Raw genomic sequence first — 57671 nt, forward strand, 5'->3', positions numbered from 1 at the left:
ACACCTCCGATCACGCTGCCGTGCGCGGCGCCACCGCCGAGATCATGCGGTGCATTACCGAGCTGGTGGAGCAGCTGCGTGGTGAGAAGGCGCCCCGTCCCTTCGACATGAAGTACGACGGCGATCCGGGCAAGGGCAATATCGGTGTGCGCCGGCCCGATCCGCCAACGACGTCGGACGATGTGCGCCCGTCCCGGACGGGCACGCCCGCCGGCGGACCGGGTGGCAATGAGAACGGCGACGAGCCCGAAACCGCCTCGGAGCAGCAGCCATGAGCCCGGTATCCGTCGACAAGGCCGCTGTTATCGGCGCCGGCGCCTGGGGTACCACCTTCGCCGGCCTGCTCGCCCAGGCCGGTGCACCTACCGTCATCTGGGCCCGCCGCCCGGAGGTCGCGGAGGAGATCAATGCCGGCACCAACACCCGCTACCTGCCCGGGGTGCGTCTGCCCGATATCGTCACCGCCACCACGGACATTCGGGAGGCCGTCGCCGGGGCTGGGCTCGTCGTGGTGGTGGTGCCCTCCCAGACCGCCCGCGGCGTGCTGACCCCGCTGCGCGGCTGCCTGGACGACGACGCCACCGTTGTCTCCCTGATGAAGGGGGTGGAGGCCGGGACGGGATTGCGCATGAGTCAGGTCATTGCCGAGGCGCTCGCCCTGCCCGCCGGGCGCATCGCCGTGGTCTCCGGCCCGAACCTGGCCGATGAGATCGCCGCCGGCCAGCCCACCGCTACCGTGGTGGCGGCGCAGGATGAGGCGGTGGCCGCGCGCGTGGCCGCGCTGTGCGCGACCGGAACCTTCCGCCCCTACACCAACACCGATGTGCTGGGGGTGGAGCTGTGCGGTGCAGTCAAGAATGTGATCGCCCTGGCCGTCGGTATTACCGCCGGACGTGGCTTCGGCGACAACTCCAAGGCCACGGTAATCACTCGCGGACTGGTGGAGATCACCCGGCTGGGCCTGGCGCTCGGGGCGAGCCCCGAGACCTTCGCGGGGCTGGCCGGCATGGGGGATCTGGTGGCCACCTGCTCCTCGCCGCTTTCGCGCAACCAGACCTTCGGGCGACGCCTGGGTGAGGGCTTGAGCGTGGAGGAGGCCGCCGCCGCCTCGCGCGGTGTTGCCGAGGGCGCCAAGTCTGCGCGCGCTGTGCTCGACCTGGCCACCGCGCACGGGGTGGACATGCCCATCACCGCCGGCGTGGTCGCTGTGGTTGAGGGCGCCGCCACCGTTGAGGAGATCAGTGACGCCCTGCTGTCCCGCCCCCGCAAGGCCGAGGGCGTTAACGCCGCGCCGCTGACCTGAACCGCCCCTCTCGCCGAGACCGGCACTTGTTACGTGCCGAGACCGGCACTTGTTACGTGCCGAGACCGGCACTTGTGACGCACCGATACCGGTAGATATGGCGCAGCCTTGTAAACAACGTGTCTGAGGGAGGTTGTGGCTCCTGAGGCGGTGTGCGATGCCTGACGGTTCGTCACCAACGACGACGGTTCGTCACTTGGCACCAACGCTTCGGCACTTCCGGCGACGGTACGTACCCCCACCGTACGAACCGTCACAAGAAGGTACGAATCGCTGACCAGAACACACGAACCCTGACACGAAGGTACGAACCGTCGTCGCAACGCACGAACCGCCGTTCGCCGCGAACCAGGGGGAGTGGCGCCTGAACACGTTCGTGCTATGCGCCCTCAGTGCCGACCAAAAGCCGACCGATCGGTCCTCCCCGTTGCAGCGCTGCGACGACGCCCCGAGGACGTCGTCAGTCGTCGTCGATGTCGTCGTCGGCGACGTCGATCACCAGGCGGGTCGGGTTCGTCAGCGTGAAGATCCGGTAGGTCTGGGAGTCGGTGCCCAGCACCACCTGGAACTGGTCCTCGAAGGCCAGGTCGATGTAGGCCTCCTCAATGCCCTCGTCGTCGTCACGCCCGAGGGCGTCGAAATCGAAGCGCACCGGATCGGTGTAGGCCACCGCCTGCTGCTCCTCGCTGATCGGCATGGTTACGCCGGTGCCGGTGACTACCAGCGTGAAGTCGCCCTCGACGTTGATCGGGTCCCCCTTGCCCTGGGTGTGGGCCTGATCGGTCCACTGCGCCGACCAGCCCGGGGTGCCCTCACCGGAGAACTCCACCACGAAGCGGGAGTAGTCCTCGTCGTCATGGGAGCCGATGCGCACGTCGGAGATGACCAGTGCCGAGCCGTCGGCCGCCGCCTGGCCGTCGGCGCCGGTGCCCCAGGCTGGAGCGCCGGACGGGTCGGTCTCCTCCCGAGTGAGCGATCTGGTGCTGGTGGGCGTCTGCAAGGCGCTGGGGGACGCGGGTGCCGGGGCATCGTCGCTGGGCGCCGCGGAGGCAGTGCTGTCGGTGGGACCGGCGGTCACAGTCGGCGCGGATGCCTCCGGGGCGCCGTCGCCGGAGCCGCAGGCGCCCAGTGCGAGCGTGCCGGTCAGTAGCAGGGCCAGGGTGGGGGTGAGCATGCGGGGGAGCGGGCTTGGGCGTGTCATGACGTCTCCTGACCTCGAGTGAACCGCGCGTGTGATGTCAATCATACGGCTAGGGGGTGGGGATGCATAGGGGCAGATGCCTCGGTACCGCTCAGGCGGCGCGAACTGCGTCGGGTGGTGACTTGACACCCGATCCGCCCAGGTAGCGGTAGCGTTGCCACCATGTCGGTCCCCAGCGCAGCAGGCGCAGTCAGCAATGGTGTAACCGCGGATTCCAGCCTCGTGAGCTCCGCGTCGGCCACATCGGCGAGCCCGGGCTCCCGGCCTGCCCGTCATGCGCGCAAGCCGCGGGTCGCCGTCGTCTTCGGCGGGCGCAGCGGCGAGCACACCATCTCCTGCGCTACCGCCGCCGGCGTGCTGGACGCCATCGACCGGGACCGCTACGACGTCGTGCCCGTAGGCATCACCCGGCAGGGCCAGTGGGTGCTCGTGGATGACGATCCCGACGCCCTGCGCCTGGACGATGCCCGCCCCCCGGTGGAGATCACCACCGACGGGCTCGGCCGCGGTGAACTCGCCATGCGGCTGGGAGGCGGGAAGCTGACCGCGATCACCCCCGCCGGCCCTGAGGTTCTCGGCGCCGTCGACGTGGTCCTGCCGCTGCTGCACGGCCCCTACGGTGAGGACGGCACCATCCAGGGCATGCTGGAGATGCTGGGCCTGCCCTACGTGGGCTGCGGTGTGCTCGCCTCCGCCGCCGGCATGGACAAGCAGGTCACCAAGGTCCTGCTGCAGGCCGCAGGCATCCCCACCGCGCCGCATGTGCTCGTCGAGCCGCACCGGTGGCGCCGGGACAAGGACGCCATCCTCGCCCAGTGCGCCGACCTGGCCCGCCCCCTGTTCGTCAAGCCCGCCCGCGCCGGATCCTCCCTGGGCATCAGCCGGCTGGAGGACCTTTCCGACCTGGAGGCGGCCATCGAGTCCGCCCGCGCGGTGGACCCCAAGGTGCTGGTCGAGTCCGGCATCGTCGGCCGCGAGATCGAGGTCGCCGTCCTCGCCGGACACGGCGACGACGCCCCCCGCGTGGCAGAGCCCGGCGAGATCGTCATGGACGCCGCCCACGGCGCCGGGGAGTTCTACGACTACGAGACCAAGTACCTGGCCCATGACGCCGTCGCCATGGTCTGCCCCGCCCGCATCGCCCCGGCCGAGCGCGAGCTGCTTATGCGCCGTGCCGCGGAGGCGTTCATCGCCATCGGTGGGGAGGGGCTGACCCGGGTCGACTTCTTCCTCACCCCGGACGGGGAGGCGATCGTCAACGAGGTCAACACGATGCCCGGCTTCACGCCCTTCTCCATGTACCCCTACATGTGGCAGGTATCCGGGCTGCCCTACCGCGACCTGGTCACCGAGTTGATAGAACTGGCGCTGGAGCGCCCCAGAGATGTCAACCGCTGACAGGCCCGCAGCCCGGGCAGGTGCCAGGCCGCTCCAGCACGGATACGGTGCCGGGCCGGCCGCCTCCGACGGTGCCGCCGTTGGCTCCGTTCCCGCAGTGGCCTCCGCCGCGACTGGCTCCGCTCCCACCGTCGCCGACCTGGGGGAGGAGGAGCTGCTGTCCGCCATTTCCCCGTTGCTGCCGCAGGCGGCTCGCGTGCTGGTGCCCAGCGGGGACGACAGCGCCGTGATCCCCGCCCCGGACGGGCGCTACTGCGTGAGCACCGACGTGCTCGTCCAGGGAGAGCACTTCCGCACCGACTGGTCCACTGCTCGCGACATCGGGGCGCGCTCCGCCGCCCAGAACCTCGCCGACATCGCCGCCATGGGGGCGCGGCCGACGGCTCTGGTGGTCAGCCTGGTGCTGCCGCGCACCACCCCGGTGCGCTGGGTGCAGGACCTGGCCCGCGGCTTCGCCGACGCGTGTGTGGGCACGGGCGCGGGCGTCGTCGGCGGTGATCTGAGCACCGGGGACCGGCTGGTCATCGCCGTCACCGTCCACGGCGACCTGGAGGGGCGCCGCCCGGTGCTGCGCTCGGGCGCCCAGCCCGGAGACCTCGTGGTCCACTGTGGCACGCTCGGCCGTTCGGCCGCCGGGCTCGCGCTGCTGCAGGCCGGCCTGGACGACCGCGATGGTGGCTGGGCCGACGTCGTCGCCGCCCGCTCCGATGCGCCGGGCGATACGGGCGCCGGTGCCGATGCGAAAGCCGAATACGGTGCCAGTGTGAAGACCCGCGACGGCGCCGCCGAGGCCGCCGCGTACTGCCTGCGCATCTACCGGGCGCCGTCTGCGCCGCTGGCTGCGGGGCCAGCCCTGGCAGATGCCGGAGCCACTGCCATGCTGGACGTGTCCGACGGGCTGCTGCGCGACGCGGACCGGATCGCCCGGGCCAGCGGCGTTGTCCTTGACATCGCCGATCCGGAAGACGGCCCGGGTACCGGGCCGGCGCATGACCTCGCCGTGCTGGAGCCGGTTGCGCGGCTGCTGCGCGAGGACGCCGCGGATGCGCGCGACCTGGCGCGGGCATGGGTGCTGACCGGGGGAGAGGACCACGGCCTGCTGGCCACGCTGCCGCCGTCGGCGGTCGACCGGATGCCAGGGGGTGGCCGGGTGATCGGAACCGTGCGCGCCCTGAGCGACGGCGAGTCGGCGGGCGCCCGGATCGGCGGGCGCGTGCCCGGCAGGCTCGGTTGGGATCACTTCAGGGCGTAGATGTCAGGCCCCGCCGCCATATCTACCGATTTCGGCACGTAACTTCTACCGATCTCGGCGAGGGGAGGGGCTGAAAGAAGTGAGCAAAGCGAAAGGCCGCCGTCCGCGGATGCGGGACGACGGCCTTCAGTGCCCTGCCGACGGGCGTGGCGCGCTCAGATGTTGCGCGTCACCTTGCCGGCCTTGAGGCAGGACGTGCACACGTTTAGGCGCTTGGGGGTGCCGTTCACGAGAGCACGTACACGCTGAATGTTCGGGTTCCACCGGCGGCTGGTCCGCACATGGGAGTGCGAGACGCTCTTGCCGAAGACGGGGCCCTTGCCGCAGACGTCGCACACAGCAGCCACGGTTCCACTCCTGAATCTTCTTGGTGTAAGCGCGCGGGCCTTTTACCCGGCGCCGGGTCTACCGCCCGGCGACACGGGTCGCGGGCAACCCCAGCACCTTATCGGAAACGGCTCGCCACCCCAAGCGGAGCGGGTATGGGCTCGCGCACACGTCTCCCGCTGAACTGCACGAGCACGGCAAAGGCAGATTACCCGTTAATCTGGCCTCAGGTTCCCAGCGGCAGGTGCGGAGCCCGCAACGCAGGCCCGCACCCGCCTGCCGGCACGACGTGAGTACAGAGAACGAATACGGGAAACGAATACGGGATTAGGAGAAGCGTGGCAGAACGCACCGGTACCCCCGCGACCGCGGGCACTGCGGCAGTGGCCCTGACCGCACCGCTCCTGCGCGCCTGGCTGGATGCCGCTCGTACAGTCGCCGGGGCCACCCGCGATCTGGTTGACTCCCTCAACGTCTTCCCGGTTCCGGATGCCGACACCGGGACGAACGTGCTGCTCACCGTCCGCTCCGCCTGCGACGCCCTGACGCTCCTGCCCTCCGGCAGTGACCTGGCCCAGGCGGCACGGGTTGCCGCAGACGGCGCTGTCCGGGGCGCTCGCGGCAACTCGGGCCTGCTCATCTCCCAGGTGCTCGCAGCCCTGGCTGACGTGTGCGCGCAGGCCCCCGACCCGGCCGCGCTGCGCCCCGTGGAACTAGTGCACGCTTATGAGCGTATTGCCGCCACGACCTGGAGTGCCGTCTCCCGGCCCGTAACCGGCACACTTCTCACCGTGGCCCAGGACGCAGCAGCAAGTGCCCGGAGGGTTCTGTCCGAGTCCACTGCCGCCAGCCCGGCGACGGCGTCGGCGGTGGCGGCCTCGGCCGCATTCGGCGCCCAGGAGAGCGTGGTGGAGACCGCGGGTCTGGGCCATGGCGCCGTCGACGCCGGCGGCGCGGCGCTGATGCTGATGTACACCTGCCTGTCGGACACCATCGACGGTGCCGGCCGGCAAGCCGGCTCCGCATCCCAGCCCTGCACCGACGTGGCCCGCCAGATGCTTGACGACCTGGTTGCCGCCGCCACCCACGGCTCCGGGGCGCGCGAGGACGCCGGCCCCTTCTCCACCGGGGAGTTCGAGGTCATGTACCTGCTGGAGGCCACCGCCGCTCAGGCCTCGGACCTGCGTCGCGACCTGGAGCGCATCGGTGACTCGGTAGGCGTGGTCGGTACCCCCGATGCGCTTGGTGTGGGCATGTTCCAGGTCCACGTGCACACCGACACCCCCCGCGCGGCCCTGCCTCGCCAGGGCCGCGCCCGCCAGGTATGTATCCACCACCTGCACCCGACGGCGCTTGCAGTCGCCCCCACCTGGGACGCCGATGAGCCTCCGCTGCCCTTCTCCGGCGCCGGTGACAGCCGGGTGGTCTCCTTCGAGCGGCTGGCCAATCGCCGCAATCGGGGGCTGCCCGTACACGGCGGTACGGATTCCGCCTCCCGTGCCGCCCAGCGCGTGGGTGTGATTGCTTGTACTCGTGCTCCCGGCCTCATAGAGCAGTTCGCGCGCACGGGCGCCGTGGTGGTCCTGAACCCGGAGCGCGACGGCATTGTCCGCGCCGCCGGCGACCTCGGTGTCGCCCAGGCCATTGTGCTGCCCTGCGATTCTCGGGCCGCTGCCAGTGCTCATGAAGCCGCCCGGTTCCTGGCCGCGCGCTCCGCGGTGTCCTCCGTGCGCGGTGCCGGGAGCGGCGAGGCCGCCCGCACAGTTCCGGATGGCGTGCGCCTGCTGGTGTGCGACACCGATGACGAGGCGCGGGTGCTGGCGGCAGCCGTCGCCGTCGCCGGACAGACCGAGAATGCTGAGCTCGGTGCGCTGGCCACCCGCACGGGAAGCGTGGCTGCCGGCGTGCGCACAACGGCCCTGACCGGATCGGAGGCCGAGGCGGACGCAGTCGCTGCCACCCTTACCGCCGTGCTGCGCCCAGACGATGAACTCGTCACCGTGATTCTCGGCCGTGAGGCCTTGCCCGACGTCGGCGCCATGGCGGCCGCCGCCGTGGTCCGCTACGCCGAGCAGCAGGGCCTGTTACCCGACGCCATAGAGGTCGTTATCCACGCGGGCGCCCAGGCCGCCCCCGACGTCCTCATCGCCATTGGGTGAGCCGGAGCCATGAGCCCCGAAGCCGGCAATCCTCCCGGGCGGCGTACCCCCGCGGCGCCGTACCCCTGCTCGACCGCCCGCTGGACCGGCTCCTGGGAAAGACAACCGCCGCCCAGCTCGCCAAGCAGGGGCTGAATACGCCCCGCGCCCTGCTGCGCCTGTATCCGCGCCGCTATGACATGTGGGGGACCTGACCGACCTGCGCACCCTGAAGGACGGCGAGCAGGCCACCATTCAGGCGCAGGTGGTACGTGCGGCCTCGCGCCGCACCCGGGGCGGGAGGCCTCCTGCCCTGCTGGAGGCCACCGTCACCGACGGTAGCTCCAACATGGACCTGGTTATGTTCGGCAACCCCGGCCAGATGCGGCAACGCGCCGAAAAGCTGGCCCCCGGCACCACCGTGCTGCTGCACGGCAGGGTCGGGCTCCACCACGGACGCAAGCAACTGGCCGGGTCCCGCTTCCAGGTCCTGGATGAGCTCGATGACGCCGAGCGTGAGGCGCTCCTGGCGCGGCCCATGCCGATTTATCCCGCCACCGAGTCCATGCCCTCCTGGATGGTGTCCCGAGCGGTACGCACCATACTGGAGCAGATCGGCCCCGAGGACGTGCCCGAGCCACTGCCCGAGCAGGTACTCGCCGCGGAGGGGCTGATTGACGCCTACACCGCCTACAAGTGGGTGCACGCCCCTGAGGAGGCTGCTCAGTGGCGCGCCGCCCGCCGCCGCCTGCGCCACGAGGAGGCCCTGGTACTGCAGACCGCCCTCGTGCAGCGCCGCCTTCAGCACGCCGCTGAGCACACGTCCGTGGCGTGGCCGGTCCCCGGCAGTGACTCCCTGCTCGCTGACCTGGACGCCGCCCTGCCGTACTCCCTCACAGCTGGGCAGACACGCGTAGGTGCGCAGATCGCCGACGCCCTTGACTCCACCGCGCCAATGCAGCTTCTTCTTCAGGGGGACGTAGGCAGCGGCAAGACCCTGGTCGCACTGCGGGCCATGCTGCAAGTGGTAGGCGCCGGAGGACAGGCCGCCCTCCTGGCGCCCACGGAGATCCTGGCGGCCCAGCACCGGGCCTCCCTGGAGGCCCTGCTGGGCCCGCTTGCGCGCGCAGGCATGCTCGACGGCGGGCAGCGCGCCACCCGCGTCCGGCTGCTGACCGGCTCCACCCCGCCGGCGCAGCGCCGCCAGCTGCTGGCGGACCTGGCCGGCGGGGAGCCGAGCATCGTGGTGGGCACGCACGCCCTGCTGTCGCAGACGGTGCAGATTCCCCGCCTCGGGCTCATCGTCGTTGATGAGCAGCACCGCTTTGGCGTGGCCCAGCGTGACGCCCTGCGCGAGCGCGGCGGCGTTACTGATCCCACCACGCTCGCGCAGCGCACCCCGCATCTGCTGGTGATGACAGCCACACCCATTCCCCGAACCATTGCCATGACCGTGTTCGGGGACCTGGATACGGCGGTACTCGATGAGCTGCCCGCCGGCCGCAGCCCGATCACCACCCGGCTGGTGCCCTGGGAGCGTGAGTCCTGGGTGGAGCGTATCTGGCGGCGCGCAGCCGAGGAGGTGGCTGCAGGCGGACGCGTGTACGTGGTGTGCCCGCGTATCGATGCCAACGACGCCGGGGCGGACCCGGAGGAACCGGACCCGCAGGCCACGGCGCTGCTGGACGAGGCCGGCGGCCTCCCGCCGGAGGAGGCCGCGGCACGGCCGCTCGCCGCCGTAGTCGACTGGGCACAGCGCCTGGCTGACGAGCCCGCGCTCGCGGGAGTGGGTATCGGCGCATTGACCGGCCGAATGACTGCGGCCGAGAAGGACGCCGTCATGGCGGACTTCGCTTCCGGGCGCACCCCGGTGCTGGTCAGCACTACCGTGGTGGAGGTGGGCGTGGACGTGCCGGAGGCCTCGATGATGGTGATCCTGGACGCTGATCGCTTTGGCCTGTCGCAGCTGCATCAGCTGCGCGGGCGCGTGGGGCGTGGCGAGCGGGAGTCCGTATGCGTGGCGGTGACCGGGGTGCAGGTCGGCAGCCCGGCATACCACCGGCTGAAGGCATTCGGAGACATCACTGACGGTTTCCGCCTGGCGGAGGCGGACCTGGAGTTGCGTAGCGAGGGCAATGTGCTAGGTGCTGCCCAGTCGGGGCGGCGTAGCGACCTGGACCTGCTGCGCGTCTCCCGTGATGGCGCGCTCATCGCGCGGGCGCGGGCGCAGGCGGAGGCGGTCATCGCTGCCGACCCGACCCTGGCCGAGCATCGGGACCTGGCCGCCGCCATCGCCGACCGGCTGGACGAGGAGGCTGGCGCCTACCTGGAGCGGTCCTGACACGCTGGCGCGCACCGGTGCGGGGTCGGCGGGCCGAATCGTCCCGGCCCGCGGCGCGGGCGGGCCGATCAGTGCCCGGCCGGCCCCGCGTCGGCCGAGGCGCCGTCGTCGGAAGTGCCGTCGTCTTCGGGCTCGGCGAACCAGAGCGTGGTCTCCCCGTATTTTCGCTCGGAGAAGCAGCGCAGCCCCGCGGGCCAGGACGGCTCGGGGGAGCGCGAGGAACGCTCGACCACGACCACCGCGTCCGGTGCCAGCCAGGGGTCCTGGTGGCGGGGGAGCGGGGCCAGCATGGCGGCCAGGGCGGCCTCGTCGACGTCATAGGGCGGGTCTAGCATCACCAGGTCCACGGGTGCGCCCGCGGGACCGGCCAGGAAGGCCTCCACCTTCGCGGTGGCGCTGCGCACGCCGCGCAGGCCGAGGGCGCGGATGTTGGCGTCGCACACGCGGGTGGCGCGGCGGGAGGCATCCACAAGGGTCACGTCCGTGGCACCGCGGCTGGCCGCCTCCAGGCCGAGTGCGCCCGAGCCGGCGCACAGGTCCAGCACGCGCGCATCGGCGACCACCCCGTAGTGCTCGAGCCGGCCGAACAGGGCCTCGCGCACCCGCTCGGAAGTCGGGCGGGTGCCGGCTGCGGGCACCTCGATCCGGCGCCCACCGGCGCTCCCGGCCACAATCCTGGTCATGGGGCGAGCCTAGAGGACTTAGCCCCGAGACGCGGACCGAGAGGGAACGGTGCCGGGCCGGCTCCGCACCGCCGCAGTCGAGGGCGGAGCAGGGCGCCGCACGCTTAGCCGAATGTCTGAAGGTAGGGATCCGCGTGATTCTGCGGTTTGTCTGCCGGGTCAGGAGTGACGGGAAGTCTCCTGCGTGCGCCGGTCGCCTCGGCGCACGCAGGAGCGTCCACACCCGTTCACCCTCAATTCAGCGATTCCGCGTAGTTCCAATGAAAAGCTTTAAAATGGTGGGCTGCTAGCGGAGGCCTGAGCGTGCGGGGTAATCCTCACCGCCCCGCGGTTCCGGCTGACGCGTAGCTATCGACCTTGACCCGTCACTACTACCGGCCCGGGTGTGGGGCTGAGGGCCTGCGCTGCGTGCCGGCGAATGGCTCCAGTACCACTAGGCTTGGGGCGGATACGCGAACACCGGGGTGACAGCGGAGACACTCCGTTGGGATCGGGAGGAAGACACATGCCGCGCACCGTCATCGGAGCCGCAGACTTCGATCAGGGCATGCAGCCCGAGGCCGGGGCGGGCGGCCGGACCACGCACCCCTGGCTGCTCCCCACCGTGCCCGGGCCCGGCCGCGGCCGCCACTTGCCGCCGCGCGCCTGGGTCGCGCCCGAGAGTACGAGCGCCCCGAGCCTCTCCCTCAACGGCACCTGGGCCTTCCGCCTGTACCCGCAGGCGCACCCCGAGGGCTTGGACGAGCATGGTGAACCCATTGTCCCGGTCTTTGACACCGCCGACGCCTCCCTTGGCCCCTGGGGCGAGATCGACCTGCCCGCCCACTGGGTGCTCACCGGCGACGGCAAGCGCGGCCTGCCCTGGTACACCAACGTCCAGTACCCCATCCCCGTGGACCCGCCGTACGTGCCCGATGAGAATCCCACCGCGGACCACGTGCGCACCTTCACCCTCCCCGCCGACTGGCCCCTGGAACAGGGAGGCGCCCGCCAGGTGCTACGCCTGGACGGGGCGGAGTCCTTCGCCTCCGTGTGGCTCAACGGCACCTGGGTCGGCACCACCCAGGGTTCGCGCCTGCCCTCCGAGCTGGACGTGACCGGCCTGCTGCGAGCGGGGGAGAACACCGTGGCCGTGCGCGTATCCCAGTGGTCCCCCGCCACCTACGTGGAGGACCAGGACCAGTGGTGGCTGCCCGGCGTCTTCCGTGACATCACCCTGCTGCACCGGCCCGCCGGGAGGGTCGAGGACGTATTCACTCGCACTGACTACGACCCCGCCACCGGCACCGGCTTCCTTGAGGTCGACGTGGCCGCCCCGCCCGCCGCCTTCCCGGTGCGGGTTGAGCTTCCCGAGCTAGGCCTGGCCGCCGAGCTGGCCGCTCCCGGCACGGCCCGCCTGACCGCGCCCGCGGCCCAGCCCTGGAGCGCGGAGGTGCCGCGCCTGTACGACCTGGTGCTCACCGCCCGGGAGGAGACCGTGCGCCTGCGCGTCGGCTTCCGCCGCCTGGAGGTCATCGACGGCCAGGTACGCGTCAACGGGGCCCGCCTGATCATCGCCGGCGTCAACCGCCACGAGGTCAACGCCCACCGCGGCCGCGTCTTCGACGAGGCCTGGGCGCGCGCCGACCTGGCGGCCATGAAGGCCCACAATGTCAACGCCATCCGCACCTCCCACTACCCGCCCCACCCGCGCCTGCTCGACCTGGCCGACGAGATCGGCCTGTGGGTCATGGACGAGTGCGACCTGGAGACCCACGGCTTCGAGGCGCACGGCTGGCGGGGCAACCCCACCGATGATCCGGCTTGGCGAGAAGCCCTGATGGACCGTGCTCGCCGCATGGTTGAGCGCGACAAGAACCACCCGGCGATCATCTTCTGGTCTCTGGGCAATGAATCCGGCACCGGGCGCAACCTGGCTGCGATGAGCCAGTGGATCAAGCACCGCGACCCCGGCCGCCTGATCCACTACGAGGCCGACTTCGCCGGTGCCTACACCGACGTCCACTCGCGCATGTACCCGACCCTGGAGGAGGTCGATGCCATCGTCGGGTGCGGGGCGGAGACCACCGGCGCTGACCGCGCCGCTCCCGCCAGTACGCCGGTCGCCGTAACCGGACATGCCGCGGCGAGCCTGACACCCGCCCAGAATGCGCGCGTGCGCACCCTGCCGTTCATCATGTGCGAGTACCTGCACGCCATGGGCACCGGCCCCGGCGGCATCGACGACTACACTGCGCAGGTCGAGCCCAATCCCCGGCACCTGGGCGGATTCGTGTGGGAGTGGCGCGATCACGCCCTGGTCGACCCGCGCCCCGAGGCGGCCGGTGCGCTGCGCTACGGCGGCGACTTCGGCGAGGTCGTGCACGACGGCAACTTCGTGTGCGACGGGCTCGTCTCCGCCGACACCGTTCCCAGTGCCGGCACTACCGCCTGGGCCAATGCGGTCGCCCCGGTCCTGGCGACCTGGGGCGGTGACGCCGCGAGCCCGCGCCGGGACGCCGGCACGGTGCGGGTGCGCAACCGCTTCCATGCGCGCACCACTTCCGGACTTACGCTCGCCTGGCAGGTGACCGTGGCCGCCGCCGACGGTGCGGCCGCGGCCGGGACCGCGTCTGCCCCAGCGGCTCCGGCCGCCGGGGCGCCAGCTCCCGATGCCGCCGCCCACAGCGATGTGCTCGGTAGGCTCACTGCTTTCGGGGGAGCCGCCACCGGAGAGTCCCCGCTGCCCGAGCTCGCTGCTGGGGAGGACGCGGTGCTGGACGTGCCCGAGCTGGCGGCCGCCGTCGCCCGCGCCTGCGCAGCAGGCCGTAGCGTCCACGTGCTCACCGCCGTGCTGGACCCGCTCATCCCAGGAGTAGCCGACACCGGGCCCGGCCAGGTCAACCCGGCCGACAGCGCCCCGCTGCTGCCCCAGGTGGCGTGCGCCGATGCCGCGGGGCGCCGAGTCGTGTCCACCCGGGAGGTGGAGGTTGCGGCCCCATCGACTGTCCCCACACCGACCGGGCCCGCATCAACGAATGCGCCCGCAGGCGACCACGCCGGGGCCGCGAGTGCCGCGGGCCCGGGAACGGCCACTCATGGCGCGGCGCCGGTCCGGGTACGCGGCGGCATCAAGCTGGGAGCCGCCCTACTAGACGACCGCGGCCGACTCAGCGAGTTGGGCGGGATCGGCTTCGTCGGCCCGCTGACGACCGTCTGGCGCGCCCCCACTGACAACGACGAGGGCCACGGACCCATCGACTACTGGCAGGTGCCTCCGAGCCGCACCAGTCTCGGTGCGGGTGCCGGCCGCCCTGGCCCCTCCGCGGCCGACCGCTGGCGCCGGGCCCGCCTGCACCTGGCGAGTGAGCGCGTCCTGGATGCGGCGATCGAGGGTGACGCCGTCGTCGTGCGCAGCCGCGTTGGCGCGCCCGAGCAGGCGTGGGTACTGGAGACCGCCACCACACTGACTGCTGAAGCCGGAGGACTGCGGCTGCGCGCCGAGATCATCCCCACCGGGGACCTGCCCGCCGTGCTGCCCCGCCTGGGGGTGCGGCTGGGGCTGCCCATGGGCCTGAACCGCGTCACCTGGTCCGGCATCGGTCCTGCCCCCGCCTACGCGGACCTTTCCGGGGCCGTGCGCCACGGCGCCTTCACCGGCGACGTGTCCATGCTGTGGCAGCAGCCGGTACGCCCCCAGGAGGGCGGCACCCGCCCCGGCCTGCGCCGCCTGCAACTCGGTGGCGACGCCGGACGTCTGACCGTCGCGATCCCGCCCGCGGCCCCGGTCGCCTTCTCGCTGAGCCCGTGGAGCCTGAATAACCTCACCGCCGCGGAGCACGTGGAGGAACTGCACCCGGACACCCACCTGTGGCTGCATCTGGACGCCCTGCACCACGGTATCGGTACGCGCTCCTGCGGCCCGGACGTGCGCCCGGAGGCCGCCGCTGCGCCCCGGCCGGTGGTCGTGGAGGCCTGGCTCGGCGTGCAGCCCGCCTGATGTCGTCATGTGGGCTGGCGCCGAGCCGTGCCGATGCGTCGGCGCGGGCGGGGCGCACGGTCGGCCGGGCCGCCTCGCTTGCGGCCTCTTCGGTGGAGCCCTCTCGGTGGCGGGCCGGCGGCCACCGGTTGAGCACACTCGTCGTCCCTGTTTCGGCGCGCGTCCCCACCCGCTCGGGACCGTTCCGCTAGCCTCGCGGCGTGACGCTCGCGGTGTACCCCGGAACCTTTGACCCGATCACCCTCGGGCACGTCGACGTCGTGCGGCGCGCCGCTAGCCTGTTTGACCGGGTCATCCTCGGCGTTGCCCACAATGCGGCCAAGGACGCCTCCCGCCTGTTCGGTATTGAGGAGCGGGTGGCGCTGGCCCGGGCCGCACTGGCTGGTATTCCGGGGGCGGAGGTCGCCGTCGTCCCCGGCCTGCTCGCTGACTTCTGTGCGCAGCGGGGTGCAGACGCCATAGTCAAGGGCCTGCGCAACGGAAGCGACTTTGACGCCGAGGTGCCCATGGCTCTGCTCAACCGGGAGCTTGGCGCCCCCGAGACCTTCTTCCTGGCCGCTGCGCCCACACACGCCCACGTGTCCTCCTCGCTGGTGAAGGATATCGCCCGCCACGGCGGGGACGTGTCGGCTCTCGTGCCCGACGGCGTCGCCGCCGCCCTGGCTCGCGCTCTGCCCGCCCGGTCGCCGGGTCTCGTGGCGGAGACTCGCCCGACCACCGTCAGCGCCGACCCCGAAACCCTGTTGAACTGAAGGACGACTAACTGTGACTACCCGCGCCGATGCCGGAGACGACCTGCTACGCATCCTCGACGAGCTTGACGAGCTCGTCTCCACCGCACGCTCGCTGCCTATGAGCACTTCCGCGATCGTAAGCCGCCAGGACGTGCTCGAGCTGGTTGACCGTGCGCGCCAGGCCGTCCCCACCGCGGTGCACCGGGCGGAGGAGATCGTCGCGGACGCAGACGCGGTCCTCGCGCAGGGCCGCGAGGAGTCCCAGCGGATCCTCGCCCACGCCCAGGAGGAGGCGGAACGGCTGGTTGCCGGAGAGAACATCGTGCGCATGGCCAATGACCGCGCCGATGCCATCATCTCTGCCGCGGAGGAGCGCGCTAAACGGCTGCGGCACGGCGCTGATGACTACTCCGACCGCTCCCTGGCCGCGCTGCAGTCGGAGCTCGACAAGCTCTCCGAACAGGTGCAGGCCGGCCGTGAGGCACTGGCCGCCCGCCTGGGGACCGCCGCAGACGAGGCGGCCGACGCCGAGCGTGAGCGCCAGGACGCCGCCCGACACTTCGCCGGCTGGTCCGTGGACCCGGCGGCCACCAGTAACTGGATGAAGGGCGGGCGCTAGGCTGTTACTCCCCTTCGCGGGTAGATTCGCCCCCGCAGTCGTACCGGGGTGCCCCGACCGCCGCAGCGATCCGCGTCCCGAAACCTTCCAGGAGGAGCACCAATGGCCAGCACGGCCGGACTCGTCGTAGACATCGTCGACCTGCCGCAGCAGGTCGGCACGATCAAGAACGTCCATCTGAACACCACTGCGCCGGCTGATCTGGGCGCTGAGATGATCGGCGCCCAGGAGGGCAGCCCCTGACTGTGGATGCTGAACTGACCAGCTTGGATAATGGCGTACTGGTCCGCGGGAACGCCGAAATCCACTTGCGAGGTCAATGCGTGCGCTGCCTGCGCGATATTGCGGAGGACACGACCATCTCCTTCGATGAGCTCTACTTCACCCCAGAGGCCGCCCGCGCGCAGGCCGCGGAGGGCGATGAGGAGGCCGACGAGTTGTTCCTCGTGGGTGACGCCACTTTGGACCTGGAGCCAGCCCTGCGTGATGCACTTGTGCTCGCCCTGCCCTTCCAGCCGCTGTGCCGCCCGGATTGTGCCGGGTTGTGCTCGCAGTGCGGCGAGCGGCTGGATGACCTGCCCGCAGGTCACCACCACGAGCAGCTGGATCCCCGCTGGTCGGCGCTGGCCGCCCTGCTACCCGAGGCGCAGAGCAGTGCCTCCGCGGATGCCGGTGCTGGGGATGATTCGAAGGACCCGGACGCGCCGCACGATCAGGAGCAGCGCTGATGGGCTCACGGCGTAGGAAACGGCGTAACGAGTCAGCGGCGCGCGAGGACGTGGAGGCGCTCGTCTTCCGCTGGGGCGAGCGCATCGACCCGGATCTGCTCGACTTGGCGCTCACGCACCGGTCCTGGGCCCATGAGCACGGCAGTCCACCCACGAATGAGCGGCTGGAATTCTTGGGCGACTCGGTGCTCGGCATCATCGTCACCGAGAATCTCTATAACGCCCACCCGAACCTGCCTGAGGGGCAGCTGGCCAAGATGCGTGCCGCCACCGTGTCCGAGCCCGCGCTGGCGGCAGTCGCCCGGGACCTGGGCCTGGGCGAGTTCATCAAACTCGGCCGGGGTGAGGCCCTGTCCGGTGGCCGCGACAAGGACTCCATCCTGTCCGACACGGTTGAGGCCCTCATCGGCGCCACCTACCTGACCACCGGCCTGGAGCCGGTACGCGCCGTAGTAGAGCGCCTGGTGTCCCGTTTTCTCGACGACGCCTCAATGCTGGGCGCGGGCCTTGACTGGAAGACCAGCCTGCAGGAACTCGCCGCCGTCCACGGCCTGGGTAATCCCGTCTACGAGGTCACGGCTACCGGCCCCGACCACCGTCGCGTGTTCTCCGCCAGCGCCGCCGTTGAGGGCCGGGTGCGCGGGGAGGGGACTGGGACCTCCAAGAAGATTGCGGAGCACGCCGCGGCTGAGGCCGCCTACGCGGCTATTCTCGCTTCCCACGGCGATGGGGGATTGCACCTGCCTGGGGTCAATGAGGCATTACGCGCCGACCTGGGCGCGGAACCGGCCGGAGGCCCGCACGCGGCAGGTGCGGCGGAAACTGCACCGGTGCCGGCGCTTGAGTCCTTGCCGGATGAGGCTGCACCTGAGCCCGCGGCAGGCTGAGCTGGGCGGGACCAATGCCTGAGCTGCCTGAGGTTGAAACTGTCCGAGCGGGTCTGGCCCGTCATCTGACCGGACGGGTGGTGGAGCGCGTGGAGGTACTGGACCCGCGGCCGCTGCGGCGGCAGCGGGGTGGTGCGGAAGCCTTCGTGCAGCTGCTGGCAGGGCGTTCCTTCAGCGCCGCGGTACGCCGGGGCAAGTTCCTCTGGCTGCCGCTGGACGACGGTGCCGCCCTAGTCGCCCACCTGGGAATGAGTGGGCAGCTGCTAGTCAGCGGCACCGCGTCCGGCCGGGAATCGGCCCAGGCGGGTGCGGAGGCCTCGCAGGCGTTCCTGGGCGACCCGGACGCGTCCCGTGTAGACCTGACTGCTACGCGTGCCCCGCAGCCAGTGGAGGACTCGGGCGCTCGCCCGCGCCACTTGCGGGTGCGCCTCCACCTGCGTCCCGTTCCCGGTGATGCGCCAGGCGGCGCCGTGCTAGACCTGGTTGACCAGCGCATGTTCGGCGGGCTGCGTATAAGCGACATGGTCCCAACCGCGGATGGTGCGCCGGGCGGCGCGGGCAGCTCAGCCCCGCTCATCCCCAGCGATGTCACTCACATTGCCCGTGACCTGCTTGACCCGCATCTGGACCGGCGCGCCGTCATCGCCAAGATCCGCGGATCCGCCAGGGCGGTTAAGACCCTGCTGATGGACCAGGGTGTGGTCTCCGGCATCGGCAATATCTACGCGGACGAGGGACTGTGGGACGCCCGGGTGCACGGCCTGCGGCCGGGCAGGGCGCTGGGCCCGCGGGTGACGGCAAGGCTGCTGGACGCCACCGCCGAGGTCATGGGAAGGGCCTTGGCGGTGGGTGGAACCAGCTTCGATGCCCTGTACGTGGATGCCGACGGCGCCGCCGGCTTCTTCGCCCGTTCGCTGGCCGTATACGGGCGCGCCGGACAGGAGTGCCGACGCTGCGGCACGCCCCTGCGCACCGAGACGGTCGGGGCCGCAGCCATGTGTACTGCCCCAGGTGCCAGAGACGGCCGCGGCAGGCACAGCACTGAGACGGGGCCGCCCGGCTCCGGTCGACTGTGACGTAGGTCCCCGCTGCTGATAGGCTCTGGTGTATGCAGAGTGCTTCCGCGACTGAAACGGTCCGCGTCATGATCGTGGACGATCATGAGATCGTCCGTCGAGGCATCGCCGAGATCATCGAGCGCGCCGACGGCCTTGACGTGGTCGCTGAAGCCGGCTCAAAGGCGGAGGCGATCCGCCGCGCCGAGCTCATGCGCCCGGATGTGGTGCTGGTGGACCTGCAGCTGCCGGATGGCACCGGCATCGAGCTCATGCAGGCTCTGCGCGAGTCGGTGCCGGAGGCACTGCCAATCGTGCTGACCTCATTCGATGATGATGAGGCCCTGGCGGAGTCACTCGACGCCGGCGCCCGGGCCTACCTGCTCAAGACTGTGCATGGTGCGGAGATCAGCGACGTAGTGCGGGCGGTGGCCTCCGGGAGAGTGCTGTTGGATGAGCGTACTGTGACTCGCCGTCGAGCCGATCATGACGACCCCACCGCAGATCTGACCAATGCGGAGCGCAAGGTGCTCGAACTGATCGGTGACGGCCTGTCCAACCGCGAGATCGGCGAGCGCCTTGGAGTGGCGGAGAAGACGGTGAAGAATCACATCACCTCGCTGCTGGCCAAGATGGGGCTGCAAAGGCGTACCCAGGTGGCCGCGTGGGTCGCCGGCCAGCGGGCTTCCGGCTGGCGCCGCAATTAATGATCCCAGAGCGATTCACCGGCGATTCGGAGTAACGGCCGTACGCGGCGCCAATCCCGGCGCCCTCATTGCCCCGCTGCGCCCCAGCGCCGCCCAGGGTGCCCGGGCAGTGGCCGCCTCAGGTCCGCGAGACGCCTGCATGAGCTCCTCCGATCCCGGCTGCGGGCGGGATCAGCTGTTTGGAATCAGGCCGGGAACCATACGCGGCCGTTCTAGCGGCACTCTCCAGGTGAAGCAGGTGCCGCGCCTCTCACCATCGGAGCGCGCACGCGGGCCGATTACGAAGCTGCCGCCGTGGCGACGCGCCCGCTCTGCCATATTCGCGGTCCCCGAGCGGCGGGTGACGGCGGGATCGACGCCGACGCCGTCGTCTCGGCAGACCACCTCCACCACCGGTGCACCCCGGAAGGGCTCGGCGTCACCCGAAGCGGCGCCGTCCTGGCCGGCGGGCGGCTGCGACGCAAGCAGGCCCTCTACCTTGACGTCAACCGTAACTGAGGATGCCTTGGCGTGCCGGGCCACATTCGACAACCCCTCCCGCACCACGGCGACGATGTCATCGGCGATATCGGGCTCAACCGCCGCGTCGATCACACCGATTAGCTCGTCCTCCCGCTCACGCCCCGCCTGCGCCAGGCCGTGGCCGTCCACGGTGAGGATCAAGGAGGGGGCATAGCCCAGGGACGTGCGGGCCAGCGAGGCCTCCCGGCGCAGCCTCTCCACCACGCTGACGTCCTCATCACGGTCCCGCAGGGAACGCACGATCGAGCGGATCTGCCGCACCGAGTCGTCCACCGCCGCCAGTGACGCATCCAGTGCCTGACAGGCGACTGACATATCCGTGCCCGCCGCGGAGCCCTCCCGGTCGAGCCGGTCACGCGCAGCCGACAACTGCATGCCGGTGGCGAACAGCTGCTGGATGGCCAAGTCGTGCAGGTCGCGGCCGATGCGAGCCCGTTCATCCAGCAGGGTCGCCATCTCCTCCGCATGCTGGGCGTCGGCCAGCTCAAAGGCGACCGTGGCCTGCCCCGCCACCAGTTCGGCGATCTCCAGGTCCTGCTGGGTGAAGCGTTCGGCGCCCTGCGCCCGCAGCAGCAGCATTACCCCTACGCCGCGGCCCCGGTGGATCATGGGTGCATACAGTGCCGGCCCGAACTGGGCGAGCTCCTGCACCAGCAGGTCGGAGGCACCCCAGGCGTCAGCCAGCGAGTCCTCGATCAGTCCGGTGCGGCGTGCCAAGGTCTTAAGGGCCCGTCCCTCGGGCGGAAAGAACGTGCCCACCAGCTCATCGGCATGATCGCCATCCGCGATCTCGCAGATCCACGTGTCACCCACACTGGGCAGCACCAGGGCGGAGGTGTCCGCGTGGGCGACCTCCCGCACCCTGCGTGCAATCAGGGTAAGTACGTCCTCCTCGTCCGCGCCGGAGAGAAGCATTGTGGTCAGCTCCTGCGAAACAGCCATCCACTGCTCCCGGTCCCGGGCTTCCCGGTACAGGCGCGCGTTCTCCAGCGCCACGGCCGCGGCCTCCGCCAACGTCAGCACCGCAGTGACATCCGCCTCCGTGAATCCGCCTCGCTTGTCGCACAGGTAGAGACGTCCGTAAATCTGTCCGCGTACGCGCAGTGGGGCGGAAAGGATCGCACCACAGGGCTCACCGTCGCCGGGAGTGTTGCGCAGCACCACCCCCGAGTCCTCCGGGCCGGCCCCCGGGGCGCCGACGAGCATGGTCGCCAACTCGTCGGCGGAGGCTGTGGCTGTGCCGGTGGTCAGGGATGCGGCCGTTAAGGGATCGACCGATGCCGGGGCAGCGATCGTTCCCCATCCGGCTCCGGTAAGCGCACAGGCGGAGTCCACGAGCCGGTTCAGCGCCTCCGGTACCTTCAGTGAGCTCGTCAGACGGAGGGCAGCTCGGAACAGGCGCACGGTGCTGCCCGTTGGTGCGTCGTGGATGTCGCTATAGGCGGGGTTGCCGGGGTATGAAGGTGCTTCAGCCATGTTTCTCGCGCTCCTGCTTAAGGGACCAGCGATATGCGGGATCGGACGCCGCGAGGCTCGCGTGGGTGCCGCGGCGCGTCACCGTCGCGGGGGCGCCGCGCGGGGAACCATCGGCATCGTCCGTGTGGTGTGGGTCGTTGGCGTCCTGTGGAGCGCCCAGGACCAGTACCTCGTCGGCGTCCGCCAGGGCAGACAGACGGTGGGTTACCAACAATACGCCGCGGGCATCGGCGGCGGGGTCGGTCGTGTCACCGCCCGAGGCCTCCACACCGGTGGTGGGGGCGTCTGTAGCGCCGGCGTGCAGCAGGTCCCCGACCAGGCGGTCGGCGGTGGCGGCATCCAGGTGCTCGCCGGGCTCGTCCAGCAGCATCAGCGGCGCGGGCGCGGCCAGGGCGCGAGCCAGCAGCAGGCGGCGCCGCTCGCCGCCGGAAACGGCCGTCGCATCCGCCCCCAGGCGCGTGTCCAGCCCATCGGGAAGACGGGCCAACCAGTCACCCAGCCCGGCCCGTGCCAGCAGGGTGACAGCCCGCTCGCGGGTAAGTGCGCCGTCGGCCACGCGCAGGTTCTCCAGCACCGTGGTGTCGAATACATGCGCGTCCTCCGCAGTCAGGCTCACGCGCCCGGCAGCCTCCGCCCGATCCGCACTCCACGGCGGCGCCCCATCCAGGGTCAGCTCTCCTCCCCGCGGCTCCAGCAGGCCGGCGAGGGTTAGCAGCAGCGTGGTCTTGCCGACGCCGGAGGGGCCCACGATGGCCAGGCGCCGCCTCGGCGTCAGGTCCAGGTCGACGCCGGAGACGACAACCGGTCCGCCCGGCCAGCCGACCGCCAAGTCACGCGCACGCAGGTGCGGACCGGAGGTGCTCGCGGCGGGCAATGGGCGCGGCGTGGGCACGTGGGCGGCGGAGGCGGCGGCGTCGTCGAGCAGGGCCATGATGCGTACGGCTGCGCCCGCCGAGGTCACCAACTGGACAGACGCGGGGCCCAGGGCGGCCGAGGCCTCGAAGGCGCTCAGCGGCACCAGCACGATCACCGCCAGCCACACCGGGGCCAGGCGCCCGTCGGATACGGCTTGGGCGCCCACGAGTATGTTGCCGAGCACGGCCAGACCCATGGCGGTGGTGTCGATGACGGCGGCCAGGGCGGCGGGCCGGGCCGCCCGGTCACGGGTGGCGGCCAGGTGGTCCTCCAAGCCGGCCAGGTCGCTCATGGTGCGTGGCATGCGTCCGGAGACGCGCAGCTCGTCGGCACCGTCGAGCAGGTTCACGACGGCGGCCGACAGGTCGGTGGCCTGCTCCTGGCGTGCCAGCTCGGCGGCGCGCGCCGAGCGGATCGTCATCAGGGGCCCGGCGACGCCCGAGAGCAGCAGGCAGACCGCCAGGATCGCGCCCGCCGGCGGATACACGAGGGCCAGTCCCAGGCTGGTGGCCAGACCCAGGGCGGCGGCCACCGCGATCGGCAGCAGTGAGCGCACCACCAGGTCCCCAACGGCGTCCACGTCGGCGCCCACACGCGCCAGCACGTCCCCGCGGCGCAGCCCCGCAACCGTGTCCGTGCGGGCGCCGGCCAGAGTCTCATACAGCCGGGTGCGCAGCGCGCTCATGCCCCGCAGTGCCGTGTCGTGGGACAGCAGGCGCTCGCAGTAGCGCAGCACGGAGCGCGAGATTCCGAATAGGCGCACCGCTACCGGAGCCACCCCGAGAGCCACCACCTCCGGGGTCTGTGAGGCGCGGGCGATCAGCCAGGCGGCGACGGCGGACAGGCATACTGCGCTGGCCAGCCCCAGCGAGCCGACGATTACGGATGCGGTGAATCGGGCGCCGCTCAGGTCGAGTAGATCCACGGCGCGGCGCAGGGCACTCCGCTCGGAGGCAGTCAACGCGGCACTCACCGGTCGCCTCCTGAGAATACGAGCATGTCCATTGGATCGGTGTCTGGATCGGTGTCCCCGGTAGCGGCGTCACTGGGTCCGGCGTGGCCGGCCTCTGGGACGAGCACGTCCCCGGTGGCGGGGCGTGAAGTTACCTCGATCACGTCGTCGGCCAGGGAGACGAGCGCCGCCCGGTGTGCGATCACCACGACGGTGCGGCCTGCCGCGCGTAGAGCGGCTACGGCATCGAGCACCCGCGCCTGGCTGGCGGCGTCGAGATGGGCGGTGGGCTCGTCGAGCAGCACCAGGGGGGCGTCGGTGACCAGGGCGCGGGTGAGAGCCAGTCGCTGGCGCTGTCCGACCGACAGTCCCACGCCGCCCTGGCCTACGCGCGTGTGCCAGCCTGCGGGCAGACCGGCGACGACCTCGTCGAATCCGGTGGCCGCGGCGGCATCCGCCAGGGCGGGCGGGACGGGGACGGCGTCCGCCGGGGCGTGCCCGCCGGCATCGGCCGGGGCTGGGGTGTCGGCGTCGGTTGGGGGCCGGCCGAGGACGTTTTCCAGCAGCGTGCCGGGCACGATCACGGGGCGCTGCGGCACCCAGGTGATCTGCTCCCACCAGGAGGCGGGGGCGACGTCGGCCAGGTCCACTCCCGAGTCCGCGGCGGTGACCACCCGTACCCGACCCCGGTCGGGGGTAGCAGTCCGAGTAGCAGCCCGGCGGTGGTGGTCTTGCCGGCACCGGAGGCTCCAGTCAGGGCCACCACCCGGCCGGGGCGGATTGTTGCCGTGAGGTCGGCGGGTGCCCAGGCGCCGCGGGCGGCCACGGAAACCTGCTCAAACTCGATGCGGGATGTGCACAGGTCGGGGGCGGGGGTGGTGCCAGGCGTCGGCGTGGGCTCCTCAAGCACCGCGAAGACCGCCTCGGCGGCGGCCACCCCGTTGGCAGAGGCGTGGAACTGGAAGCCGACCTGCCGCAACGGCTGGTAGACCTCCGGGGTGATCATGATGACCAGCAGGCCGGTGGCCAGGTCCATGCGCCCGTACAGCAGCCGGAAGCCCACCTCGACGGCGACGATCGCCACCGACAGGGTGGTGATGAACTCCAGCACCGCACCGGACAGGAAGGCCACCCGCAGCGTGGACATGGTGGTGGCGTTGTAGGCGCGGCCGAGTTCGCGCACCCGCCGGGCGGGGCCGGCCTGACGGCCCAGCGCCTTGAGGGTGGGCAGGCCCGCCAGCAGGTCCAGCAGTTGGCTGCCCAGGCGTTCCATGGTGCGCAGTCGGGCCTCGGAATGGGTCTGGGTGAGGCGGCCGATTAGGATCATGAATATCGGGATCAGCGGGATGGTGCAGGCCACTGCGATCGCGGAGGGCAGGTCTTGGGTGAGTAGCACCAGGCCGGTGGCCGGGGTGACGGTGGCCGCCAGTAGCAGTTGCGGCAGGTAGCGGGTGAAGTAGGGCTCGAGGTCGTCCAGGCCGCGCGTGAGCAGGGTGGCGGTGTCCGCGCCGTGGACGGCTCGCCAGCGCGGCCCAAGAGTGGCGGCGCGCTGCAGCACTTGGTGGCGCAGGTCGGTGGTGACGTCGGTGGCCGCCCGGTGGGCGCGCGACTCCTGCACGTACAGGACCAGTGCCCGGGCCGCTACCACCCCGGCCAGCGCCGCTATCGCGGGCCGCACGGTGCTAGGGGCGGCGGTGCCGGTGATGACCGGGGAGATGGCGTGGGCGATGAGGTACGCCTGGGCGACGACAAGCAGCGCGGTGAGCGCGCCCGTGACCGCCGTCGTGGCGATGTAGCGCCGGGCCGCGGCGGCGTACCGCATGAGTCGGGGATCCAACGGCTTCACCCAAACAGCATAGTGCCGCAGTGGGACCGTGGTCCCGGGAGTGGGTTCTTGATGGGGATTGGGGGTGGTGGGGCGCCGTCGCGCTCACAGCCTCGGCCTCAGCATTATTCGCTTGTATGTCATGAGGCCGAAGTCGCATAATGGTGGGGAGTCACCCGGCTGCATCCGGATGGCTCCCCGAGGCAGGCGGTTCAGTGTTTGCCGCACGCTTTGAAGCAGCCAGCACCAGATACCGGCAGCGGTGCTGAATCCGTACCCCACGCCGATGGGGAGGGGCAGGCCGACACAGCGTTCGTCGCCGTCGTCTGGCCCCGTCTGCCGGCGTAGAAGTACATTTGGGATGTGGCTAGCTGGGATGAATTGATCGCCGTCGTTGCTGATTGTCGGGGCGCGGACTCCGAGGACGCCCGCAACCTGAACCTGATATGCGAAGGCGACGTGGGGGCTGCATGCGAATGCGCGATCTCAACAATCGCCTGGTACGGCATCATCGTCCCGGAACGGATCATCGAGACGACCCGCGAGCTGTGCGCAGATGCTCGCGACTTCACCGAGTACAACGAGCTCATGGAGTCCCAGGAGGAGGCCCGCAGGGCTGTGGGCCCGCCAACGTCGGAGGGCTGAGTGCGTCTGCTCCGCTAATTAGCGGTCTGCTGAATTGCTGTGGGCCGTTCAGCGAACCTTGAACTGGCGTACCCAACGGTGAAGTGGCGTAGTAGACGGCGTCGTCGGGCCACGGGCGAGCGTCGGCCCGCCTCGGTGAGCGCCTCAGTGATCGACGGGCGCGGGCTGGGCGTTGTCGCGCACACGTGTGGGGTGCAGTCCACCGGCGTCGGGGTCGATCCGTTCGGCGTTGATGCGCGCGGAGAAAGTCCGGTACCCCCAGATCGTGTAGAAGAGCACCACCGGCAGGAAGACGACGGCGGCAACCGTCATGATCGCCAGGGTGGCGTCGGCGGAGGCGGCCTGCGCGATGGTCAGTGAGTAAGCGGGGTCGATCGAGGAGCGCATGACGTCGGGCGTCATGGCCGTGAAGATGAGCGCCCCGACTCCGGCGATACCGGCGAAGTGCAGGCCGAAGGCGAGCCCCTGCCGACCGCGGAACGAGGCCACCAGGGAGCCGACGAGCGCCAACGCCGCCACTACCAGTGGCAGCCAGACCCAGGCGGTGGCCGAGTAGCTGGTCGCCCACAAGCCCCAGGCGGCCGCGACCGCCGTCGAGGCGACCCCGCAGCGACGGGCGAAGGCACTCGCCCGCACGGACAGGTCGCCGGCCGTCTTCAGCGCGGTGAACAGGGCTCCGTGAGTGAGGAACAGCAGGCAGGTGGCTGCGCCGCCCAGCAGCGTGAAGGGCGTGAGCAGGCTGAAGAACCCTCCGGTGAGCAGGTGGGAGGCGCCGAGGATCAGTGCGTCGGCAGGCACTTCACCGGCCGGCACGGGCGCGCCGGTGGTGGTGTCGATCACCTCGATCTCCATGCCCTGCACCATGTTCGCGAAGGCCGCACCCCACAGGATCGAGGGCAGCCAGGCGGCAATGGTGTGCGCCCAGTCCCACCGGTCGCGCCAGGTCTGATCGTTGATCCGGCCGCGCCACTCGATGGCGCACACGCGCACGATCAGGCACAGCAGGATCAGGAACAGCACTAGGTAGGCGCCGGAGAACAGGGTGCCGTACCACTCGGGGAAGGCGGCGAAGGTGGCGCCGCCGGCGGTCAGCAGCCACACCTCGTTGCCGTCCCAGTGGGGGCCGATGGCGCGCACCATGGCGCGCCGCTCCCGCTCGTCACGGCCGAGGATCTTCAGCAGCATGCCCACGCCGAAGTCGAAGCCCTCCAAGGTCAGGTAGCCGACCCAGAGGATCGCAATGAGGATGAACCAGAGGACGGAGAGTGTCACGGTGGGCTCCACGGGTTAGTCGGATTGTGCGTTGGTTGGTGGCAGAGTCGGCGGGCAATGGCATCGGCCGCCGCAGGCCTTGACAGCGGCTGGGGTGCGCATCGGTAACGGGACTAGTACTGGAACGACAGCAGCGTCTCGGCGTCGTCGGCCGGGCGCCCGGCAGCGTCTTCGACGACGTCGGGCACCTGGGTGCGCACGCCCTCGCGAACGTAGCGGCGCAGCAGCAGGAACCACACGACGCCGAGGGCGGCATACAACAGCGTGAAGCCGATCAGCGACGCCAGCACGGTGCCGGGGGAGACGACCGTGGAGACGCCGTCGGCGGTGAGCATATAGACCTGGGAGACGGGATCGGCAAGGTTAGGCACCACCACCCAGGGCTGCCGCCCCATCTCGGTCATGATCCAACCGAACGAGGCGGCGACGAAGGGCAGCCACATGCTCCACAGGGCGATCTTGCCCAACAGCGGGGAGTCGACCAGGCGGTCGCGGCGCGTCAGCCACAGGGCGACGACGCCGATGGCGACGGCGAGCATGCCCAGGCCGATCATCAGGCGGAAGGACCAGAAGGTGATCATCTCGTTGGGGGTGTAGTCCACGCCGTCGCCGTAGCGCTCCGCGTAAAGCTCCTGGGCGTCGTTCAGACCCATGATCTCGGCGTTCGGATCGTTGGTGGCCATGAAGGAGTATACATAGGGGACGGTGATCAGATGCTTGGCGGTGCCGTCGGCGCAGGAGCCGAAGGCGGCCACGGTGAAGCCGGCGCCGGACTCGGTCTCGCACAGCATCTCGGCCGCCGCCATCTTGGCCGGCTGCTCCTCGGCCACAATCTGCCCCTGGATGTGGCCGGAGCCGGCTGTCAGAATGCCGGCGATGACCATGGTCACCGCACCGAAGCGCGTCATGCGGCGCCACAGGTGTCTGGCCTCGAAGTCCTGCCCGGCGCGCGTGGCCTTGATCATCCACCACGCGGACACTCCCAGGATGAGCGTGCCCGCCACCAGGAAGGCTGAGGCCAGCACGTGCGCCACGGTGACCCAAAGGATCTTGTTGCCCAGCACCTCGAAGAACCCGCCGACGCCGTCCAGCTCCGCCCGACCGGTGTCCGGGTTGACGACGGCGCCCACCGGGTGCTGCATCCAGGAGTTGGCGGCGAGGATGAAGAAGGCGGAGAGGTTGGTGCCCAGGGCGACCATCCAGATGCACAGGTTGTGCAACTTGGGGACAGGCGGTCGCGACCGAAGATCCACAGGCCCAGGAAGGTGGACTCCATGAAGAATGCCAGCAGCGCCTCGAAGGCCAGCGGAGCCCCAAAGATGTTGCCGACGAACCGGGAGTACTCCGACCAGTTCATGCCGAACTGGAACTCCTGCACGATGCCGGTGGCCACACCGAGCGCGAAGTTGATCAGCAGAAGGTTGCCGAAGAACCGGGTGGCCGTCCGCCACTGCTCGTTGCCGGTGCGTAGGTGGAGCGTCTCCATGAGCGCGACCAGCGGAGACAGGCCGATTGTGAGCGGTACCAGGATGAAGTGGTAGACGGTGGTGATGCCGAACTGCCATCGAGCCACGTCGAGGGAGTCGAGCGCCATGGGTGCGAGGCTCATCTGCGCCGCCTTTCGCGAGGACCACGGGAAATATAAGAGGAACCATATAGGGGCTCCCCGGGAGATAGGTCAAGTATAGGCGGGTGACGGTGTGTCGCGAAAAGATACGACTCGTTGCACGGCTGTGCATCGGCCTGGGATGGAGCGGTCGGTTGTCAGAATTGGTGACAAACGCGCGCCCCGACGTCCCGGCTCGAATCTGAAACCGCGTGATTTCGACGTTTTGGTGATGGCGCGTCGGCGGCGCGGGTGCGTTTGTCACCGTTTGTGACAGTGCTGGGGCGGCGTGCGCCGGTTGGCCTGTCCGCCGTGGGCGAGACGACGGCGCCACCTGTGTGACTGTGGCCCGGTCGGCTCGCACCTGTGGGATACTGCCCGTGGCACCGGCGGTCCCGTACCGGCAGTCGGTGTCCGACCCTCGGCCGAGACCGCCCGGAAGAATTGCGCCGCCCAGAGCGCCGCCGCACTTCCGCAATGTGCGAGTTCCGCCGCAGGCCGGCGCCACAAGGCGCACATGTAGGCTTTTCGCTCCCCGCCAGGGGAGCGCGACCGCGCTATGGCGCCGCGGGTACGGCGGAGCCATAGCGCCCGAAAGTGCAGATAGACCCATGTCACCCTCGTCATCGCGCTCACACGACGCACACGCTCAGGGCTCCGAGGAGACAAGCACCCCCAAGCGCCCGGCTCGCCGGCACCGTCGAGTCACCGCCGCCGTAACCACGCCCGAGACCGCTCCCGACGCGCCGAGCAGGGTCTCCGACGTCGCAGACGCCGAGGCGCAGGCGGCTGTGCCGCAGGCAGAGGGTGTCGAAGCCGCTGACTCCGACGCGTCCGCGGGAACGCCCGCGGAATACGACGCCCCGGCGGTCGACTCCGCCGACTCCGCCGATGATGCTGCGCAGGCGGAAGCCCCCGATGCCGCGGAGAGCGAAGGCGCCGATGCCGTACAAGCAGAAGATGCAGAAGATGCCGAGGCCCCCGAGACCGAGGGCAGCGAGGTCGATGGCGCCGACGACGAGGCCGAGGACGCGGCAGACCCTGACCCTGAGTCCGACTCGGCCTCCGAACCCGAGTCTGAGGCAGACGCCGGAGCGTCCGCGTCGGTGCTGGAGGAGGACTTGCCGGAGCCGGAGGAGCCGCAGCTACCCGCCGCATCGCTCCTGTTCCAGGCCCCTGATCCGGCGCTGGCCCGGCGGCGCCGCAAGGTGAGGGTCGCCGCGACCACCCCGGCCCAGGCCCAACCGGCGGAGCCGAGCGCCGAAACCGCCTCGCGCCGGGACCAGGACGCCCCGGCCGTCAAGTCCGGCGCCGCCGCCTCGGTCGGCGCTGACTCCGGTGATGCCGACGCCGCAGATTCCGGCGAGGCCGTTGCCGGTACCCGCGCTGGTGGCGGGCGTCGGCGGCGTCGTCGCGCGACCGCCGCCTCCACCGCGCCCGAGCACGTGGAAGAGACCTCCCCCGCCAGGCGCCGCAGCCGCAACGCCGACCCGGCCCGCGATACCGACGCCGAAGAGGCCGCATCCTCCCAGCCCGCCCCGACCGAGGGCGCGGAGGGCGAAGAAACCACTGAGGCCGCCGAGAACAACAAGGACGCCTCCACCGGCCGCCGCAAGCGCCGCCGCGGCGGACGTGGGCGGCGCGCCCGCTCCCGCGCCGAAGGGCGGGGTACCACGACCGAGAGCGCCGACGACGCAGACGAGGTCGGCGAGGTGGCCGCCGACGTCGCAGACAGCGCGCCCGCCGACCAGGCCTCCGCCGAGACACCGGAGGAGAGCGCCGGCAGCTCGCGCCGTCGGCGTCGTCGATCGCGTAGCCGCTCCGACGCCTCCCGGGACGAGATCACCGCGCTCAAGGGCTCCACCCGCCTGGAGGCCAAGCGTCAGCGCCGCCGTGAGGGACGTGCTGCCGGCCGGCGTCGGCCCATCATTACTGAGGCCGAGTTCCTTGCCCGCCGCGAGAGCGTCGACCGGCAGATGGTGGTGCGCGAGCAGGACGGCCTGAACCAGATCGCGGTGCTCGAGGACGGGTTGCTGGTGGAGCACTACGTGGCCCGCCACACCCAGGCCTCGCTGGTGGGCAATGTCTACGTCGGGCGCGTGCAGAACGTGCTGCCGTCCATGGAGGCTGCTTTCGTGGACATCGGCAAGGGCCGCAACGCCGTCCTTTACGCCGGCGAGGTCAACTGGGACGCCGCCGGCATGGAGGGCAAGCCGCGCCGCATCGAGGACGCGCTGTCCAGTGGGGACGCGGTCCTGGTGCAGGTCACCAAGGACCCCATCGGTCACAAGGGTGCGCGGCTGACCAGCCAGATCACCCTCGCCGGCCGCTACCTGGTGCTGGTGCCCGGCGGCACCATGACCGGCATCTCCCGCAAGCTCCCCGACGCCGAGCGCAACCGGTTGAAGAAGATCCTCAAGCGGATCGTCCCGGACGACGCCGGCGTGATCGTCCGCACCGCCGCCGAGGGCGCGGGGGAGGAGCAGCTCGCTGACGACGTGAAGCGACTCGTGGCTCAGTGGGAGAGCATCGACAAGAAGTCCTCCCAGGTGCTCAAGGGCTCCGGGAAGGCGCCCATGCTGCTGAAGGAGGAGCCCGAACTGGCCGTGCGCGTGGTGCGCGACGTCTTCAACGAGGACTTCCGCAAGCTGATCGTGCAGGGCCCCGACGCCTGGAAGACCATCTCCAACTACGTGTCCGACCTCAGCCCCGAGCTGACCGAACGGCTGGAGCACTGGGTCAGCCCCGAGGACGTGTTCACCGCCCACCGCATCGACGAGCAGCTCGCCAAGGGCTTTGACCGGAAGGTCTGGCTGCCCAGCGGCGGCACGCTGATCATCGACCGCACCGAGGCCATGACCGTGATCGACGTCAACACCGGGCGCTTCACCGGGGGCGCGGACGGCACCCTGGAGGAGACCATCACCCGCAACAACCTGGAGGCGGCCGAGGAGATCGTGCGCCAGCTGCGGCTGCGCGACATCGGCGGCATGGTGGTGATCGACTTCGTGGACATGGTGCTGGAGTCCAACCGCGACCTGGTGCTGCGCCGCCTGGTGGAGTGCCTGGGGCGCGACCGCACCCGCCACCAGGTCACGGAGGTCACCTCCCTGGGGCTGGTGCAGATGACCCGCAAGCGCGTCGGGCAGGGGCTGGTGGAGGCCTTCTCCACCCCCTGCGAGTGCTGCGGCGGGCGCGGCTTCATCGTCCACGAGCACCCGGTGGAGAACCAGGCGGTGGACATGTCCGCCTCCGCCTCGCGCGGCTCCGGCTCCGGGCGGGGCCGCCGCGGCCGCGACGACGACGGCGCGAAGTCCGAGGGGAAGTCCGCCAAGGGAGCGGGCAAGTCAGCCAAGTCCTCCGGCAGGTCGGGACGGTCTGGGGGACGCGGCAAGTCCGCGGCTGCGGACGGGGACCGGGATGATGCCGCTCGCTCGGCCGTGCGCGGTGCGCTGGCGCAGATCGCGGCGGCTTCCGAGCATGCGCACGAGCATGACTCGGACACGGATGGCGGCGCTGCCCCGACTCCGCCGACGCGGGCGAGTGAATGGCTGGGGCGGTGGCCGCTGCGTGAGCAGCGGTCGCCGTTCTGGCGCGGCGGACGCCCGGCACCCGCGGGGCGCGCCCCGCGAGCTGTGAGGTGCGGAAGAACACAGGTCTCGCAAGCCCCTACAGGTTGGTGTTGCCCGCCGGATCGCATAAAGTAATCCGGCGGTGCGTTCCGCACCATTGCCCAGGTAGTCGCCCGCGAGCGGTGGAGCAGTGCTCCCGGGAGCGAGCGGCTAGAAGATACGACAGAGATGAGCAGTCAAGTGGTCTACGCGATCGTCAAGGCCGGCGGCCGTCAGGAGAAGGTCTCCGTCGGTGACGTCGTGGTTGTCGACAAGCTTGCCGGCGAGGTCGGCGACGAGGTAACCCTCGCCCCCGTCATGCTGGTGGATGGAGACAAGGTGACCGCTTCCGCGGCGGACCTGGCCAAGTCCTCCGTCAAGGCCGAGATCGTCGGCGACGAGAAGGGCCCCAAGATCAACATCCTCAAGTTCAAGAACAAGACGGGCTACCGCAAGCGCCAGGGTCACCGCGCCAAGCTCACCGCCATCAAGGTCACCGCGATCGGCTGAGTGGCTCGTCCCGCCGCAGTATCCTCTTAGGCAACAGCGAAACAGAAAGAAGCCCGACACATGGCACACAAGAAGGGTCTTGGTTCCTCCCGCAACGGCCGCGACTCCAACGCCCAGCGCCTCGGCGTTAAGCGCTTCGGCGGACAGTTCGTCAAGGCCGGCGAGATCATCGTCCGCCAGCGCGGCACTCACTTCCACCCCGGCAACAACGTGGGCCGCGGCAAGGACGACACGCTGTTCGCCCTGACCGCAGGCAACGTCAAGTTCGGTACCTTCCGAGACCGCAAGGTCGTCAACGTGGTCGCATCCGAAGGCTGACACAGCCTCCAGCGTCATGACGGTATCCGCGAGGGCGGGCGGCTTCGGCCGTCCGCCCTCGCGCATGCCGGCCCCGGGGAGGTCGCCCCGTTCACTCCGAGGAGTCGTTCATGCCCAGCTTCATTGACCGGGTGGTCCTGCACGTCGCCGGCGGCGACGGCGGAAATGGTTGTACGTCGATCCACCGTGAGAAGTACAAGCCGCTGGCCGGCCCCGACGGCGGCGACGGCGGAAATGGCGGCAGCGTCATCCTGTCCGCCGACCCGCGCGTGACCACACTGCTCACCTACCACCGCGCACCGCATCGGCGCGCCGAGTCCGGCACCCCCGGCCAGGGCGGCTGGCACCGGGGTGCCGACGGCGAGGACCTGGTGCTGCCAGTGCCGCTGGGTACCGTCGTGAAGGATTCCGAAGGCGGCGTGCTGGCGGACCTGACTGAAGTCGGCGAGCGCGTCGTCGTCGCCGCGGGCGGGCCCGGCGGCCGCGGAAACTTCTCCCTGGCGTCCCCCAGGCGCAAGGCACCCGGCTTCCATCTGCTGGGCGAGCCCGGCGAGGCGCATGATGTCACCCTGGAGTTGAAGACCGTCGCCGACGTGGCCCTGGTCGGCTACCCCAGTGCCGGCAAATCGTCCCTGATCGCCGCCATGAGTGCCGCACGCCCCAAGATCGCCGACTACCCCTTCACCACGCTGACCCCCAACCTGGGTGTGGTTGAGGCCGGCCAGGTCCGCTACACCATGGCGGACGTGCCCGGGCTGATCCCGGGCGCGAGCGAGGGCAAGGGGCTGGGCCTGGAGTTCCTGCGGCACATCGAGCGCTGCGCTGTGGTAGTGCACGTGCTGGACTGCGCCACCCTAGAGCCGGGGCGTGACCCGGTCAGTGACTTCGACACCATCGAGGCCGAGTTGGCCGCCTACGCCGAGCACCTTGGGCGCGACGAGGCCGACCCTGCGCTTACCGGATTGCCGCCGCTGATGGAGCGCCCGCGCGTGGTGGTGCTGGGCAAGGCCGACGTCCCCGACGCGGCCGATCTGGCCGAGTTGGTGGAGGCGGACTTCAAGTCCCGGGGCCTGCCCGTGTTCACCGTCTCCGCCGTCTCCCACGCGGGGCTGTCCCAGCTGTCCTTCGCCCTGGCGGACTTGGTGCAGCGGGCCCGCGCCCAGGCCCCCGCCGCCGGGCCCGTGCGGCCCGTTATCCGCCCCGCTGCCGTGGGCCGCCGCAGCGGGCAGGCGACTGCGACCGTGTCCGTCATCCAGCACCCCGCCGAGGGCACCGTCTACCAGGTGCGCGGGGCCAAGCCCGAGCGCTGGGTGCGGCAGACCGACTTCTCCAACGACGAGGCGGTCGGCTACCTGGCTGACCGGCTGGCCGCTGGCGGCGTCGAGGATGAGCTGGCCAAGGCCGGCGCCCACGCGGGGGACACCGTGCTGATCGGTGCGGTTGAGGGCGGCGTCATCTTCACCTGGGAGCCGTCCGTGACCACCGGCGCGGAGCTGCTCGGCGCCCGCGGTACCGACGCCCGCCTGGAGGACCGCCACCGCCGTACCAACGCCGAGCGGCGTGAGCGCTACCACGAGTGGATGGACGCCAAGGAGGCGGCCCGCCAGCAGCTGCGCGACGAGGCCGCTGAGGGGCTGTGGACCGACGCCGCCAACTGGGAGGACGCATGAGCACTCCGCCTGCCAATGCCGCGGGACAGTTGCATGGGCCGGGCCGGGGCGCCGGGACTAGAAACGGGGCCGTATACCAGGGCGCGGGCGCAGACGCGCGCGCCGGCGGTGTTGGTCTGCGCCCCGACGCACTGCCGGAGGGGGCGCGCGTCGTGCTCAAGGTCGGCTCCTCCTCACTGACTCGCCCCGACGGCGGACTGGACCTGAACCGCATCGACATCCTGGCCGGGCTGCTTGCCGGCATGCGCCGACGCGGGCACGACGTCGTACTGGTCTCCTCCGGTGCAGTGGCCGCCGGCCTGGTTCCGCTTGGCCTGGAGACTCGACCCGGCGAGCTGCGCCTGCTGCAGGCCGCTGCGTCCGTGGGGCAGGGGCGCCTGGTTTCTCGCTGGCAGACTGCTCTTAGCGCCTATGGGGCGGTGACTGCACAGGTGCTGTTGACCGCTCAGGACGTGGCCGTGCGCAGCCACTACCGGACTGTGCGCGCTACCTTCGACGCCCTGCTGTCCATGGGGGCGGTGCCCGTGGTCAATGAGAACGACGCCGTAGCGACCGCCGAGTTCAACCTGGGCGATAACGACCACCTGGCCGCCCTGGTGTCCCACCTGGTGACCGCCGACGTGCTCATCCTGTTCACGGACGTGGACGGCATGTGGACGGCCCGCCCGGGCACGCCCGGCGCCCACCCGGTCCGCTACGTGGGCGGAAGCGACGAGCTTGCGGGGTGCGGGTGGATGGCGACGCCGGCGCCCTGGGAACAGGCGGCATGGCCACCAAGGTGCAGGCAGCCACCATCGCCTGCGCCTCCGGCACGGCCACGATTATCGCCAACGCCGACGACGCTCCGCGCCTGCTCGGCGGACGCACCATCCCCACCGACCTGGGTACCTGGTTCGCCCCCACCGGGCCGCACCGCTCCAGTCGGCGCCTATGGATGGCACATGCCTCCATGCCCGAGGGCAGGGTGCTGGTCGACGCCGGTGCGGCGCGTGCCGTCACGGAGGGGAAGAAGTCGCTGCTGCTGCCCGGCGTGGTCGGCGTGGACGGGGACTTCGAGTCCGGTTCCGTGGTGGAGATCGTGGGGCCGCAGCGGGTGCTCGCCCGCGGTATCTGCCGCTACGCGGCCTCCGAGATCGAGGAGGTGCTGGAGGCCCGCGGCCGGGGCGCTCCCGCCCCCGGCGACCACGTGGCCCCGGTGGTGCACCGCGATGACCTGGCCGAGCTGCCCCGCACCGCCGGCGACTGAGACCGCTGCAGCAGGCCCGCGCCCGGGCTGTCTGCACACGGACGTGCGAGATTCAGCATTTCAGCGTGGAGACGTCGCTAGGAGCTCCTCCCGCATAGCAGCCAAGCGGGCCACTAAGCGGGCCGGGCTGGGGCTGGCATTGCTCGCCCCTCCCACGTCCCGTTCTTCTAGGGCGAACTCGTTAATACGTACGGCGTACGAGCCATCAGCGGCTCCTCGTTGCCTTGGGCAAGCCAGTGGGGTCGCCAGGGGAGATGAGGCCGTCCACGACGCCCGACATGGCAAGCCCGAGGCCGAGCTCGTCGACCGCGTGTGGGATCAGGGATTGAGGCTTCGCCCCGGAACCGTCATCAGTAACGGTGTTAGGACAAGTACCTCGGCAGGGTTGATGCCCTCGTCGTTCAGGATCCCTGGCGAGTGTGTGGACAGGACGATCCGCAGCTCAGGAGAGCGGCGCACTTGCGCCAGGACTGACGGCAGGAGTCGCACAATCGAGCTGTTGAGAGAACGCTCAGCCTTCTCCAGTAGCAGCACTCCTGGATTCGCCGGTGCCTTAATAATGGGCCACAATGATGGCCCGCAGCAGGCCGATGAGGCGCAGAGTACCGTCGGAGAAGTCCGCCTCGCTCTGCCGGGAGGGTTTTAGGGTTCTTCGTGTTTGTGGGTGTGGGGACAAGGGCTCGGGTTGTTGTGTGGTGGTCGTTGTCGGGTCGGTGAGGATGTCGTCGGGCCGGTGTCCTGGTGCGTATGCCGTTGCCGGGCATGCCCGGGTCGTTGAGGGATCGACCGGCGTCGTCGACGCACTATCCGTTGCCCCGGTTGGATCGTCATCCTGCGGTTGGGCCGCCTTAAACGCGCTCCCAGACGGTCTCCCAGACGGTCCGAGTGACAAAACGCGGGGGAGGCTGTGGGCCCGGGGGATCACTGGAGGCCCCGGTGGGCGCCGGGAAGTCGGTGGGCGCCGGAGACGGCGTCGGGTTGGCCGCCTCGGCCTCTGCTGCGCCGGCTGGACGTTAACAACGCTACTTAACGGCCTGCTGTATACCTCGCAGCCCTTCAGCAGGCCGTTAACAGGCGTTGTTAACCCCGAAGTGGCGTTGCAAATGATCCCGCGTCGTCGACGGCCGCCCGTCGGCAGCGAGGACGCTTCCGACGGGCGCGGGACGTGCTAGGGTCGGCGCCTGACGCACGTACGCCGTTGCGAGGGCCCTCCCGGGCGAACGGTCCGCAGTCGCGGGATGAGGCTGCAGTAGGACTCAGCGTCCTCAGCCAGCGTCTGCTATCGGACCGCGCCTACCCGCACGGCGCGGCGGGGACTACAGTCTGGTGTCATGACGACTTCACCCGTAGATGCCGCCAACGATTCAGCCAACGACGCCGAAGCCCTGGTCGCCGCCACCGCCCGCGCCGCCCGCCAGGCCCAGCGCGCCCTGGCCGGGCTCAACCGGGAGCGCAAGGACGCCGCCCTGCACGCCCTGGCCGACGCGCTGGCCGCCCGCGCCGACTTGATCCTCGCTGCCAACGCCCGGGACCTCGAACGCGCCCGCGCTGCCGGCATGAAGTCGGGACTGATAGACCGCCTCGCCCTAGATGGCGATCGCATCGCGGCCATCGCCAGCTCCCTGCGCGAGATCGCCGCCCTGCCCGATCCGGTCGGCCAGATCGTGGACGGGCAGACCCTGCCCAACGGCCTGCGGGTGCGGCGTGTGCGGGTACCGCTCGGCGTGGTCGGCATGATCTATGAGGCCCGCCCCAACGTCACCGTGGATGTGGCCGCCCTGACCCTGAAGTCTGGTAACGCCGTCGTACTGCGTGGCGGTAGTGCGGCCGCGGACACCAACGCCGCCATCATCACGGTGCTGCGCGACGCCCTGACGGCGGCGGACCTGCCCGCCGACCTAGTCACCACTATCGACCCGGCGGGCCGTGCCGGCGCCACCGCCCTCATGCACGCGCGCGGCCTGATTGACGTGCTTGTACCCCGCGGCGGGGCGGGCCTGATCCGTGCGGTGGTGGAGGAGTCAAGCGTCCCGGTGATCGAGACCGGCTCAGGTAACTGCCATGTGTACGTGGATGCGGCCGCTGACCTGGCTGCTGCCGTTGAGATCATCGTCAACGCCAAGACCCAGCGGGTCGGTGTGTGCAACGCCGCCGAGACGCTGCTCGTACACCGGTCTGCCGCCTCCGCCTATCTGCCTGCTGCGGCAGACGCCCTGTGGGAGCGCGGAGTCACGCTGCACGTTGACGCCGGCGCGCGCGCCTACCTAGAGGAGCAGGCCTCCGCCCAGGGCCGCTCGGAGCTGCTGGTGGACGCCACCGAGGCGGACTGGGAAACCGAGTACGGTAGCCTGGACCTGGCGGTGCGCGTGGTTGACGCCATCGATGACGCCATCGCCCACATCGCGCAATACTCGACCGGACACACCGAGGCGATCCTGACGCAGGACGTCACGGCGATGAACCGGTTCGTCGCCGGCGTCGACTCGGCCGCTGTAATGGTTAACGCCTCCACCCGTTTTACGGACGGCGGGCAGTTGGGGCTGGGGGCTGAGCTCGGCATTTCCACCCAGAAGCTGCACGCCCGCGGGCCCATGGGCCTGGCGGCGCTCACCACCACTAAGTGGATCGTCGAGGGGGAGGGGCACGTCCGTCCCTGATCCCGGCGGCCTACTCCCCGTAGCCGGGGCGGTATCCCAGGAGGACAGAACCCGTGAATCCTGATCGTGGCAGACCGTTGGCAGTACTAGTAGCCGTCGCGGCGGCGGTGCTGCTCGTGTGCGTAGGTTTGCTGGTATTCCGTCGGCCTGCGGGTCTCGGCGACGAGCCGGGCATCGCCATGACCCCAACCGCCTCCGCTACCGCCGCGGCTGCGCGCAGTGCCGGGCCGCTGATGACGCCACCCGCAGCCACCGTCACGGCAACCCCCAGCGCCGGTAGTGACGACGACGGCGACGGTGCTGCCGCCACGCCGCAGGTGGTACAGCCGGCGCCGCCTCAGGCCGTCACCCCGCAGACGAATGGAGGTTCCGGCGCCCGCACCGATACCGATGACGATGATGACGACGACAAGGACGACGATGATGACGACGACGACAAGGACGACGACTGAGCGCAGTGCGTGCTCCCGGACGGGAGCACCGCAGGAGGAGCGCCGGGCGCCGGACCGTCAGCTCAGTCGGTAGCCGACTCCGCGTACTGTCTCCAGCCTGTCCTTGCCGAGCTTGCTGCGCAGGTAGGAGACGTAGACATCCACTACGTTGGAGCCGGGATCGAAGTCGAGTCCCCAGACGTTGGCCAGCAGCTGCTCCCGGCTGAGCACCTGGTCGGGATGACGCATGAACACCTCTGCAAGAGCGAACTCTCGCGCGGACAAGTCCACCCATTCCCCGTTCACCCGCACTCGGCGGGTGCGTATGTCTAGGGCCAGGTCCCGGTGCACCAGGAGGCCGGGATCAGGGGCGGCGGTCTCCTGAGGGCGCAGTCGCAGCCGGATGCGGGCCACGAGCTCGTCGAAGGAGAAGGGCTTGGGCAGGTAGTCGTCGGCGCCCCCCTCCAGGCCGGCCACCCGATCAGCCACGGAGGAGCGGGCGGTGAGCATGATGACCGGCGTGCTCACACCCTGACCGCGTATGCGTTCAAGCACCTCGAAACCGTCGATGTCCGGCAGGCCCACGTCAAGCAGGATGATGTCCGCCTCGCCGAGCAGTGCCATCTCTACGGCGTCCGCCCCGTTGTCCACGACTTTGGGCACGAATCCGGCGGCCTTGAGCCCCTTGGTCAGGAAGGAGGCGATACGGGCCTCGTCCTCTACGATCATTACTGCGGTCATGCGTCAAGCATGGGTGTGGTCATGGTATTCACCCGTCCCTTTCTGCCGCGCCGGGCCGTGCCGGTTCAGGGAGTCGCACGGGAATGCGCAGCGTGAAGGTTGATCCTCTCCCAATCTCGGAGGCGATGTCGAGCCCGCCGCCGTGGGCGTCGGCTATGTTCTCCACGATACTCAGCCCCAGCCCCGAGCCCGCGGCACGCCTTTGCGCCTGGGCTGTGCGGGCGAAGCGACGGCGCACCTTCTCCAGGTCCTGCGGCGCGATTCCGATGCCCTCGTCACGTACCCACACCCGCAGTTCGGTGTCCGTTCCAAAGCCTGCCCCGATCGCCGAGCCGAGCCAGATCCGGGAGTCCTCCTCGGAGTACTTAACGGCGTTAGCCGCCAGCTGCAGCCAGGCCTGGGTGATGCGTGCCGGGTCAAGCATGACCGTGCCCGATGCGCACGCCTCCAGTCGCCAGCGCCGCTCGCCCAGGGCGCTGGCCTTGTCGAACACCTGCATGGTCAGGGTCTCCGCATCCGTGGCCTCGGGGGTCACGAAGTCGCTCTGGGAGCTGCGCGCCAGCTCCAGCAGATCTCCCACCAGCGCGCTCATCCGGTCCAATTCGTCCAGGGCCAGCTCGGAGGTCTGGCGCACGTCTTCAGGGTCAGCGGGGTCGATGAGCTCCAGGTGACCGCGCACCACCGTGATGGGGGTGCGCAGCTCGTGCCCGACGTCGTCGAGCAGCTCCCGCTGGGCCTCCACCGCCCGCTGGACACGATCGAGCATGCGGTTGACTGCGGCTGCCAGTGCGGAGAGGTCATCGCGGCCGCGAACGCGCACTCTGGTGGTCAGGTCGCGCTCGTCGATTGACTCGGTGGCGTTGCGAAGCTCCCAGATGGGGCGTAGTAGCCGACCGATGCTGAGCCATGCCAGCGCGGTGACTAGCACCACCGTGACGGAGGCGGCCGCCGCGTAAAGCCGCATGGTGCGCCATACGCCCGCCTCGGCCGCGTCGAGGTCGACGGCCCGGACTAGTGCCGCTGTGGTGTGCCCGTCGGACAGAGGTACTACCAGTACCCGGTAACGGCCGGCAGCCGTCTTGACGTCGCTGATGGTGGAATTACCGGAATTCGCCATCGGCAGCAGCTGCTCGACTAGCTCGGCATCGGACTCCGGGCGCATTTCGATGCTGTCGGCAGACACCAGCCGCACGGCGCCGTCCACAATGCCCAGCTGTCCCTCGCCGGAGCCGAGCACGGAGTGGCCCATGTAGGTCTGGAGCACTTGGCCCGGATCGGTCAGCGGTGTTCCGGAGGCGGGGTCTACACCCGTGCTCGCCAGGCGTCGCAGTTCCTGGCGAGTCAGTACCAGGCGGTCGTCGATATCGGCGTGAGTGGAGCGCAGATCCAGCATCCACACGGCGGCTCCCGAGGTGGCCAGCGCCACCGAGGCAACCAGGACAATTGTCCACATGATCCGGGTGCGTATGGTCGCCCGGGAGAACGGGGCGGTGACCTTCACCCATCTATTGTGCCCGTTGCGGTCCCGATCATGCTGCTTGACCGGGACCGCAACGGGGTGTGCTTTGCCCGAGGGTGGCGTCGGCATCTATTTTCCCGGGGTACGGGCCGCCCAGGCACCACCGGGTGAGGCCACTAGCCGCAGGGACTCCCGGGTCCAGGCAGGCAGCCAAGTCTCGGCGCCGGGGCGGAAGGCGTGCACGTGGATCAGCCGGAGCCGGGAGGCCAGGTAGTACGCGGACAATCGTGGGCGGCTGGCGAGCTGGCGGCCCAGATCCTCCAGGAGGCAGGTTACCCGACCGTGCGCCGTCGTGCTGAGCCGGTTCTGAGCAAGCATCAGGTCCACGTGTGCGGCCAGGTTGCCCACGTCAAGGGCGGGCTCGGCTAGGCAGGCGGTATCGAGGTCCAGCAGGGACAGGGTATTGCCGTCCCACAGCAGCTGGGCGTCGTGCAGGTCCCGGTGGGATGCGGCTAATGGGTCGCCCGGCTGCTCCAGCACGGCGCATACCCGGGTGATAGCGTCCCCGACCCGCTCCGAGGCCATGGTAGTTCCCGCCAGTATGCCCAGGTTCAGTGCTCGCCGCCGCCAGCTGCGCAGTACCTCGGCCTCGTCGGCCCCGGTGTGCTCCGGCAGCGCCTCGGGGCGGACGACGGCGGGCCACAGCTGCACCAGCCTCTCCCAGCCGGCCATTCCCGCGTCGCCCAGGTCGCGCAGGGAGCTTCCCGGCAGCAATTCCAGGTCCAGGCGGGAGGCGGAGCGGTCCAGTACCCGAGCGGTACGCAGGCCCGCACGCACGAAAGGCCGCGCCGCCTGCGGATCCGCCAGCCGCGCGGCCCGGCCGGGACGCACCAGCTTGCGCACCCGGTCCTGCCCGAGCACTACGGCCCGGCGGCCTGCGCGGTGGACGACCAGGCGCCCGTCACCGTGCGGGTACAGCAGCCGGGCAGACAGATCGGGTAGTGCCGGGTCCTGCGCGTAGGCCAGGGTGTCCACGCTCCCACCGGCGTCGATCCGCCCGGCCCGCAGGCGCCCATCGGAGTCCCTGGCCTCAAAGACCAGGCCGCGGTCCCGATCCGGCCAGGCCCGCTCCAGTCCGGGCAGGGCGCGCAGCGCTGCCACAGCCGGTGTGGGAGCGGCGCCTTGCGTGCCTGAAGTGCTCATGATGCCTCCTGGGAGCAGTCACGGTAGGAGCCCTGGTCAGCGGCGGACCCCTTACCTGCGTAATACGCTGCCGCCAGCGCCTCGATCCGGTCCGCCTCCAGCGCGATCCGGCGGCGCCAATGCGGATCACCGTGACGCAGCGGGTCCTGAATGCGCGCCAGCCGGGCGCGAGCGACGGCAGCCAGGAGCTCGGTCCGGGACGGCAGGCTACCGCCGGCGTCGGCGTATCCCTCCAGCAGCGCGTTGCCGGCCTCGGCGCAGGCCACGGCCAGGTAGGAGCCCAGGTCGAGCGCCGCGGGCGCCAGCCGGACACGGTCGAAGTCGGTCAGCCAGATCTCGCCGGTGCTGCGCTCCAGGAGCACCTGATCGGGGGAGGCGTCGCCGTGGGCGAGCACCTTCGGTCCCCGCAGCGTCCGGCCCGGCAGGAGCTCGCCGAGTCGGCGCACCCGGGCGGCCAGGGCCGGGTCGAGGTGATTGAGGATGCGCGTGTGCATCAGGGCCAGGGCCTGGGAGTCGGAGTCGTCGTCGTCAAGATCCCGGCGCAGTGCAGCGGGCAGGTCGGCAGTGGCGGCGTGCAGGGCTGCCAGGGCGGCCCCGGCGCGGGCTGTGGCAGCCGGATCGTGGTGGCGGCTCAGGTCCGTGTCGCCGACGAAGCGCTGGAGGCTGATGTGCCCGGATACGGCTCCGCCCGGATCGGGGGGTGCCGGCGGCACGGGGACGTATCGGCCGGCGAACTCCTGCAGCGCCTCGCTGCGGCGCTGCGAGCCGGCAGTCACCCGCACCACGCCGCGGGACGTGCGGGCAACCAGGCGGCGCAGCGGGTTGTAGCGCAACAGGTTGCCCTCCAGGCCTGCCAACAGATCCTCGCTGCGGGCCAAGGCTATGTGCTTGGCGAGGCTTGGATCGGCGGCAACCTCACCGGCCTGGAACAGCAGCCCGTCCCCGGTGTCGTACTGGGTGGTGCGCAGCCCCAGGCGCTCGGCTCGGCGAGCGGCCTTGCCGGCCTTGTCACGACTGGCAGGCCACAGCAGTCGGGCCCAGCCCGCACTGCGGTCACGGCCCGCCTGCAGCAGGGAGACGGTGACTGACACGCCGGGCTTGATACGCACCCGGGCGGCTCTTACTGGCGCTTGTACGAGCTCACTGAGGCGGTCCGGATCCAGCACCGCGTCCACGGCGTTGCGGGTGCTACTGATGTACATGGGTCCTCCTACTCGTGTCGCCGTGATGGCTTTCTCGTGCGATTACGGTTCGGGTCGGCCATGCGGCGCCCACCCGCGTCGGTACCCGGATCGTCGGTGGTCAGCAGCTCCTTCTGGGCGGCGCCGGCGGCAGCCCAGGCGCGGAAGGCCGCAGACTCGTCCAGGAGCTGCTGCGGCGGGCCGTCGAGACGGACCTGACCGTCCTCGATCCACACCACCCGGTCGGCGCGCATGGCGACTTCGGTCTCATGCGTGACCGCCAGCAGGGTGCGCCCGCGTGAGAGCCGGTCGACGGCGTCGAGCACTGCCGTGGAGGAGGCCGGATCCAGGCCGGTGGTGGCCTCGTCGAGGATGACCACCGGGGCGTCGCGCAGCAGGGCCCGCACAATGGCGACGCGCTGGCGCTGCCCGCCGGAAAGGGTGCCGCCGCGTTCGCCGACGACCGTGTCGTAGCCGTCGGGCAGGGAGGCGATGAACTCGTGCGCCCCAGCCGCCACGGCGGCGGCCTCGATCTCGGCATCGGTCGCCTCCGGCCGGCCCATGCGGATGTTCTCGCGGATGGTGTCGGCGAATAGCACCGCCTCCTGGTGCAGCACGGAGACCTGGGCACGCAGCTCGGTCAGGTCCAGGCTGGTCAGGTTGTGACCGTCCAGGCGCACCCTGCCGTCCGCCGGGTCGAGCGCCCGCACCACCAGCGAGGTCAGGGTGGACTTGCCCGAGCCCGAGGGGCCGATGATGGCCACGTGCTCGCCGGCTCCGATCTGCAGATTTACCCCGTGCAGGATCTCGTTGCCGTCATACTCCGTGACCACGTCCTCGAATGCCAGGGAGCCGCGCACATGCCCGAGCGGCACCGGATCGACGGGGGAGACGATGTCTGGGTGCACGTCCATGAGGTTGGCGACCCGCTCTCCGGAGGCCGCGGCCCGGGCGATGCGGCCGGTGTACTTGGCCATATCGCGCAACGGCTTCATGGTGGTGCGCAGATAGGTGTTGAACAGGACCAGGTCACCTGGGGTCATGGCCCCGGCTAGGACTCGCAGTCCGCCGCCCACCAGTACTACCGCCGAGGCCAGGCCCACGATCACATCGGTGGTGCGCTCCAGGCGAGCAGCCAGCCGCAGGGAGCGCACACCAGCGTGTAGTGAATTCTGGTTGGCGTTGACGAAGCGGTCCTCGACGATCGGCTCCAACCCGTAGGCCTGCACCACCTTGATGGTGCTCAGCGCCTCCTGGGCGGTGTTAGCCAGCTGCCCCTCGGACTTGCGGGTGCGGCGGGCCGCAGAGGTGATCTTCTTGGAGCTGCCGGAGGAGGTCAGGAAGAACAGGCTGATCGCGGCTACCACCACCAGTGACAGCAGTGGGTCCAGCCAGACCATCACGCCGAGCATGACCGTCAGGGTGAGCACATTGGCGGCCAGAGGCAGCCCTGCTGTTACCGCCACGTCCTGCATGCGGGCCACGTCGGACACGAGCCGCTGGACCGTGTCGGCGGAGCGGTTACGGGAGTGGAACTGCTGGGAGAGCGTCTGCACGTGGTGGAAGACGCGGCGTCGTAGCGCAATTGCGGTGCGGGACCCGGCCAGTGCGAAGGACACAGTGGCCAGGTAGTTGCACAGCGCCCGCATGGCGACGATCGCAATGAGCGCTGCCCCCAGCCCGAGCAGGCGTGCCAGGTTGGCGGGCGCGTAACCGGTTGCGGCTCCCAGCGAGGACAGCACCGAGTCGATCACGATCTTCATGGGCCAGGGCTCGGCCACGCGGAAGGCCACCTCGGCCAGCAGTGCGATGGTGCCGCCCGCCACCAGTTTCGCCTGCGGCCGCAGGTCCGGAGCCACCAGTCGCAGGGTGCGGCTCAGCGCGGAGCGGGTAATCTGCGGCTCAGGCATGCTGCGCCTCCGTCAGGGTCAGTATCTGAGCGACGACGGCGTCCCAGCTATGGTGCTTCTCCGCGCGACGTCGGCCCAGCTCCCCGCGCCGCGCGCGCAACTGCGGGGCAACGGCGAGTGCGTCCAGGGCAGCGGCCAGGGCCGCAGGGTTCGATGGCGGCACCAGCATCCCGATGCCGTCCAGCAGCCGGGGCAGCTGGCCTACGGCGGAGGCGACCACTGGCAGTCCGGCCGCCAGGTACTCCAGCACCTTGAGCGGGGAGAAGTACTGCTCATCCTCTCCACCCAGGTCCGGGTAGGGGGCGACGCCGACGGCGCTGCCGGCCAGTGCGGCAGGAATCTCCTGGGGAGCGAGCGCCCCCCGGAAGTCAACGTCGAGGCCGAGTTCCTCCGCCTGGGCGTGCAGCGCGTCGCGCTCCGGCCCGTCACCGATGATGCGCAGGGTCCAGCTCTCCTTGGCCAGGGATGCTGCGCGCAGCAGGTCTGCTACGCCGTGCCACGGCTTGAGCGTTCCCACGAAGGCGACGACGACGCCGTCGGGGTCCTCGGGGAAGGGGCGGATACGGTCGGGGTTGACCCCGTTGGGGATGGTCACCGCCCGCGGGGCGTCGACGTGGCCGTGTACCCAGCGGCGTACCGGCTCGGAGACGCATACGGTGGTGCGGGCGGCGCGCACCTGGGCGCGCAGGGCGGTGACCGCACCCTCCTCGTTCACCAGCTCACGGTGCTGACGCTGCTCGTCGATAAGCGGGGAGTTGACCTCCAGCACGCCGGGGATGCCGGCCGCGGCCAGCTGCGCCAGGGCGCTGGAGAACAGGGAGTAGCGCTCGTAGACCAGGTCGGCGCCGTCGGTGAGCGCCTGCTGTGCCAGTAGGCGGGAGGCCTCCGCCTGGGCGTCTTCGCGCGCGGCTGCATCGTCGGCGTTTACCCGGGTGATGTGCACGGGAAGGTCGGTCAGGTCCGCCGGCACCAGGTTGCCGCGGCGCACCGCGTACACGGTGACTACGTGGCCGGCGCGCCGCAGGGCCCGCACGACTTCCTGAATATGGACGGACGCGCCCTTGGCGCCGAATACGGGCACGCCGGGGTCGGCGCAGATGTAGGCGATACGCATCAGTGAACCTCCTCAAGCTCGGGGTTTGACTGCCAGGCGGAAAGGACTGCTGCCTGGCTGCGGGAGTCGAAGTCCCGCTCGATCAGGGCGCGGGCGTTGCGGGCCAGCGGTGCTGGGTCGACAGTGCCCTCCGCCAGTTCCCGCAGGGCGCGTGCGAGGGCCTGCGGGTTGCTGTGCGGCAGCAGGATCCCGGTGTCGCCGTCGCGGATGACCTCCGGCAGCCCGGTGACCTCGGTGGCGATTACGGGTGTGCCGCAGGCCATGGACTCCAGCACCACCGTGGGCAGGCCGTCGATATTGCCGTCCTCAGCAGGCTTGCTGGGCGCGGCAAACACCTGGGCGCGGCCCAGCAGGGCGCGCACCTCCGCCTGGGTGAGCGGACCCAGCAGATTGACGCGGTCTTCCAGTCCTAGGGCGGTGATCTGCCCGGCCAGGCGGTCGTGCTCCTCGCCCTCGCCGGCAATGTCCACCACGACCGGTACGCCGGCCTTGGTCAGGATGCCGACGGCGTCGATGAGGTCATCGAAGCCCTTCTTGGCCACCAGCCGCCCCACCGCCGCGACGTGCAGCGGGCCGTCAGCGGGTGCCGGGGGACGGAAGGGGAAGCGGTCGAGCTCCAGGGCGTTGTACCGCAGCTCGATGCGTGCTCCGGTGCCGGCGAGCAGCGAGTGCAGGTAGCGCTCGTTGTAACGGCTGATGGCGATGACCCGGTCAGCATCGGCGCAGATTCGCCGCAGCCACAGCTGGTCGACCGACTCGTGGAAGATGTCCTTGGCGTGGGTGGTCACCGTGTAGGGGATACCGCTCAGCCGGGAGGCGATCCAGACCACGCGGCCCGCTAGGGAGGCGAAGTGCGCGTGCAGGTGGGTGATGCCGGCGTCGCGGGCGCTGCGGGCCAGTGCCGCACCCTGGGCAACCTCGTCTCCGGGCAGGTCGGCCACTGCGGGGAGGATCTCCGCCAGGCGGGTGCGCATGTCCGGCTCGTTGACCGAGCCGGCCAGCTGCTCCCACATGTCAATGGCACGGCGCGGGCGCGGAACCCAGTTCACCTGTGCCCTGACGCGGGCGATCTCGGGGTGAAAGCGGGAGTCGGTGGTGGGGCGCAGCGCGAAGATCGTCAGGTCGTCGCCCAGCGCCTCCCGGGCGAGCATCTCAGTGACCACGAAGGTTTCTGAGAAACGGGGGTAGACCTTGAGTACGTAACCGATGCGGGTCATGACGCTATCTCCTGAAAAGAGCTTGGGGAGGTGAGTTGAGTACGTAGCAGCGCGGCGGCGCGGCGAGCGGCGACGGACAGCCCGTCGGTGTCGAGGTGGGTGCGGGGCATCCGCCGAGTAACGGCCCCTGCGGCCCAGACGCTGAGCTTCTTTGGGCTGAGCTCGTTGGTGCGCATGACGTCGACGGCCTTGACCTGCTCAAGGGCGCGAGCGCGGATCAGCTGCTCAAGCCGTGGCTGCTCACGGGGAACGATGAGCGCGGGAGTGCCGGTGGCCAGGATCTCGCAGGAGGTGTTGTAGCCACCCATCGCCACTACCGCGGAGGCGCGCTCAATCCACCGGCTCAGCCCGGGTAGTGAACGGTGCACCTCGGTGGCGGGACCGGCGGCGGTGTGCACGGCGTCGAAGCCGGCCTCGTCCAACTGGGGTCCGGTGACCAGCACGTGGCGGTAGCCGGGCGGCGGGGTCATGCGGGCGGCACTGCGCAGCAGCTCGAAGCCGTCTGAGCCGCCGCCGACGGTGGTCAGGATGAACGGGTCCGATGGCACCCTGCGGCCGTGGTCGAGCTGGCTGCGGCCGTTGGCCAGGTAGCCGGTGAACACGGCACGATCACGCAGGGACATGGGGATCTCACCGGTTGCGATGGGATCGTGCACGGCGGGATCGCCATAAACCCACACCTCGTCGATCAGCTCGCGCAGGTTGGCGGGAGTGTCCAGGTTGCGCCACTCGGCGGCGGCGACCTCTGGCGCGTCGAGTACTTCGCGCAGGCCGAGCACGATTCGGGTGCGCGGGGACGTGGCGCGCAGGTGCTTCAGGGGAGCGCGCAGCTCCTTTCGGACACCGTAGATGTGGCGGTCTACGATCACCAGGTGCGGGGCGAAGCGTTGCAGGGCGGAGGCCACTAGCCCCGAGCGCAGCGTCGCTAGCGAGTCGGGCGTGCCCCGCAAGCCGCGCGGCCGGTAGCCGCCGGAGCTCTTCGTGAATCCCGGCAGAACCAGCCAGTCGAAGCCGGCGGGCAGGGAGAAACCGGGGGCCGGCGACACTCCGGCCACTAAGAGGCCGGTGACGGAGGCTCCGGTGAGGGCGGGCAGGTCTGCGGCGAGCCTGTGCGCCAGCGCCAGATTGCGGCGCAGGTGCCCCAGCCCCTGGGCGTCGTGGCTGTAGAGCACCACCCGGATGCTTGGCGGGCTGGGACGCAGGGTCAGGGCGTGTGAGGATGTCGCGGCGTTAGCCGGTGGAACGGGCACGGGGCCGTGTACGCCGGCCGGTAGCACTGAGGGGTACGGCGCAGTCTGCCTCGCGTGCGGCGTCAGGGCGTGTACTGCGCGCGGCAGGTGGGGCTTCAGCGCTTGTGTCAGGGGAGATTCACTAGTCATGGGAGTCTTCTTTCCAATCGCCTGGCGGCTTCGGTTAATAGACTCCTGCGGGCTCAGAAGGTGACGATGAGATGACTATGAGAGTTCTCTAAGACGGCGTACCGGCCCGTCACCGGGGCCTGCGAAACGCCTGGGCCGGCAGCCTTTGCCCGGCCCGGACGCATGTAGGAGGGCGCCCGAGGTGATGCTCGGGCGCCCTCCTGGGCCTGCTGCACTCCGGATCGTCAGCCTGGACTCCGGACTTTGGCCGGGTCAGCCGACGGGACCTAAGGCGCCGGCGCGTTCGCCGGTCAGACGATGAACGGGGCGGCTAGGAAGCCCAGTGCCACGCACACGATGATGGCGGCGGTGCCCGGAAGCACGAAGGGGTGGTTGAGAACCATCTTGCCCACTCGTGTGGATCCGGTGTCGTCCATCTCCATGGCGGCAACCGTCGTCGGGTAGTTGGGGAGCAGGTAGTAGTTCGCCACGGCTGGGTAGGAGGCAACCAGCGCAGTCCCCGGAAGGCCCAGGGCGACCATCAGAGGCATGAACGCCCGGGTGGTGGCGGCGTGCGAGAACATCAGCGGCGCGGCGAAGTAGAAGAACACCGCAACCAGCCACGGCGCGGCCTGGAACGGGCCGGACAGGGCGTTGGAGATGGTCTCCTCGTACTGGTTGACAAAGGCATTGCCAAGCCAGGCAAGACCCAGGATGCACACGGCGGCTGTCATACCGGCACGGAAGGTGTCCTGGGTGGCGATCTGGGTGGTCGGCTTCTTAGCCGCAGCGCAAATGACCGCGGCGGTAGCCAGCATGATGGTCATGATCGCCGGGGTGGAGCCCATCGGCGGGTCGGACATGATGCCCAGCTCGGGGGAGGAGATGGTGGCGTAGGTAACCACCGCAATGAGGGCGCCCAGGAAGATGAACAGGCTGGGGACTGCACTGGGAGCCGCCTGGTAGTTGGCTGCCGCGGCAGCCGAGGGCTTGACCAGGCCCTTGGCCTTGCGCTCGATGTAGACCGGGTCGTCCTCAAGCTCGCTGCCCTGGAAGTAGGCGACGACGGCGCCGACCATGCAACCGATGAAAGTAGTGGGGATGACGATGGCCAGGCACTGCAGGTAGCCGATGTTGATCGGCTCCAGCGCGACGACCAGGGCCACCATGGCAGCTGAGATCGGGGAGGCTGCCACACCGACCTGGGAGGAGACTACGGCGATTGACAGTGGGCGCGACGGGCGGATGCCGTGTCCCTTGGCCACGTCCACGATGACGGGGATGACTGAGTAGGCGGTGTGTCCGGTGCCGCACAGCAGCGACATCAGGTAGGTGACGATTGGCGCGAGGAACACGATCTGCTTGGGGTGTTTGCGCAACAGCACCTCGGTCAGGTGCACCAGGTGGTCCATGGCGCCCGCCAGCTGCAGGGCGGCAACTGTGCAGATCACTGACATGATGATGCCGATCACCTCCCAGGGGGCGTCATCTGCGGAGGTGTGCACGCCGGTCAGGACCAGTACGAGGATGCCGGCTCCGCCGGCGAGGCCGATACCTACGCCGCCCATGCGTGCGCCAATGACTATGAACAACAGGACGACGGCCAGATGGAACCAGATCATCGTCGGTCTCCTTTCGGGATGAGGCTGTGTGGTTCTAATGCTGTCCTCATGCGCTTCCGGCCGGTGACCGCAACGGGAAACACCGTTCTTGCCGCTGATCTGGTCAGGGACTTGTGTGGGGCGTGGCTGGGAGGATGACGACAACCTGCTGTGATCGTAGCCATATTTGGGTGTGGGCGCGCGCATTTCGTGTCGGTGATGTCATGACTAATAGGCCGTATCGGACATCTCAACATTGGCGTGCAGCGTGTGAGAGTCGGTATCGGTGCCCGCGGCGTGGCAGTATGTATGCGCCCGTGCGCAATCGGCGTGCGGAGTGGACCGGAGGAGCGCGCGTGGCGACAGACAACGTGAAGGGGCGCCTGTGAGCGACAGCAGCGCGCGTCCCCTGCGCATCGGGATCATGGGGGGCACCTTCGATCCCATCCACCACGGACACCTCGTTGCCGCCTCCGAGGTGCAGGACGTCTTCAACCTTGACGAAGTCATCTTCGTGCCCACGTGGGCGCAGCCCTTCAAGAAGGACAGAAGGGTCTCCCCAGCGGAGCACCGTTACCTCATGACGGTCATCGCAACCGCATCCAACCCGCGCTTCACGGTCTCGCGAGTGGATATCGACCGGGGCGGTACCACCTACACAATTGACACGCTCCACGACATCATGGCGGAGTATCCCGGCGCGGAGCTGTACTTCATTACCGGCGCCGACGCCCTGGCGCAGATCCTGACCTGGAAGGACAATGAGGAGATCATGTCCTTGGCTCACATGGTCGGAGTGACGCGTCCGGGTCACGTCCTGACGGATACGGGTCTTCCGGCCGACAAGATCTCACTGGTGGAGGTTCCCGCGATGGCTATCTCGTCCACTGCTTGCCGCAAGCGGGTCGGACGGGGCGGCCCGGTGTGGTACCTGGTACCCGACGGCGTGGTCCAGTACATACGCAAGTACGGTTTGTACCGGACGGTCGAGAGGTCTGCATCAACCACGTCCATGACCGCCCATGTGGCGCGTGAGCAGTCCCTGAGGAAGGAGAACGAAGGTGAGTGAGAACACCGACGTCAACCAGACTGAGCCCGGCGCGTCGGCTGCCCCCGCGCGTCGCAGTCGTCGCGCTATGCGCGAGGCGGAGCGGGCCGCCGAGCGCGAGGCCTTCCTGACCGGGCAGCAGCCATTGCTTACTCGGCGGGAAATGAGGCGCCTGCGCGAGGAGGCGGAGGCCCTGCAGCGTGCGCTTGAGTCCGGCGAGATCACTCCTGAGCAGGCGCGCGCACTCCAGGATCCGCTCGCTGACCAGCCGGTTATTCCACTGCCCTCGCACGAGTCCTCCGGGTCCCGCGCCGCCTCGGCAACACCTGCCACTGACGGCGCTGCGGACCGCACGCCGACGCCGGCCACTGCACAGACACCGGCAGACCCGGGTGCGGCTGCCGAGGACCGGGCCGAAGCTGGTGCGGAGGGCCGGTCGGAGGGTCAGGCCGCGGCAGCGCAGACCACGCCCACTGACACCTCTGGTGACGATGCTGCCGACGCGGTGGCCTCACCCGCGCAGCAAGCTGAAACTGCCGCACAGCCGGGACGCGCGCCGTCCGCACAGACACCGGCCCTGGTGCCCACGGCTGAGCAGTCCGCACCGCCCGAGTCGGCGGAGTCGGCGGAGGATGGTGCTGCCGACGTGGCTGCGGCTGCAGGCGCGGCCAGCGCCCCTTCCCCGCAGGCGGCGGACGCCAACCTGACTGAGGCGCAGAAGGAGGAGCTGGCCTCGTTGCCCACCGGCGTCATGGAGGCCGTTGACGCGCCGATTCTGTCTGAGTCTGAGGCCGCGCAGCCTATTGCGCTGCCGACCCGGCGCTCACTGCGTAATCGACTGGCTGCAGAAAACGCCCCTACGGATGGGGAGCGGCCACATGACGCTGCTGCTGACGAGCACGAGCCAGGTGCGGGCGAGGACGGAGCTGCAGGCGCCGGCGAGGCGCCGTCCCAGTCAAGTGACGAGCAGGCGCAGCACGAGGGCGTGGACTCGGTTCCAGCAGCGGAGGAGAACCCCGCTGCCGTGCCGGCGCGGCGTCCGATTGTGCGCATTCCGTCCGCTGCGCAAGGGGTGCGTACGGTTGACACCAACACGGGTGAACTGACCGTGGTTCAGCCGGTCATTCAGCCTGATGCAGCTTTGCAGGTCACTGGCCACTCCAGTGCGGACGCGGCGGCAGACTCGGAACACGAGTCGGCCAACTCGGCAGATGCAGCTCAGGCAGAAGCACCGGAAGAAGCTGAGCCCCAACCCGACCCCACCGAGGTATACGGCGGTATTGACAATCCCCAGTGGCGCTCCCTGGACGTGGCAGACGCCGCGGTGCCGGAGGCCGCGTCGTCTGCGGCTACGGCGGCAGGGACGGAGGCTGAAGCGGTGCCCGAGGCCGCTGCCGACTCGAAGGTGGCAGCGGACGGCGGGTCTCGGGTGGGGCATACGCTGCTTATCATCCTGCTGGCCGTAGTGATCGCGCTGGTTGTCCTTGCCATCGTGTGGTACCTGCGCAGTAATGGCGTCATCGGCACCCTGTCGCAGGCGCTCAGCGCCTGGATGCCACTGCTTACCTGATCACCCCTTGCCACTAGAGTTATCGCAAAGCCATGCACCAGCTGCAGAAGGAGCCCCGTGCCCGCTACTGAACACGCCGTTGAACTGGCCGTGGCTGCCGCCCGTGCCGCCGCCGAGAAGAAGGCGCAGGATGCCGTCGCGATCGATGTCTCTGAGCGCCTGGCCTTCACGGACATCTTCCTCATCGTTTCCGCCGGGAACGAGCGGCAAGTGCGCGCCGTGGTCGACGCCGTCGAGGAGGCGATGCTCAAGGCCGGCGCCAAGGCCCGGGTTCGGGAGGGTCTCGAAGAGGCCAATTGGGTGCTGCTGGACTATGCCGACGTGGTTGTGCACGTGCTGCAGGATGAGGACCGCGAGTACTACGGGATTGAACGTCTTTGGAAGGACTGTCCGCTCGTGCCCCTGCCTGCCGCCGAGCCGACTTCCGCCCAGGGCTGAGATCAGCCTGCTTGGGATGCTTAGAACATGACACGGCTGGTTCTGTGGCGGCACGGGCAGACCGACTACAACGCCGGTATGCGGGTGCAGGGCCGCATTGACATTCCCCTCAATGCCGCTGGCCTTGAACAAGCACGCGCCGCCGCGCCCGGGCTTGCCGCGCTGGACCCAGTACGTGTCGTCTCTTCTCCGCTGACCCGCGCCCGGCAGACGGCGCAGGAGCTGGCGGAGCTGACCGGCAGGCAGATCGAATTCGACGAGGGTTTACTCGAACGCTCTTTCGGTCGTTGGGAGGGGCTCTCACGCTCGGAGATGGAGGCCAGCTGGCCCGAGGAGTTTGCCGCCTGGCGCGTGGGTGAGGACCCCATTGGAGTGGGCGTGGAGACCAGGGCGGCAACCTCGGCGCGTGTCGGCGCCGCCCTACGGCGCATTGTCCGGGACACGGAGGCTAGCGCGGAGCAAACCATCGTGGTTGTCTCCCACGGCTCGGCGATCACCCTTGGCGTTAGCCACCTGCTGGAGCTGGACTGTGAGGCGTGGTTCGGCTTGAGAAGCATGGACAACTGTCGCCATGCGGTGGTGGCTCCGGGGGAGCGGAAGCCAGGCTGGATGCTAGCCGAGTGGAACGTGCGGTGAGCGGCGGGGTGCGGAGTCGGTGCGCAGCCGCCGCGGGCACACGGGTGAGGCACGGCACGTGTTTTTGATTTGCTCGGAACGGTCCTGACTTCGTAGAGTTTGGGCGTTGCCCACGCGAGGGGCGACGCCCGCGAGGGGCTATGGCGCAGTTGGTAGCGCGCTTCCATGGCATGGAAGAGGTCGGGGGTTCGAATCCCCCTAGCTCCACGATCCTCGCCGCACCGCGGCGGGCAGGTCAGTATGAGGGGCTATGGCGCAGTTGGTAGCGCGCTTCCATGGCATGGAAGAGGTCGGGGGTTCGAATCCCCCTAGCTCCACGCAGACTCACGAGTCAGGGCCCCGCCGGTGGTGGGGCTTTTCTTGTACCTGGCCACGGACGGTGGTGGTGCGAGGGTTCGGCCAGGACCGGTACTGGGTGGCGTGGTCGTTCAGGGGTGTTGGCCAGCCGGTGGCCTGGTCAGCAGCGGAGATGCCCTTCGGCCTGCGGGAGTGGCGTAGTAGGGCCTTGCCGGGGTGGTCTTGGGGTGTAGCAGTGTCAGGTTCCGCATGGTGGCGCGGTGTGCGTGGATCAGGCACCGCTGGCGGGGGGTGCTAGAACACCGGTCGTGTAGTGCTTTGGGGGTGTCGCCGACCCTGTTGGTGGTTGGTTGGTGGCTGCCAGGTCGCGCGGGGGACGGGAACGCGGCGGCGTCGGGCTCCGCCGCCGTACTCCACCCCGATTATGCGGAGCGCCCCTGCGTATTACCCGGCCCCGTCAAGCCGCGATAGTGCCCGTGCTCACCAGCACGATGATCAACAGGCCGAGGAGCACGCGGTAGATGAGGAAGCCGGTGAATTTGTTGGAGGAGACGAAGCGCAACAGCCAGGCGATGGTCGCGTAGGCCACCAGCCCGGACACAACCGTGGCGATCGCCGTGGCCCCCCAGCCGACGGTCGCCGAGATTTCCCCGGCGGCGGTGACCGCTTCCAGGGCGCCGGCAGCCAGCAGCGCCGGAATGCCCATGAAGAAGGACAGCCGCGTGGCCGTTACTCGGTCAAAGCGCAGGAACAGACCCGCGGAGATCGTCGCCCCCGAGCGGGAGATCCCGGGCAGCACCGGTGAGAGCGCCTGGAAGGTGCCGATGATCAGGGCGTCCTTGATAGTTACCTCACGCATGCCCTTACCTGCGGAGCTGTGGGCGGCACCGGCCGGGCCGTCGCTGCGCCGGTCCGCCAGCCACATGACGCCGGACCACAGGATCAGCGCTCCGGCGATCACCCACAGGGACCGGGAGGTCACCTCAATGAAGTCCTTCAGCAGTAGCCCCACCACGGCCACGGGGATCGAGCCGAGGATGATGCCCCAACCGAGCGTGTAGTCGGGATCGTTGCGCGCCTCGGTACTGGCGAGGCCCTTGAACCAGGCGGTCACGATGCGCACGATGTCGCCCCAGAAGTAGATGACGGCCGCCAGGATCGCGCCGACCTGGATGACCGCGGTGAATGCGGTCATGCCGACGTCGTTGATGTTGTGGCCGAGGAGCTTCTCGACGATATTGAGGTGCCCGGTGGAGGACACGGGCAGGAACTCGGTGATGCCCTCGACGATGCCGAGGATGACGGCGTGCAGCCAGTTCATGAGGCTCCCAGGGATCGGGTGCAGTAAGTTCCCTGAGAGGCTACCGGGCGGAGGCCGCCTCGTGCGCGCCCGGGGATGTGGAACCGGCCTCAGCGGCGTCTGTCCGCCGGAGGCAACCGCGTCCAGCTTCCCGGGACCGATGACGGTGCTCGATGACGGCACTCGCTGACGGTGCTCCGGCACGCTCCAGACCGCGGCCCGCCCGGCGTCGCCGCCCGGGTCAGTCTGTCTCAGCCGACAGGCGTTCCAGCACCGCCTCATGCAGCAGGGTGTTGGTGGCAACGGCGCTGCCGCCCCAGGGCCCCGGCTCACCTGCCAGGGAGGTGAAGCGGCCGCCGGCCTCGGTGACGATCGGCACCAGGGCACCCATGTCGTACAGCTCCAGCTCCGGCTCGGCGGCAAGATCCACCGCCCCCTCCGCAAGGAGCATGTAGGACCAGAAATCCCCGTAGGCGCGGGTGCGCCAGCAGGCCTGCATCAGCGACAGCATGCCGCGCAGCCGCCGATGCTCGGCCCAGCCGGACAGCGAGGAGTAGGACAGGGAGGCGTCCTCCAGACTAGCCACGCTGGACACGTGCAACTGGCGGGCCGAGGCCAGGGAACGGCCGGTCCAGGCGCCGCCGCCCCGCACCGCCCACCAGCGCCGCCCCAGTGCGGGCGCGGAGACCAGGCCGACGACCACCTCGCCGTCCTCGACCAGGCTGATGAGCGTGGCCCACACGGGCACGCCTCGCACGAAGTTCTTGGTGCCGTCGATCGGGTCGATCACCCACTGGCGGGGGGAGTGGCCGGTGGTGCCGAACTCCTCTCCGAGCACGGAGTCGCGAGTGCGGGCGCGGGCCAGGTAGTCGCGGATCAGCCGCTCGGTCTCACGGTCGGCCTCCGTGACGGGGGTCAGGTCGGGCTTGGTCTCCACCTCGAAGTCCTGGGCGTCGAAGCGTGCCTGAGTGAGCGGGTCCACCTGGTCGGCGATGGTGTGCGCCAGGTGCAGGTCGTCGCGCCAACGGCGCTCCGCTGCAGGGGACGTGGGAGAGGAACCGGCATTACTGCTCATGGAACGAGGGTAGACGGCGGCGGCCCGGATCCCGCGGCGGCCGGGCCGAGCCGCACCCGATTCGGGCGCGCATGTCCGGGGCGGGGCATGTGCGCGGGGCTCCGGTGCTCGTCTCGCGGATGCCCGCCATGCTCTACCTGCACCGCACCCTGGCCACCTGGTGGTGGTGCCATGAGCGCGGCCTGATCGTCTTCAGCTTCGTCATTTCCGACTCGGCCGGCACCCAGATGACTGCCGCACGCTTACGCTGTCGGGCCAGACCCCGAACCTGAGGTTTTCGTTGTAATTACGCGGGACCGATAAAACCGGCGGAAATCGTCGAAGCAGCTCCTGCGTGCGCCGAGCACCTCGGCGCACGCAGGAGCTTTCCCGCTGTCCCGGAGTCGGCGAATCAAACCGCAGAATCATGCGGAACGCTGAAGTTTGCCCGATGGTTAAGCGTGCGCGGAGGCGTAGGCCGTCATCGTGTAGTCCGGTCAGGCTCGTCGCACGTTGTCTCGCTGATGGGTCCGATG

39 protein-coding genes, 2 tRNA genes and 6 pseudogenes (1 of these 47 cut by a window edge) are annotated in these 57671 nt (G+C 70.0%); 28 read left to right on the forward strand and 19 right to left on the reverse strand.

Going from position 1 to position 57671, the window contains the following annotated elements; all coding sequences use genetic code 11:
* Together CWT12_RS03790 and CWT12_RS03795 are read left to right on the forward strand one after the other, a co-directional pair.
* On the forward strand, nucleotides 1-275 hold the 3' portion of the coding sequence (locus CWT12_RS03790) for a lysophospholipid acyltransferase family protein (protein ID WP_161925274.1). It extends 568 nt beyond the left edge of the window; 275 of the gene's 843 nt are visible here — the last part of the coding sequence; its start codon lies off the left edge, out of view; it ends in the stop codon at nucleotides 273-275.
* Nucleotides 272-1303, forward strand: coding sequence for an NAD(P)H-dependent glycerol-3-phosphate dehydrogenase (locus CWT12_RS03795; protein WP_161923771.1), 1032 nt, complete (start codon nucleotides 272-274; stop codon nucleotides 1301-1303). Before CWT12_RS03790 ends, CWT12_RS03795 begins: the two co-directional genes overlap by 4 nt.
* A gap of 460 nt (nucleotides 1304-1763) precedes the next feature.
* Here CWT12_RS03795 and CWT12_RS03800 read toward each other — a convergent pair whose 3' ends face one another.
* Nucleotides 1764-2504 carry an AMIN-like domain-containing (lipo)protein gene (locus CWT12_RS03800; RefSeq protein ID WP_237564299.1) on the reverse strand — a complete coding sequence of 247 codons (741 nt, stop codon included), beginning with the start codon at nucleotides 2502-2504 and terminating at the stop codon, nucleotides 1764-1766.
* Nucleotides 2505-2666: 162 nt separating this feature from the next.
* Here CWT12_RS03800 and CWT12_RS03805 point away from each other — a divergent pair, with 162 nt between their 5' ends.
* Both CWT12_RS03805 and thiL read left to right on the forward strand, forming a co-directional pair.
* Nucleotides 2667-3902 (forward strand): D-alanine--D-alanine ligase family protein, encoded by a 1236-nt coding sequence (locus tag CWT12_RS03805; protein WP_161923772.1) that lies wholly within the window; start codon nucleotides 2667-2669, stop codon nucleotides 3900-3902.
* Complete coding sequence (thiL, locus tag CWT12_RS03810) at nucleotides 3889-5154, forward strand: thiamine-phosphate kinase (protein WP_161923773.1); 1266 nt, start codon at nucleotides 3889-3891, stop codon at nucleotides 5152-5154. Before CWT12_RS03805 ends, thiL begins: the two co-directional genes overlap by 14 nt.
* Nucleotides 5155-5309: 155 nt before the next feature.
* Here the strand turns inward: thiL and rpmB are convergent, their stop codons facing one another.
* The gene (gene rpmB, locus CWT12_RS03815) at nucleotides 5310-5501 is read right to left on the reverse strand and encodes a 50S ribosomal protein L28 (protein WP_073327266.1); all 192 of its coding nucleotides are present in this window, start codon (nucleotides 5499-5501) and stop codon (nucleotides 5310-5312) included.
* Between the two features lie 318 nt (nucleotides 5502-5819).
* Here rpmB and CWT12_RS03820 point away from each other — a divergent pair, with 318 nt between their 5' ends.
* A complete protein-coding gene (locus CWT12_RS03820) occupies nucleotides 5820-7640 on the forward strand; it encodes a DAK2 domain-containing protein (RefSeq protein ID WP_161923774.1) in 1821 nt (606 codons plus the stop codon).
* Between the two features lie 80 nt (nucleotides 7641-7720).
* Nucleotides 7721-9960 (forward strand): annotated as a pseudogene (locus tag CWT12_RS03825) (ATP-dependent DNA helicase RecG).
* A 68-nt stretch (nucleotides 9961-10028) separates the two neighbouring features.
* Here CWT12_RS03825 and rsmD read toward each other — a convergent pair.
* Nucleotides 10029-10643, reverse strand: coding sequence for a 16S rRNA (guanine(966)-N(2))-methyltransferase RsmD (rsmD, locus tag CWT12_RS03830; protein ID WP_161923775.1), 615 nt, complete (start codon nucleotides 10641-10643; stop codon nucleotides 10029-10031).
* Between the two features lie 505 nt (nucleotides 10644-11148).
* Here rsmD and CWT12_RS03835 point away from each other — a divergent pair.
* The 7 genes and pseudogenes from CWT12_RS03835 (at nucleotide 11149) to CWT12_RS03865 (ending at nucleotide 19352) form a co-directional block, all read left to right on the forward strand.
* On the forward strand, nucleotides 11149-14622 hold the full coding sequence (locus CWT12_RS03835; RefSeq protein ID WP_161923776.1) for a glycoside hydrolase family 2 TIM barrel-domain containing protein: 3474 nt from the start codon (nucleotides 11149-11151) through the stop codon (nucleotides 14620-14622).
* 200 nt (nucleotides 14623-14822) lie between these two features.
* A complete protein-coding gene (gene coaD, locus CWT12_RS03840) occupies nucleotides 14823-15374 on the forward strand; it encodes a pantetheine-phosphate adenylyltransferase (RefSeq protein WP_161923777.1) in 552 nt (183 codons plus the stop codon).
* Between the two features lie 13 nt (nucleotides 15375-15387).
* The gene (locus CWT12_RS03845; RefSeq protein ID WP_161923778.1) at nucleotides 15388-15975 is read left to right on the forward strand and encodes an ATP synthase F0 subunit B; all 588 of its coding nucleotides are present in this window, start codon (nucleotides 15388-15390) and stop codon (nucleotides 15973-15975) included.
* A 102-nt stretch (nucleotides 15976-16077) separates the two neighbouring features.
* Nucleotides 16078-16703, forward strand: a pseudogene (locus tag CWT12_RS03850) (YceD family protein).
* On the forward strand, nucleotides 16703-17590 hold the full coding sequence (gene rnc / locus CWT12_RS03855; RefSeq protein ID WP_161923779.1) for a ribonuclease III: 888 nt from the start codon (nucleotides 16703-16705) through the stop codon (nucleotides 17588-17590). The pseudogene CWT12_RS03850 and the gene rnc overlap by 1 nt, the downstream one beginning before the upstream one ends.
* Nucleotides 17591-17604: 14 nt before the next feature.
* Nucleotides 17605-18635 (forward strand): annotated as a pseudogene (gene mutM, locus CWT12_RS03860) (bifunctional DNA-formamidopyrimidine glycosylase/DNA-(apurinic or apyrimidinic site) lyase).
* A gap of 63 nt (nucleotides 18636-18698) precedes the next feature.
* Nucleotides 18699-19352: a response regulator gene (locus CWT12_RS03865; RefSeq protein WP_161923780.1), complete on the forward strand. Its 654-nt coding sequence runs from the start codon at nucleotides 18699-18701 to the stop codon at nucleotides 19350-19352.
* 171 nt (nucleotides 19353-19523) lie between these two features.
* On the opposite strand, the gene CWT12_RS03870 is transcribed toward CWT12_RS03865, so the two are convergent.
* The 3 genes and pseudogenes from CWT12_RS03870 to cydD all read right to left on the reverse strand — a co-directional run bounded on the left by CWT12_RS03870 (nucleotide 19524) and on the right by cydD (nucleotide 25063).
* Nucleotides 19524-21350, reverse strand: coding sequence for a GAF domain-containing sensor histidine kinase (locus tag CWT12_RS03870; protein WP_161923781.1), 1827 nt, complete (start codon nucleotides 21348-21350; stop codon nucleotides 19524-19526).
* Nucleotides 21343-23238, reverse strand: coding sequence for a thiol reductant ABC exporter subunit CydC (gene cydC / locus CWT12_RS03875; protein ID WP_161923782.1), 1896 nt, complete (start codon nucleotides 23236-23238; stop codon nucleotides 21343-21345). Before cydC ends, CWT12_RS03870 begins: the two co-directional genes overlap by 8 nt.
* A pseudogene (gene cydD / locus CWT12_RS03880) lies at nucleotides 23235-25063 on the reverse strand (thiol reductant ABC exporter subunit CydD). The gene cydC and the pseudogene cydD overlap by 4 nt, the downstream one beginning before the upstream one ends.
* A gap of 342 nt (nucleotides 25064-25405) precedes the next feature.
* On the opposite strand from cydD, the gene CWT12_RS03885 reads away from it, so the two are divergent.
* The gene (locus CWT12_RS03885; protein WP_161923783.1) at nucleotides 25406-25687 is read left to right on the forward strand and encodes a hypothetical protein; all 282 of its coding nucleotides are present in this window, start codon (nucleotides 25406-25408) and stop codon (nucleotides 25685-25687) included.
* Nucleotides 25688-25831: 144 nt separating this feature from the next.
* Here CWT12_RS03885 and cydB read toward each other — a convergent pair whose 3' ends face one another.
* Together cydB and CWT12_RS03895 are read right to left on the reverse strand one after the other, a co-directional pair.
* Nucleotides 25832-26959, reverse strand: a complete 1128-nt coding sequence (gene cydB, locus CWT12_RS03890; RefSeq protein ID WP_161923784.1) for a cytochrome d ubiquinol oxidase subunit II — start codon at nucleotides 26957-26959, stop codon at nucleotides 25832-25834.
* Nucleotides 26960-27072: 113 nt separating this feature from the next.
* Nucleotides 27073-28568: pseudogene (locus CWT12_RS03895) on the reverse strand (cytochrome ubiquinol oxidase subunit I).
* A 608-nt stretch (nucleotides 28569-29176) separates the two neighbouring features.
* Between CWT12_RS03895 and CWT12_RS03900 the strand changes: the two are divergent.
* The 7 genes and pseudogenes from CWT12_RS03900 (at nucleotide 29177) to CWT12_RS03930 (ending at nucleotide 39029) form a co-directional block, all read left to right on the forward strand.
* Nucleotides 29177-32272, forward strand: a complete 3096-nt coding sequence (locus tag CWT12_RS03900; RefSeq protein WP_161923785.1) for an Rne/Rng family ribonuclease — start codon at nucleotides 29177-29179, stop codon at nucleotides 32270-32272.
* A 93-nt stretch (nucleotides 32273-32365) separates the two neighbouring features.
* On the forward strand, nucleotides 32366-32686 hold the full coding sequence (gene rplU, locus CWT12_RS03905; protein WP_073327243.1) for a 50S ribosomal protein L21: 321 nt from the start codon (nucleotides 32366-32368) through the stop codon (nucleotides 32684-32686).
* A 60-nt stretch (nucleotides 32687-32746) separates the two neighbouring features.
* Nucleotides 32747-33004: a 50S ribosomal protein L27 gene (gene rpmA, locus CWT12_RS03910; RefSeq protein ID WP_161923786.1), complete on the forward strand. Its 258-nt coding sequence runs from the start codon at nucleotides 32747-32749 to the stop codon at nucleotides 33002-33004.
* Between the two features lie 110 nt (nucleotides 33005-33114).
* A complete protein-coding gene (gene obgE, locus CWT12_RS03915; protein WP_161923787.1) occupies nucleotides 33115-34674 on the forward strand; it encodes a GTPase ObgE in 1560 nt (519 codons plus the stop codon).
* Nucleotides 34671-35920, forward strand: a pseudogene (proB, locus tag CWT12_RS03920) (glutamate 5-kinase). Before obgE ends, proB begins: the two are co-directional and overlap by 4 nt.
* Before the next feature lie 1331 nt (nucleotides 35921-37251).
* Complete coding sequence (locus tag CWT12_RS03925; protein ID WP_161923788.1) at nucleotides 37252-38577, forward strand: glutamate-5-semialdehyde dehydrogenase; 1326 nt, start codon at nucleotides 37252-37254, stop codon at nucleotides 38575-38577.
* 53 nt (nucleotides 38578-38630) lie between these two features.
* A complete protein-coding gene (locus CWT12_RS03930) occupies nucleotides 38631-39029 on the forward strand; it encodes a hypothetical protein (protein ID WP_161923789.1) in 399 nt (132 codons plus the stop codon).
* 57 nt (nucleotides 39030-39086) lie between these two features.
* Here the strand turns inward: CWT12_RS03930 and CWT12_RS03935 are convergent, their stop codons facing one another.
* From CWT12_RS03935 to CWT12_RS03975, 9 genes are all read right to left on the reverse strand, one after another.
* Nucleotides 39087-39749, reverse strand: coding sequence for a response regulator transcription factor (locus CWT12_RS03935; RefSeq protein ID WP_161923790.1), 663 nt, complete (start codon nucleotides 39747-39749; stop codon nucleotides 39087-39089).
* Nucleotides 39750-39777: 28 nt separating this feature from the next.
* A complete protein-coding gene (locus CWT12_RS03940; RefSeq protein ID WP_337247906.1) occupies nucleotides 39778-41250 on the reverse strand; it encodes a sensor histidine kinase in 1473 nt (490 codons plus the stop codon).
* A gap of 87 nt (nucleotides 41251-41337) precedes the next feature.
* Nucleotides 41338-42411 carry a phosphotransferase family protein gene (locus CWT12_RS03945; RefSeq protein ID WP_161923791.1) on the reverse strand — a complete coding sequence of 358 codons (1074 nt, stop codon included), beginning with the start codon at nucleotides 42409-42411 and terminating at the stop codon, nucleotides 41338-41340.
* Nucleotides 42408-43613 carry a phosphotransferase family protein gene (locus tag CWT12_RS03950; protein ID WP_161923792.1) on the reverse strand — a complete coding sequence of 402 codons (1206 nt, stop codon included), beginning with the start codon at nucleotides 43611-43613 and terminating at the stop codon, nucleotides 42408-42410. The genes CWT12_RS03945 and CWT12_RS03950 overlap by 4 nt, the downstream gene beginning before the upstream one ends.
* An 8-nt stretch (nucleotides 43614-43621) precedes the next feature.
* Entirely contained in the window at nucleotides 43622-45502 is a 1881-nt protein-coding gene (locus tag CWT12_RS03955) for an ABC transporter ATP-binding protein (RefSeq protein WP_202616269.1), read from the reverse strand.
* The gene (locus tag CWT12_RS03960) at nucleotides 45495-46616 is read right to left on the reverse strand and encodes a glycosyltransferase family 4 protein (RefSeq protein ID WP_161923793.1); all 1122 of its coding nucleotides are present in this window, start codon (nucleotides 46614-46616) and stop codon (nucleotides 45495-45497) included. Before CWT12_RS03960 ends, CWT12_RS03955 begins: the two co-directional genes overlap by 8 nt.
* Nucleotides 46616-47833: a glycosyltransferase gene (locus CWT12_RS03965; protein ID WP_161923794.1), complete on the reverse strand. Its 1218-nt coding sequence runs from the start codon at nucleotides 47831-47833 to the stop codon at nucleotides 46616-46618. The genes CWT12_RS03960 and CWT12_RS03965 overlap by 1 nt, the downstream gene beginning before the upstream one ends.
* On the reverse strand, nucleotides 47830-49212 hold the full coding sequence (locus CWT12_RS03970) for a glycosyltransferase family protein (protein ID WP_237564300.1): 1383 nt from the start codon (nucleotides 49210-49212) through the stop codon (nucleotides 47830-47832). The genes CWT12_RS03965 and CWT12_RS03970 overlap by 4 nt, the downstream gene beginning before the upstream one ends.
* A gap of 290 nt (nucleotides 49213-49502) precedes the next feature.
* Entirely contained in the window at nucleotides 49503-50813 is a 1311-nt protein-coding gene (locus CWT12_RS03975; RefSeq protein ID WP_161923795.1) for an anaerobic C4-dicarboxylate transporter family protein, read from the reverse strand.
* Between the two features lie 364 nt (nucleotides 50814-51177).
* Between CWT12_RS03975 and nadD the strand changes: the two genes are divergently transcribed.
* From nadD to CWT12_RS04005, 6 genes are all read left to right on the forward strand, one after another.
* The gene (gene nadD, locus CWT12_RS03980; RefSeq protein ID WP_161923796.1) at nucleotides 51178-51861 is read left to right on the forward strand and encodes a nicotinate-nucleotide adenylyltransferase; all 684 of its coding nucleotides are present in this window, start codon (nucleotides 51178-51180) and stop codon (nucleotides 51859-51861) included.
* Complete coding sequence (locus tag CWT12_RS03985) at nucleotides 51854-53410, forward strand: hypothetical protein (protein ID WP_161923797.1); 1557 nt, start codon at nucleotides 51854-51856, stop codon at nucleotides 53408-53410. The genes nadD and CWT12_RS03985 overlap by 8 nt, the downstream gene beginning before the upstream one ends.
* A 57-nt stretch (nucleotides 53411-53467) precedes the next feature.
* Nucleotides 53468-53848 (forward strand): ribosome silencing factor, encoded by a 381-nt coding sequence (gene rsfS / locus CWT12_RS03990; protein WP_161923798.1) that lies wholly within the window; start codon nucleotides 53468-53470, stop codon nucleotides 53846-53848.
* 27 nt (nucleotides 53849-53875) lie between these two features.
* Complete coding sequence (locus tag CWT12_RS03995; RefSeq protein ID WP_161923799.1) at nucleotides 53876-54484, forward strand: histidine phosphatase family protein; 609 nt, start codon at nucleotides 53876-53878, stop codon at nucleotides 54482-54484.
* A 134-nt stretch (nucleotides 54485-54618) separates the two neighbouring features.
* Nucleotides 54619-54691, forward strand: a tRNA-Ala gene (locus tag CWT12_RS04000).
* A gap of 37 nt (nucleotides 54692-54728) precedes the next feature.
* Nucleotides 54729-54801, forward strand: a tRNA-Ala gene (locus CWT12_RS04005).
* 437 nt (nucleotides 54802-55238) lie between these two features.
* Here the strand turns inward: CWT12_RS04005 and CWT12_RS04010 are convergent.
* Both CWT12_RS04010 and hisN read right to left on the reverse strand, forming a co-directional pair.
* Nucleotides 55239-56102, reverse strand: coding sequence for an undecaprenyl-diphosphate phosphatase (locus tag CWT12_RS04010; RefSeq protein WP_161923800.1), 864 nt, complete (start codon nucleotides 56100-56102; stop codon nucleotides 55239-55241).
* A 220-nt stretch (nucleotides 56103-56322) separates the two neighbouring features.
* A complete protein-coding gene (gene hisN / locus CWT12_RS04015) occupies nucleotides 56323-57156 on the reverse strand; it encodes a histidinol-phosphatase (RefSeq protein ID WP_161923801.1) in 834 nt (277 codons plus the stop codon).
* 89 nt (nucleotides 57157-57245) lie between these two features.
* Here hisN and CWT12_RS04020 point away from each other — a divergent pair, with 89 nt between their 5' ends.
* Nucleotides 57246-57428, forward strand: coding sequence for a hypothetical protein (locus CWT12_RS04020; RefSeq protein ID WP_161923802.1), 183 nt, complete (start codon nucleotides 57246-57248; stop codon nucleotides 57426-57428).
* Nucleotides 57429-57671: the final 243 nt, after the last annotated feature.

Origin of the sequence: Actinomyces sp. 432 (assembly GCF_009930875.1) — a bacterium.
GTDB lineage: Bacteria > Actinomycetota > Actinomycetes > Actinomycetales > Actinomycetaceae > Actinomyces.

What these genes read in the sequence shown, in the direction of transcription:
- CWT12_RS03865 (WP_161923780.1), top strand. Translation starts at nt 18,699, where the DNA reads ATGCAGAGTGCTTCCGCGACTGAAACGGTCCGCGTCATGATCGTGGAC.
- CWT12_RS03950 (WP_161923792.1), bottom strand. Translation starts at nt 43,613, where the DNA reads ATGTACATCAGTAGCACCCGCAACGCCGTGGACGCGGTGCTGGATCCG.
- rsmD (WP_161923775.1), bottom strand. Translation starts at nt 10,643, where the DNA reads ATGACCAGGATTGTGGCCGGGAGCGCCGGTGGGCGCCGGATCGAGGTG.
- CWT12_RS03975 (WP_161923795.1), bottom strand. Translation starts at nt 50,813, where the DNA reads ATGATCTGGTTCCATCTGGCCGTCGTCCTGTTGTTCATAGTCATTGGC.
- CWT12_RS03955 (WP_202616269.1), bottom strand. Translation starts at nt 45,502, where the DNA reads ATGCCTGAGCCGCAGATTACCCGCTCCGCGCTGAGCCGCACCCTGCGA.
- CWT12_RS03870 (WP_161923781.1), bottom strand. Translation starts at nt 21,350, where the DNA reads ATGGCTGAAGCACCTTCATACCCCGGCAACCCCGCCTATAGCGACATC.
- CWT12_RS03925 (WP_161923788.1), top strand. Translation starts at nt 37,252, where the DNA reads ATGACGACTTCACCCGTAGATGCCGCCAACGATTCAGCCAACGACGCC.
- CWT12_RS03805 (WP_161923772.1), top strand. Translation starts at nt 2,667, where the DNA reads ATGTCGGTCCCCAGCGCAGCAGGCGCAGTCAGCAATGGTGTAACCGCG.
- CWT12_RS03995 (WP_161923799.1), top strand. Translation starts at nt 53,876, where the DNA reads ATGACACGGCTGGTTCTGTGGCGGCACGGGCAGACCGACTACAACGCC.
- obgE (WP_161923787.1), top strand. Translation starts at nt 33,115, where the DNA reads ATGCCCAGCTTCATTGACCGGGTGGTCCTGCACGTCGCCGGCGGCGAC.
- rplU (WP_073327243.1), top strand. Translation starts at nt 32,366, where the DNA reads ATGAGCAGTCAAGTGGTCTACGCGATCGTCAAGGCCGGCGGCCGTCAG.
- CWT12_RS03960 (WP_161923793.1), bottom strand. Translation starts at nt 46,616, where the DNA reads ATGCGTATCGCCTACATCTGCGCCGACCCCGGCGTGCCCGTATTCGGC.
- rpmA (WP_161923786.1), top strand. Translation starts at nt 32,747, where the DNA reads ATGGCACACAAGAAGGGTCTTGGTTCCTCCCGCAACGGCCGCGACTCC.
- CWT12_RS03800 (WP_237564299.1), bottom strand. Translation starts at nt 2,504, where the DNA reads ATGACACGCCCAAGCCCGCTCCCCCGCATGCTCACCCCCACCCTGGCC.
- CWT12_RS03835 (WP_161923776.1), top strand. Translation starts at nt 11,149, where the DNA reads ATGCCGCGCACCGTCATCGGAGCCGCAGACTTCGATCAGGGCATGCAG.
- CWT12_RS03965 (WP_161923794.1), bottom strand. Translation starts at nt 47,833, where the DNA reads ATGACCCGCATCGGTTACGTACTCAAGGTCTACCCCCGTTTCTCAGAA.
- CWT12_RS03900 (WP_161923785.1), top strand. Translation starts at nt 29,177, where the DNA reads ATGTCACCCTCGTCATCGCGCTCACACGACGCACACGCTCAGGGCTCC.
- CWT12_RS04010 (WP_161923800.1), bottom strand. Translation starts at nt 56,102, where the DNA reads ATGAACTGGCTGCACGCCGTCATCCTCGGCATCGTCGAGGGCATCACC.
- rnc (WP_161923779.1), top strand. Translation starts at nt 16,703, where the DNA reads ATGGGCTCACGGCGTAGGAAACGGCGTAACGAGTCAGCGGCGCGCGAG.
- thiL (WP_161923773.1), top strand. Translation starts at nt 3,889, where the DNA reads ATGTCAACCGCTGACAGGCCCGCAGCCCGGGCAGGTGCCAGGCCGCTC.
- CWT12_RS03970 (WP_237564300.1), bottom strand. Translation starts at nt 49,212, where the DNA reads ATGACTAGTGAATCTCCCCTGACACAAGCGCTGAAGCCCCACCTGCCG.
- CWT12_RS03935 (WP_161923790.1), bottom strand. Translation starts at nt 39,749, where the DNA reads ATGACCGCAGTAATGATCGTAGAGGACGAGGCCCGTATCGCCTCCTTC.
- CWT12_RS03795 (WP_161923771.1), top strand. Translation starts at nt 272, where the DNA reads ATGAGCCCGGTATCCGTCGACAAGGCCGCTGTTATCGGCGCCGGCGCC.
- hisN (WP_161923801.1), bottom strand. Translation starts at nt 57,156, where the DNA reads ATGAGCAGTAATGCCGGTTCCTCTCCCACGTCCCCTGCAGCGGAGCGC.
- CWT12_RS03945 (WP_161923791.1), bottom strand. Translation starts at nt 42,411, where the DNA reads ATGAGCACTTCAGGCACGCAAGGCGCCGCTCCCACACCGGCTGTGGCA.